This is a genomic window from Bryocella sp., from assembly GCF_058498515.1.
In genome coordinates this window covers 1-57,671 of the sequence record NZ_JBMHYI010000042.1, presented here as the reverse complement: position 1 = coordinate 57,671, position 57,671 = coordinate 1, and the positions used below count along the sequence as shown (strand labels likewise).

The 57,671-nt window shown below is 63.9% G+C and carries 36 protein-coding genes and 1 tRNA gene (1 of these 37 running past the window's edge); 22 read left to right on the top strand and 15 right to left on the bottom strand.

The features are described 5' to 3' along the window. On the bottom strand, window positions 1–693 hold the start of the coding sequence (locus AC5E6W_RS12010) for a glutamine synthetase family protein (RefSeq protein ID WP_491752540.1). 741 nt of this gene lie to the left of the window's left edge; only the first 693 of its 1,434 coding nucleotides appear in the window; the start codon lies at window positions 691–693; its stop codon lies off the left edge, out of view. Between the two features lie 354 nt (window positions 694–1,047). Between AC5E6W_RS12010 and AC5E6W_RS12005 the strand changes: the two genes are divergently transcribed. The 3 genes from AC5E6W_RS12005 to hemG all read left to right on the top strand — a co-directional run bounded on the left by AC5E6W_RS12005 (window position 1,048) and on the right by hemG (window position 5,607). Further along, the gene (locus AC5E6W_RS12005) at window positions 1,048–2,739 is read left to right on the top strand and encodes an FAD-dependent oxidoreductase (protein ID WP_491752539.1); all 1,692 of its coding nucleotides are present in this window, start codon (window positions 1,048–1,050) and stop codon (window positions 2,737–2,739) included. Window positions 2,740–2,880: 141 nt separating this feature from the next. Continuing rightward, complete coding sequence (locus tag AC5E6W_RS12000) at window positions 2,881–4,173, top strand: TIGR04053 family radical SAM/SPASM domain-containing protein (RefSeq protein ID WP_491752538.1); 1,293 nt, start codon at window positions 2,881–2,883, stop codon at window positions 4,171–4,173. 3 nt (window positions 4,174–4,176) lie between these two features. Continuing rightward, on the top strand, window positions 4,177–5,607 hold the full coding sequence (gene hemG, locus AC5E6W_RS11995; RefSeq protein ID WP_491752537.1) for a protoporphyrinogen oxidase: 1,431 nt from the start codon (window positions 4,177–4,179) through the stop codon (window positions 5,605–5,607). A 246-nt stretch (window positions 5,608–5,853) separates the two neighbouring features. Here the strand turns inward: hemG and AC5E6W_RS11990 are convergent, their stop codons facing one another. Next, complete coding sequence (locus AC5E6W_RS11990) at window positions 5,854–6,267, bottom strand: c-type cytochrome (protein WP_491752536.1); 414 nt, start codon at window positions 6,265–6,267, stop codon at window positions 5,854–5,856. A 416-nt stretch (window positions 6,268–6,683) separates the two neighbouring features. Between AC5E6W_RS11990 and AC5E6W_RS11985 the strand changes: the two genes are divergently transcribed. From AC5E6W_RS11985 to AC5E6W_RS11975, 3 genes are all read left to right on the top strand, one after another. Further along, window positions 6,684–8,552: a 2-oxoacid:acceptor oxidoreductase subunit alpha gene (locus tag AC5E6W_RS11985; protein WP_491752535.1), complete on the top strand. Its 1,869-nt coding sequence runs from the start codon at window positions 6,684–6,686 to the stop codon at window positions 8,550–8,552. Continuing rightward, on the top strand, window positions 8,552–9,607 hold the full coding sequence (locus tag AC5E6W_RS11980; protein WP_491752534.1) for a 2-oxoacid:ferredoxin oxidoreductase subunit beta: 1,056 nt from the start codon (window positions 8,552–8,554) through the stop codon (window positions 9,605–9,607). Before AC5E6W_RS11985 ends, AC5E6W_RS11980 begins: the two co-directional genes overlap by 1 nt. A 235-nt stretch (window positions 9,608–9,842) precedes the next feature. Further along, a complete protein-coding gene (locus AC5E6W_RS11975) occupies window positions 9,843–10,544 on the top strand; it encodes a GntR family transcriptional regulator (protein ID WP_491752533.1) in 702 nt (233 codons plus the stop codon). 38 nt (window positions 10,545–10,582) lie between these two features. On the opposite strand, the gene AC5E6W_RS11970 is transcribed toward AC5E6W_RS11975, so the two are convergent. Next, the gene (locus AC5E6W_RS11970) at window positions 10,583–15,331 is read right to left on the bottom strand and encodes a sodium:solute symporter family transporter (protein WP_491752532.1); all 4,749 of its coding nucleotides are present in this window, start codon (window positions 15,329–15,331) and stop codon (window positions 10,583–10,585) included. Window positions 15,332–15,471: 140 nt separating this feature from the next. Between AC5E6W_RS11970 and AC5E6W_RS11965 the strand changes: the two genes are divergently transcribed. Further along, the gene (locus AC5E6W_RS11965) at window positions 15,472–16,395 is read left to right on the top strand and encodes an N-acetylglucosamine kinase (RefSeq protein ID WP_491752531.1); all 924 of its coding nucleotides are present in this window, start codon (window positions 15,472–15,474) and stop codon (window positions 16,393–16,395) included. A 20-nt stretch (window positions 16,396–16,415) separates the two neighbouring features. Here the strand turns inward: AC5E6W_RS11965 and nagA are convergent, their stop codons facing one another. The 4 genes from nagA to AC5E6W_RS11945 form a co-directional block, all read right to left on the bottom strand. Then, a complete protein-coding gene (nagA, locus tag AC5E6W_RS11960) occupies window positions 16,416–17,588 on the bottom strand; it encodes an N-acetylglucosamine-6-phosphate deacetylase (RefSeq protein ID WP_491752530.1) in 1,173 nt (390 codons plus the stop codon). 84 nt (window positions 17,589–17,672) lie between these two features. Next, complete coding sequence (locus AC5E6W_RS11955; RefSeq protein ID WP_491752529.1) at window positions 17,673–19,880, bottom strand: family 20 glycosylhydrolase; 2,208 nt, start codon at window positions 19,878–19,880, stop codon at window positions 17,673–17,675. Between the two features lie 158 nt (window positions 19,881–20,038). Further along, window positions 20,039–20,689 (bottom strand): LolA family protein, encoded by a 651-nt coding sequence (locus AC5E6W_RS11950; protein ID WP_491752528.1) that lies wholly within the window; start codon window positions 20,687–20,689, stop codon window positions 20,039–20,041. A 71-nt stretch (window positions 20,690–20,760) separates the two neighbouring features. Continuing rightward, on the bottom strand, window positions 20,761–21,264 hold the full coding sequence (locus AC5E6W_RS11945; RefSeq protein WP_491752527.1) for a type IV pilin protein: 504 nt from the start codon (window positions 21,262–21,264) through the stop codon (window positions 20,761–20,763). Window positions 21,265–21,416: 152 nt separating this feature from the next. On the opposite strand from AC5E6W_RS11945, the gene rfaD reads away from it, so the two are divergent. Beyond that, window positions 21,417–22,418, top strand: coding sequence for an ADP-glyceromanno-heptose 6-epimerase (gene rfaD, locus AC5E6W_RS11940; protein WP_491752526.1), 1,002 nt, complete (start codon window positions 21,417–21,419; stop codon window positions 22,416–22,418). Window positions 22,419–22,546: 128 nt separating this feature from the next. After that, on the top strand, window positions 22,547–23,059 hold the full coding sequence (gene coaD, locus AC5E6W_RS11935; protein ID WP_491752624.1) for a pantetheine-phosphate adenylyltransferase: 513 nt from the start codon (window positions 22,547–22,549) through the stop codon (window positions 23,057–23,059). Window positions 23,060–23,185: 126 nt separating this feature from the next. Here the strand turns inward: coaD and AC5E6W_RS11930 are convergent, their stop codons facing one another. Together AC5E6W_RS11930 and AC5E6W_RS11925 are read right to left on the bottom strand one after the other, a co-directional pair. Further along, window positions 23,186–23,764: a tetratricopeptide repeat protein gene (locus tag AC5E6W_RS11930; RefSeq protein WP_491752525.1), complete on the bottom strand. Its 579-nt coding sequence runs from the start codon at window positions 23,762–23,764 to the stop codon at window positions 23,186–23,188. Between the two features lie 150 nt (window positions 23,765–23,914). Next, on the bottom strand, window positions 23,915–24,505 hold the full coding sequence (locus AC5E6W_RS11925; protein WP_491752524.1) for a DUF4254 domain-containing protein: 591 nt from the start codon (window positions 24,503–24,505) through the stop codon (window positions 23,915–23,917). Window positions 24,506–24,584: 79 nt separating this feature from the next. Between AC5E6W_RS11925 and AC5E6W_RS11920 the strand changes: the two genes are divergently transcribed. From AC5E6W_RS11920 to AC5E6W_RS11910, 3 genes are all read left to right on the top strand, one after another. Continuing rightward, entirely contained in the window at window positions 24,585–25,778 is a 1,194-nt protein-coding gene (locus AC5E6W_RS11920) for a glycosyltransferase family 9 protein (protein ID WP_491752523.1), read from the top strand. Between the two features lie 131 nt (window positions 25,779–25,909). Then, on the top strand, window positions 25,910–27,379 hold the full coding sequence (rfaE1, locus tag AC5E6W_RS11915) for a D-glycero-beta-D-manno-heptose-7-phosphate kinase (protein WP_491752522.1): 1,470 nt from the start codon (window positions 25,910–25,912) through the stop codon (window positions 27,377–27,379). Between the two features lie 101 nt (window positions 27,380–27,480). Next, window positions 27,481–28,686 carry an ATP-grasp domain-containing protein gene (locus AC5E6W_RS11910; protein WP_491752521.1) on the top strand — a complete coding sequence of 402 codons (1,206 nt, stop codon included), beginning with the start codon at window positions 27,481–27,483 and terminating at the stop codon, window positions 28,684–28,686. A 37-nt stretch (window positions 28,687–28,723) separates the two neighbouring features. Here AC5E6W_RS11910 and AC5E6W_RS11905 read toward each other — a convergent pair whose 3' ends face one another. Together AC5E6W_RS11905 and AC5E6W_RS11900 are read right to left on the bottom strand one after the other, a co-directional pair. Further along, window positions 28,724–29,776, bottom strand: coding sequence for a YncE family protein (locus AC5E6W_RS11905; protein ID WP_491752520.1), 1,053 nt, complete (start codon window positions 29,774–29,776; stop codon window positions 28,724–28,726). A 148-nt stretch (window positions 29,777–29,924) separates the two neighbouring features. After that, a tRNA-Lys gene (locus AC5E6W_RS11900) sits at window positions 29,925–30,000 on the bottom strand. A gap of 464 nt (window positions 30,001–30,464) precedes the next feature. On the opposite strand from AC5E6W_RS11900, the gene AC5E6W_RS11895 reads away from it, so the two are divergent. The 6 genes from AC5E6W_RS11895 (at window position 30,465) to AC5E6W_RS11870 (ending at window position 48,184) form a co-directional block, all read left to right on the top strand. Beyond that, window positions 30,465–32,408, top strand: coding sequence for a cellulose synthase operon protein YhjQ/BcsQ (locus AC5E6W_RS11895; RefSeq protein WP_491752519.1), 1,944 nt, complete (start codon window positions 30,465–30,467; stop codon window positions 32,406–32,408). Then, entirely contained in the window at window positions 32,405–36,994 is a 4,590-nt protein-coding gene (gene bcsA, locus AC5E6W_RS11890; protein WP_491752518.1) for a UDP-forming cellulose synthase catalytic subunit, read from the top strand. The genes AC5E6W_RS11895 and bcsA overlap by 4 nt, the downstream gene beginning before the upstream one ends. Before the next feature lie 60 nt (window positions 36,995–37,054). Next, on the top strand, window positions 37,055–38,302 hold the full coding sequence (gene bcsZ, locus AC5E6W_RS11885; RefSeq protein ID WP_491752517.1) for a cellulose synthase complex periplasmic endoglucanase BcsZ: 1,248 nt from the start codon (window positions 37,055–37,057) through the stop codon (window positions 38,300–38,302). Window positions 38,303–38,486: 184 nt separating this feature from the next. Then, window positions 38,487–43,700, top strand: a complete 5,214-nt coding sequence (locus AC5E6W_RS11880; protein WP_491752516.1) for a cellulose synthase subunit BcsC-related outer membrane protein — start codon at window positions 38,487–38,489, stop codon at window positions 43,698–43,700. A gap of 308 nt (window positions 43,701–44,008) precedes the next feature. Further along, the gene (locus AC5E6W_RS11875; protein WP_491752515.1) at window positions 44,009–46,000 is read left to right on the top strand and encodes a DUF3857 domain-containing transglutaminase family protein; all 1,992 of its coding nucleotides are present in this window, start codon (window positions 44,009–44,011) and stop codon (window positions 45,998–46,000) included. A 171-nt stretch (window positions 46,001–46,171) separates the two neighbouring features. Continuing rightward, a complete protein-coding gene (locus AC5E6W_RS11870; protein ID WP_491752514.1) occupies window positions 46,172–48,184 on the top strand; it encodes a DUF3858 domain-containing protein in 2,013 nt (670 codons plus the stop codon). 34 nt (window positions 48,185–48,218) lie between these two features. Here the strand turns inward: AC5E6W_RS11870 and AC5E6W_RS11865 are convergent, their stop codons facing one another. Then, on the bottom strand, window positions 48,219–49,736 hold the full coding sequence (locus AC5E6W_RS11865; RefSeq protein WP_491752513.1) for a hypothetical protein: 1,518 nt from the start codon (window positions 49,734–49,736) through the stop codon (window positions 48,219–48,221). A gap of 212 nt (window positions 49,737–49,948) precedes the next feature. Here AC5E6W_RS11865 and AC5E6W_RS11860 point away from each other — a divergent pair, with 212 nt between their 5' ends. The 3 genes from AC5E6W_RS11860 (at window position 49,949) to AC5E6W_RS11850 (ending at window position 53,823) form a co-directional block, all read left to right on the top strand. Beyond that, window positions 49,949–51,058 carry a lysylphosphatidylglycerol synthase transmembrane domain-containing protein gene (locus tag AC5E6W_RS11860; protein WP_491752512.1) on the top strand — a complete coding sequence of 370 codons (1,110 nt, stop codon included), beginning with the start codon at window positions 49,949–49,951 and terminating at the stop codon, window positions 51,056–51,058. A 92-nt stretch (window positions 51,059–51,150) separates the two neighbouring features. Then, complete coding sequence (locus tag AC5E6W_RS11855; protein WP_491752511.1) at window positions 51,151–53,193, top strand: arginine--tRNA ligase; 2,043 nt, start codon at window positions 51,151–51,153, stop codon at window positions 53,191–53,193. 87 nt (window positions 53,194–53,280) lie between these two features. After that, window positions 53,281–53,823, top strand: coding sequence for a hypothetical protein (locus AC5E6W_RS11850; RefSeq protein ID WP_491752510.1), 543 nt, complete (start codon window positions 53,281–53,283; stop codon window positions 53,821–53,823). A gap of 12 nt (window positions 53,824–53,835) precedes the next feature. On the opposite strand, the gene AC5E6W_RS11845 is transcribed toward AC5E6W_RS11850, so the two are convergent. From AC5E6W_RS11845 to AC5E6W_RS11835, 3 genes are all read right to left on the bottom strand, one after another. Continuing rightward, on the bottom strand, window positions 53,836–54,531 hold the full coding sequence (locus tag AC5E6W_RS11845; RefSeq protein ID WP_491752509.1) for an SIR2 family NAD-dependent protein deacylase: 696 nt from the start codon (window positions 54,529–54,531) through the stop codon (window positions 53,836–53,838). 179 nt (window positions 54,532–54,710) lie between these two features. Next, the gene (locus tag AC5E6W_RS11840) at window positions 54,711–55,058 is read right to left on the bottom strand and encodes a hypothetical protein (protein ID WP_491752508.1); all 348 of its coding nucleotides are present in this window, start codon (window positions 55,056–55,058) and stop codon (window positions 54,711–54,713) included. Window positions 55,059–55,453: 395 nt separating this feature from the next. After that, window positions 55,454–56,986: a leucyl aminopeptidase gene (locus AC5E6W_RS11835; RefSeq protein ID WP_491752507.1), complete on the bottom strand. Its 1,533-nt coding sequence runs from the start codon at window positions 56,984–56,986 to the stop codon at window positions 55,454–55,456. Between the two features lie 214 nt (window positions 56,987–57,200). Here AC5E6W_RS11835 and tnpA point away from each other — a divergent pair, with 214 nt between their 5' ends. Next, window positions 57,201–57,644, top strand: a complete 444-nt coding sequence (tnpA, locus tag AC5E6W_RS11830) for an IS200/IS605 family transposase (protein WP_491752506.1) — start codon at window positions 57,201–57,203, stop codon at window positions 57,642–57,644. The last annotated feature ends 27 nt before the right edge of the window (window positions 57,645–57,671 follow it).

Below are 57,671 nucleotides of genomic sequence, written 5' to 3'. Positions count from 1 at the left end.
GAACTGGGAGGGGGCGACTTCAGGGTGGTCTTTTTCGTTCTCGAAGCCCATGGCGCGCTGGACCTCGGCGGTGAGGTCGATGAACTCGCGGAGCGGATCGCCAGGCAGCGAGTGGTAGTAGCCACCCTGGTTGGTGTACTCGAACTTGCCGGTGAGCGGGAAGTTGCGCTCGGCGTCGAGGCCTTCGAAGAGGAAGCCTTCGATCTCGTTGGCGGCGTTGAGGGTATAGCCGTTCTTCTCGAACTGCTCCTTGCAGAAGGCTTTGAGCACGCCGCGGAGGTCTCCGGCGTAGTGACCGCCGTTCTTGTCGATGACCTCACCGAACACGAGGACCTTGCCGGCGCCGAAGATGTCGGCGGGGGTGTAGTAGAAGGCGCTCCAGTCCAGAGCCAGGCGGAGGTCCGATTCACGCTGGGCGGTAAAGCCGCGGATCGAGCTGCCGTCGAAGGTCAGGTTGTCGTAGCTCTTGAGCAGGAACTTCTTGTCGTAGTCGAGCATGTGGAGACGGCCTTCGAGGTCCGAGAACAGGACCGTAACGGCCTTGACGCCCTTGGTGTCCGTCAGCCACTTGACGCGCTCTTCCTGGATCGTCTCGGGATCAACGCGCTTCTTGCGCTGTTCCTTGGCCTGCAGGTTGAGCTCCTCGAGCTCCTCGTACGACAACTCCAGAAAGTCGCGGTATTCGCTGGGCATGATGCTCCTTCAAAGAAAAAGGGATGAAAGGTTTGGGAAAAGTGTAGCGTGGCACACGCCCGGCGTGCCAAGGTCTTTTGATTCCGAGACGATGACCGAGCTGCTGCAGACAACGCCTGTTCGGCCGCGGCCATCCGATTCAAAACTATCAGAAACCGCTCTGGGAGCGGCTTTCCGGCGCGCGATTTCCGGGAACCTCAGGTGAGTGGGGGCTGGACATCGTGCTGGTGGGCCAGATGGCGGCGAGGCGGTCCGAAGTACCCTCTCGAGCGGGTCCGCGGTAGTCCCAATGAGTAACGTTCCGGGACTCCCGACGGGATAGAGGTTGGGCGCGGGAAGTGGGAGAATAGAAGCATGATTACCGGGGAAGAGCTACGCATCTGCAAGGTCTTTGAGTGTCTCGATGCTGCTGAGCGGGACCGGCTGGCGACCAAGGCCGCGGACGTCTATCTGCGCGAGGATGAGTACCTGATCCGCGAGGGCGAGACGCCGCACTTCTTTGTGCTCCTCGAGGGCCAGATGAAGCTATCGAAGGAAGTCATGGGGCGCGAACGGTTCTTCGACGAGTTCAAGTACCAGGCGGGAGACTTCTTTGGTGAGGTTCCGATCCTGCTGGGGACGTCGTCGCTGGCCTCGCTGAAGGCGGCTACGTGGTGCCGTGTGGCTCGGTTTGAGCGGCAGACGCTCCAGGAGCTCATCCAGGACTCGGAGAAGTGCTCGGCGGTGATCCTGCAGACGATGAACGAGCGCCTGGGCCGTGTGCAGAAGTATGCGATGGATACTCCCTCGGCACGGGTGCTGGTGGTGGGCTCGCAGTACGATACCGACTGCCGCGATATCCGGACCTTCCTGGGGATGAACCGGATTCCGTACGAGTGGGTGGACCGCGATAGCGAGCCGGATCGCGTGCCGATGTGCATGCCCAAAGACTTCGATGGACCGGCGGTGGTGGTGGACCACGCGTACTGCGTGGAGCATCCGCCCACGGTGCGCAAGGTCGCACAGGCGCTTGGGCTGCGGACCTTTCCGACGAAGTCGATGTACGACGTCATCATCGTGGGCGGGGGGCCTGCAGGGCTGGCCGCTGCGGTGTATGGCGCGAGCGAGGGGCTTTGCGTCCTGCTGGTGGAGCGGGCCGCGGCTGGAGGACAGGCGGGGACTTCGAGCCGCATCGAGAACTACCTGGGCTTCCCGAATGGTGTCTCCGGCGATGAGCTGAGCGAGCGCGCGCTGCGCCAGGCGACGCGCTTTGGCGCGGAGATGGTGTTGACGCGGACGGTCGTGAACGTGGAGGCGATGACGGTGGACAACGGCGGGCATGGTTATTGCGTGGAGCTGGACGGCGGAGACCGGGTGCAGGCGCGCACGGTGATCCTGGCGACGGGCGTGGATTGGCGGCGGCTGCAGGCCAAGGGAGTCGAGGAGCTGATCGGACGCGGCGTGTTGTATGGGGCCGCGAGAACCGAGTCGCAGACGGTGATCGGCAAGGATGTGTTCATCGTGGGCGGGGGGAACTCGGCGGGGCAGGCTGCGATGTTCTTCACCAGCTATGCGCGCAGTGTGACGATTCTGGTGCGTGGACCCAAGGTGGAGTTCACGATGTCGCAGTACCTGGTGGACCAGCTGGCGAAGAAGTGCAACGTCACCATCGAGACGAACACGGTCGTGGTCGAAGCTGGTGGCGAGGGTCATCTCGAGGCACTGACGACGCAGGCCAAGGGTGAGGAGCCCAGGACGCGCAAGGCGGATGCGCTGTTCGTGATGATTGGCGCGGATGCCAACACTAGTTGGCTGCCCAAGGGGTTGGAGCGCGACGAGCGTGGCTACATCTGCACCGGGCGGGATGTCGTGGACCTTCCGGGATGGGACAATCGCCGCCGGACGCCGTTCCTGCTGGAGACGAACCTGCCGGGCTTCTTCTGCGCCGGAGATGTGCGGCACGAGTCGATCAAGCGGGTTTCGAGCGGGGTGGGTGAGGGCAGCATGGCGATTGCGTTCGTGCACCAGTACCTGGCGCTGGACGACCATGCGCGGCTGAACGCTTAGCGGAAAGCAAACGAAAAGGGAGGGCCGGGAGAATCTCCCGGCCCTTTCTGTCTTTCTGCGTGACTCGGGCAGCCCCGGCGGGTGATAGGTGTCACATCGGTTCGGCGCTGGGGGTGGTGTTCTGGTGTTGCTATGAACCCAATGAACGGACTCGACTTCGACAAGCAGCCCTTCCTGGTGATCTGGGAAGCGACGCAGGCGTGCGACCTGGCCTGCAAGCACTGCCGCGCGCAGGCGCAGCCCATCGCTCACCCGCAGCAGCTCACTACTGCCGAGGGCATGAACCTGATCGATCAGATCTCTGATCTGCATGTGCCGATCTTCGTGCTGACCGGCGGCGATCCGTTGAAGCGCGCGGACATCTTCGACCTGGTGCGCTATGCGAATAGCAAGGGCGTGCACACGGCGCTGGCTCCGAGCGCGACCCCGTTGCTGACGCGCGAGGCGATCTTCAAGGCGAAGGAGGCGGGCGTGGTGCGGCTGTCTGTGAGTCTTGACGGCTCGTGTCCGGAGATTCATGACGTCTTCCGTGGCGTCGAAGGAACCTTCGAGCGCACGCGCCTAGCAGTGCAGTACGCGAACGAGGCGGGGCTGCCGATCCAGGTGCATATGACGGTGAGCCGGCACAACATCCACGATCTCGACAACGTCGCGACGCTGCTGACGGACTGGAAGATCGCAATGTGGAACATCTTCATGCTGGTTCCTGTGGGCCGCGGCAAGACCGCCGACCTGCTGGACGGCGAGGACTTCGAGAAGGTCTTCGAGAAGATCTACGAGCTTTCGACGCGGGTTCCGTACCAGATCAAGACGACCGAGGGCATGCACTATCGCCGCTTCCTGCTGCAGAAGCAGACGGAGCGCAAGCGCGCTGCTGAGGGACATGTTCCCGACAGCGAGGACGCGATGGGCGCGGCCCGCGAGGCCGATGCTCATGGCGATGCGCTGCGCGAGCGTGGTGGGCCGATGTATGCCGGCACGCATAGCTGGGCGACGCGGCGGATCAACGACGGCAAGGGCTTCGTCTTCGTCTCACACACCGGCGAGATTTATCCTTCGGGCTTTCTTCCGCTGCAGGCCGGCAATATCCGCGACCGTTCGCTGGCGGAGATCTACCAGGAGGCGCCGATCTTCAAGGTGCTGCGCAATACGTCGCTGCTGGATGGCAAGTGCGGCGTGTGCGAGTTCAAACAAGTGTGCGGCGGTTCGCGCGCCCGGGCCTTCGCTGTCACGGGCGATGTGCTGGCGCAGGAGCCGTGCTGCATCTATCAGCCGCAGAACTGGCACCCGGTAGCGCAGGACGCGCACCCGCTCGCTGCGGAGATGCAGGAACAGGCGATGGAAGCGCGGCGGATTACTACGGAGGCTGCTGCTGCCGCGGTCGAAACGCAGAACGGTCTCAACCTGGAGCTGAAGCAGTTGGTGGAGGCGTAAGCCATGCGCATCGCGATCGTAGGCGGCGGGATTGCGGGCATGAGCGCGGCGTGGGAGCTGGAGAAGGCTCGCGCGGCCGGCCAGCAGGTGGAGTACGTGCTCTTCGAGCGGTCGGATCGCCTGGGCGGCTGCGTTCGCTCGGAGATCGTGGAAGGCTGCATCGTGGAGGGCGGACCGGATTCGTTCCTTAGCGAGAAGCCAGCCGGCCGCACGCTGTGCCGCGAGGTCGGGCTGGGTGAGTCGCTGGTGGGATCGAATGACACCGAGCGCAAGACCTACATCGTGGTGAAGAACCGCATGGTGGAGCTGCCGGACGGGCTGATGTTCATGGTGCCGACCAAGCTGATTCCTACCGCGCTGACGAAGCTGTTTTCGCTCAAGACCAAGCTGCGCATGGCCTTCGAGCTGCTGCATCCACCGCGGCCGAGCGATCGCGACGAAACGGTCGCGGACCTGGTGCGGCGGCATTACGGCAACGAGGTCGTCGACCGGCTCAGCGATCCGTTGCTGAGTGGGATCTATGGTGGAAGCTCCGAGCAGTTGAGCGTGCGCAGCGTGCTGCCGCGCATGGCGGAGATGGAAGCCAAGTACGGCAGCCTGACGCGTGGCATGCTGGCCGGGCGGCGCAAGATGAAGAAAGCCGCCACGGGTGGCGCGGCCGAGCAGCGGCAACTCCCGCTGTTCACCACGCTGCGTGACGGCATGGCTTCGCTGGTGTGGGCGCTGGAGGCGCGTATTTCGCCGGAACGCATCCGCACGGGCGTCGCGATTGAGGGCATCGAGCGGCACGGTGAAAAGTGGGTGCTGCGTACGCCGCAAGGCCCGGAGCACTTCGACGGGCTGATCGTCGCAACGCCGGCGAATGTGGCCTCGATGTTGCTGAGGCCTGCGGACGGCGAGCTGAGCGCTGAGCTGGCGGGTGTGCCGTACGCGTCTTCCGTGACTGCGACGCTTGCGTTCAATATTGAGGATCTGAACAGCCTGCCGGAGGGATTTGGCTTCCTGGTTCCGGCGAGCGAAGGCCGCGCGATGGCGGCTTGCACGTTTGTGCATCGCAAGTTTCCGGGCCGTGCGCCGAAGGGCATCGGACTGCTGCGCTGCTTTCTCGGCGGCACTCGCGCGGCAGAGATGGTGGGCGCTAGCGAAGGCGAGCTGCTGGCTTGCTTCCGCCGGGACCTCGAAGAGATCGCGGGAGTTACCGCCGAGCCGCTGTTCACGCGGGTGTATCGCTGGCGCAGCACGTCGGCGCAGTATGCTGTCGGACACGCGGAGCGCATCGCCCGAGTGCGAGCGAGGATGGCGCGGCTGCCGGGCCTGGCGCTTGCGGGAAATGCCTATGAGGGCGTTGGGGTTCCGGATTGCATCCGGGGCGGCCAGCACGCGGCGAAAGACTTGCTGGAGCGCGTGAGTGTCGGCGAGTTAGTGCGGGAATAGCCGCAGGTGAAGTGGTTCTGGAGTTATCGAATAGGGACGGCCCGGCAGGTTAGTCTGCCGGACCGTCATTTTTGGGACTGAAGGATCCAGGCCCGAATATTCCCTCAGCGGCTAAAGCCGCGTCATTCTCGCGTCGTTTTGTCACGGCTGAAGCCGTGACCTGCCGTTCGGCACCTTCGCACGTTGTGTCACTTGATCCTTCGTGCCACTTCATCAGAGGTCACTTCGACTCGCGCCTTGGGCGAGTTACTTGGAGAAGTTTCTGACGTAGTACACCATGGACCAGATCTGAGCGTCGGTCTGGCGGCCGGCCTCGCCGGGCATCTGGCCGAAGCCGTTCTTGATGACCCAGAAGAGCTCGCCGTCGGTGCGGGCGGAGAGCGTGGCGGGATTGCTCAGATCCTTCATGCTGAGCTTCATGCTCTCGACCATCTCGCCCTTGCCGTCGCCTTTGGCGCCGTGACACATGGCGCAATCGTAGCCGTACATTTTCTTGGAGAAGGCCAGCGATTCGGGCGTGGATTTGACGGGGTTGGGCATGGCAGCAGCGCTGGCGGGAATCACCAGTGGAGCATTGGCTGCGGTGTCGGTGGAGGAAGGCGTCTGCGGAAGCAGAGCCATGAACAGCAGGGCAGGGGTGGCGAATAGGGCTTTGATCATGAAGGCCTCCTCCCGTGGAGGCTGCAAACACCGGTTTCGAACCCGGTTGAGCCCGATCGCCTGCGAGAGAGAATCGCGGGAGGAAGGTGGTCCGCTGCCCGCCTCAACCGGGAAAACGAGCAGCGGAACCAAAGAGATCGTGTCATGAGGTGGCGGCAAGCCGTGTGATAGCGGTCACCGCACGCGGTGCTGAACCTCAGTTCAAACTCCGCCAAGCTAATCCATACTTGCTTCGGGCGCAACTTGATTCGGCTGCGGACTCAGGACAGGTCCGCTACGGGACGGTTGGCAGCGCACAGCTGTGCGATGACCGTCCGAAGGCGGGCCGGTCGTTCAGGGCCTGTGTTAGGTTGTTTTCCGCTGGAAAACTGCTAGAAATGCGGTTCTCAAGAGTTTCGGCAAAGGGAGATTCAGCAATGGCGACACAAGACGTCGCGGTGGCAGCCGGCCACGATCGACCGGCGGAATTAGGGTCCACGGCCAACGCGGCAACACCGGGCAAAAAGATCAACGACCTCAGCATTCAGATCGCAACCGTGAACGGTTCGGGCTCTCAGTCCGCGAACGCGATTCTGCTGCGCACCATCTTCCGGATGGGGATTCCGGTCAGCGGTAAGAACCTCTTCCCCTCGAACATCGCGGGCCTTCCGACCTGGTACACGATCCGTGCCAGCAAGGATGGCTACGTCGCGCGCAAGAAGGAGATCGACGTCCTGATTGCGATGAACGCGGAGACCGGGCAGGAGGACGTGAGGTCGCTGCGGCCGGGGGCTGCGGTTATCTATGAGGAGTCCTTCCAGCTCTCGCAGCAGCGTGACGACGTGGCGTTCTACCCCGTGCCGTTCGACAAGCTGATTGCGGGTGTATGTCCTGAGGCCAAGCTGCGCAAGCTGGTCAAGAACATGATCTATGTGGGCGTCGCGGCGTGGCTGCTGGAGATGCCGCTGGATGCGGTGGAGTCCGCCGTGCGGCAACAGTTTGCGAAGAAGCAGAAGGCTGCGGACCTGAACTGGGGTGCGGTGCAGGCGGGCTTTGAGTATGCGAAGGCCAACTTCACCAAGCAGGATCCGTACTCGCTCGTGCCGATGAATGCGACGCAGGGCAAGATCCTCATCGACGGCAATGCGGCTGCGGGTCTGGGCTGCGTCTTCGCGGGATGCACGGTGGTGATGTGGTATCCGATCACGCCTTCGACTTCGGTGGTCGAGGCGTTCATCGACTACGCGAAGAAGTTCCGCGTCGAGGCTGATGGCAAGGCGACGTTCGCGATCGTGCAGGCTGAGGATGAGCTTGCGGCGATCGGTGGCGTGCTGGGCGCAGGCTGGGCTGGCGCGCGTGCGATGACTGCGACCTCGGGCCCGGGCATCTCGCTGATGGCGGAGTTCTCCGGATTGGGTTATTACGCTGAGCTTCCGGGAGTCATCTTCGACGTGCAGCGCGGCGGGCCGTCGACAGGAATGCCGACGCGTAACCAGCAGGCTGATTTGCTGGCGTGTGCGTTCCTCTCGCACGGGGATACGAAGCATGTGCTGCTGATCCCGGGCAGCGTGAAGGAATGCTACGAGATGGCGATCTCGGCGTTCGATCTTGCCGAGCAGCTGCAGACTCCAATCTTCGTGATGAGCGACCTCGACCTGGGCATGAACAACTGGATGAGCGAGCCGTTCGCGTATCCCGAGAAGCCGATGGATCGCGGACGCGTGCTGACTGCCGACGATCTGACCAAGCTCGGAGGATTTGCGCGCTACAAGGACACAGACGGTTCGGGCATCGGCAGCCGTACGCTGCCGGGCACGGATCATCCGCTGGCGGCGTACTTCACGCGCGGCACCAGCCACAACGAGAAGACGGCGTACTCCGAGCGGCCCGATGACTACGTGAACAATGTGGAGCGGCTGAACCGGAAGTTCGAGACGGCGCGGACACTTGTGCCGCGGCCAGAGGTGGTGCAGACAGGCAAAGCCAAGGTTGGGTTGATCGCGTTTGGGTCGACCGACTTTGCTCTCCGCGAGAGCCGTGACCAGGTGCGTGCCGAGTTTGGGCTCGAGACCGATTACCTGCGGTTGCGGGCGTTCCCGTTCACGCGTGAGGTGGTTGATTTCGTGGCTTCGCATGATCGCGTGTATGTGGTCGAACAGAACCGTGATGGCCAGATGCTCTCACTGCTCAAGCTGGACCTTCCAGCGGAGCATCTTGTGAAGCTGCGCAGCATTCGGCACTTCGGCGGGCTGCCCATCGATGCGCGATCCATCACCGATGACCTGGTGATGCAGGAGGGACTCTAATGGCTACTACTCCCGTTACGACTGAGGCCCCAAAGGCGCCGAAGACGAATCACATCGGCCTGCAGGTGCTGGACTACCGCGGCGGCAAGACGACGCTATGCGCGGGCTGCGGCCACAATGCCATCTCGGAGCGCATCATCGATGCGTTCTACGAGATGGGTGTGCAGCCTGAGCGCGTGATGAAGATGAGCGGCATCGGCTGTTCGTCGAAGAGCCCGGCGTACTTCATGAGCCGCTCGCACTCCTTCAACACCGTGCATGGCCGCATGCCGTCCGTTGCGACGGGCGCGCTGCTGGCGAACAAGACGATGCGCTCGTTGGGTGTCTCCGGCGACGGCGATACCGCTTCCATCGGCATGGGGCAGTTCGTGCACATGATCCGGCGCAACGTACCGATCCTCTACATCATCGAGGACAACGGCGTGTATGGCCTGACCAAGGGCCAGTTCTCGGCGACGGCGGACATCGGATCGAAGCTGAAGACGGGCGTCATTAACGATCTTCCGGCGATCGATACGTGTGCGCTGGCGATCCAGCTGGGCGCGACGTTCGTGGCGCGTTCGTTCTCGGGCGACAAGAAGCAGCTGCTCGCGATCCTGAAGGCGGCCATTGCGCACAACGGGACGGTGATCATCGACGTGATCAGCCCCTGCGTGACGTTCAACGATCACGAGGGCTCGACGCGCAGCTACAAGTACATGCAGGAGCACGATGTGCCGATCGCCGAGACGGGCTTTGTGCCGGCGTTCGAGGACATCGCGGTGGAGTACGACCCGGGCACGACGGTGAACGTTCGCATGCACGACGGCAGTCAGCTGCGGCTGAAGAAGCTGCAGGAGGATTACGACCCGACCGATCGCAGCAAGGCCATTGAGGCGCTGATGCACCATGCCGAGCGGGGCGAGGTGCTCACGGGCATCTTCTACGTCGAGACCGACAAGCCGAGCTTTACCGAATTGCTGAACCTCGTCGATGAGCCCCTGGCGACGTTGGCGGAGGAGCGGGTGCGGCCGGCGAAGAGCGTGCTCGACGACGTGATGAAGCGGCTTATGTAGGTCGCACAGCCTGTTGAACCGCATGGAGAGATCGAGCCGGCGCCCTCGGGCGCCGGTTTCGCCGTTGGTTGCTGGAGGCAAACGGCTAATTTCCGTTCTACACTAGCTGCGTGCGGCGAATGGGTCCTGCCCGCCCGGGGGGACCCATCGTCGTTTGCGGGCGGCGCCAGCCGGAAGCTCGAACAAGAGCGATGGCGGTCGCCGCTACTCTTCGATCTGAAAGGGACTGCCACGAATGCTGAGACTTCCCAGGGTTCCCAACCTGACCGAGATGGCGTACCTGAGCGTACGCAAATACCTGCTGGACGGCTCGCTCGCCGAGGGAGAGCGCCTTACCGAAGAGTCTGTCGCGTCGCGGCTGGGCATCAGCAAGTCGCCGGTGCGCGAGGCGCTGAACCGGCTCGAGACGGAGGGGTTGATCGTGATCTCGCCGCGACGAGGGGCGTTTGTCCGGCGCTTTTCGCTGGTGGAGACGCGCGACCTGTACAACGTGCGCGAGGTGCTGGAGACCTACGCGGTGCGCGTTGCGGAGATCACGCCGCGGCTCATCGACGAGCTCGAGCAGAGCATCGAGCGGACCAAGGAGCACCTGCGCAGCGGCGACAAGCTGCGTCATGTGGACGAAGATATGCGCTTCCACTCGCTGCTGGCGGCGAGTTCCGGGAATAGCGAGCTGGTGGGGATGCTGGAGAACGTGCAGCACAAGAGCCTGCTCTCGCGTGCAAAGACCTTCCACCTGAGTGCGCCTGCAACTCCTGCGGGGCACACGAAGATCCTGGAGGCGCTGCGCCGCGGCGAACGCGATGCGGCGGTGGAGGCCCTGAGCGAGCACATCCTCTTCACGCGCGATGCGTTGCTGGATGTCATGGAGCGGGAGATCGAGGCTCCGCTGGCTGCGCCGGGAGCTGGAGAGTTCGCTTTGGCGGCTGAGGCGTAGGCCTCAATCGAAGAGAAGATCAGCTGTCGGGGGCGCTCTCAGTACAGGAGCGCCTTCGCGCGTTCGGTGTTGAAGGCTGCGAGGCCGCGCTGCCAGCTCTGCGCTATGGTGCGTGGGTCGTCGCCGCGGGTGATGGCGTCCATGGTGACCTGATTGCAGATCAGGGGCATCGCGCGCGCGAGATTGAACTGGGTGGGGTAGAGGTGGTGCAGGGCGGAGAGGATCTCGATGCCCAGCTCGGGGGTGTCTGCCTGCCTGGGGTCGGTCAGGGTGACGCGGACGGCTTCGATCGTCTGGCCGTGGAAGGGATAGTGGTTGGCGTCTTCGGCGATGGTTTCGGTGGTGGGAGTGAAGGTGACGCCGGGGATGTTGCGGGCGGTGAGGTAGTTGGCTACTTCTTGCGCGTGGAACCAGGCGGTGGGTGCGGGTCCAGAAGCAGGTCTCTCCACTCCGCTTCGCTCCGGTCGAGATGACACATTTGTGGTCGTGTCGGTGAGGCCGCCGGTGGCGGTGCTGGCGTCCGGTTTGGTGGGGGGGATGCCGGCGCCGAAGAAGCTGAAGGGGTGATCCGTGCCGCGGCCTACGGAGATGTTGTTGTATTCGATGAGGCCGAGGGCGGGGTAGCGCAGCGCGGCTTCGGGGGAGCGGAGATTGGGGCTGGGGTTGACCCAGGGGAGGCCGGTGTCGGCGTAGAACATGCTGCGCTGCCAGTGCTGCATGGGGACGACGACGAGGGTGGTGGCGAGGTGCTTGGTCGCGACGATGTACTTCGCAAGCTCGCCCATGGTCATGCCGTGGCGAACGGGTAGCGGCATGTAGTTGATGTAGGATTCGCGACCGAGGTCGGAGACGGGCCCCTGGACGGCGAGGCCGCCGACGGGGTTGGGGCGGTCTAAAATCACGACTTCCATGTGGTGATGGAAGTCGGTCTGTTCTGTCGCGGCGGCTTCGAGGAAGTAGCCCATGGCAGATTCGTAGGTCCAGAAGTGGGTGCCGGCAGCGTCCTGGAGATCGATGAGGACGGCGTCGAGGTCCTTGAGCTGGGCGTGGGTGGGGCGACGGTTGGCATCGTGGGCGCCGTAGAGGGAGATGACGGGGAGGTTGGTGGCTTCGTCTTTTTCGGCTCGTTGGTGGGTGGTGTCTTGCTGGGCGGAGAGGCCGTGTTCGGGGGTGAAGAGGGCTGTTAGTTGTTGGTTCTTCGTTGTCAGGAAGTGCGCGTGGAGGATGTCGATGGTGCGTTGGCCTTGGGCATCGAGGCCGGTTTGGTTGGTGAGGACGGCGAGGTGGTGGTAGTTGGCGAGGGCGGTGAAGTGGGTGGATTCCAGGACGTCGATCCCGGTGAGGGTCTGTTTTGTACCGGAGAGCTCAGAGACCATTGGCTCGTCGGGCCACTTCCTGTACTCGGTCTTCAGCTCCGCTTTCACTGCAACGCGACGCGCCGTCATGCTCGGGTTAGACGGCCGACGGTGGAGGGGATCGACAGACTCAGTCAAAACCCGGGTCCCAGAATCGGGACCCGGGGCACCCGAAATCCCACCAGCAGGTCTCTCCACTTCGCTTCGCTCCGGTCGAGATGACACAGTTTGGGCGGAGTCAAGGCCGAGCGCTTGGGCAGCGGCGGTGGCGACCTCGCCGCGCAGGGTCGTGATGGGGTTGTTACCGCGGGGATGGACGGCGTTGGAGAGCAGGATGACGTAGCTGTCGGAGGTGGGGTCGATCCACAAAGTGGTGCCAGTGAAGCCGGTATGGCCGAAGCTGGGCATCGCGGCTGAGGGCGTGGCGGGAGCGGCGGTGGGGAAGATGGCTCCGCGCGGACGGGAAAAGGCCGTGTTGATGTCCCAGCCGAAGCCGCGCAGAGGTGTGCCCTGTGTGGGCATCAGCGTGGGGGTTGCGGCCTTGGGGGCTTTTGAATCGACGGTGAGGATGGTGTTGGGCTGCACCGTTGCGGGCTGCTCGGGCGAGACCATCAGCTTGAGCGTGGCTTGCGAGACAGGGAACGGGCCGGTGTTGCGGAGCAGCTTGTCGAGCAAGGCTTGCGCGTAGAGGCTTATGTCGTGCGCGGTGGAGAAGACCCCGGCGTGGCCGGCGACGCCACCCATGCGGCGGGTGGTGGGATCGTGCACGGTGCCGCGGGTGAGCATGTCAAAGTGGGTGTTGGTGTCGCGGGTGCCTTCGTCGTCGTGCGTGGTGGGGGCGATGCGCGGGAGCAGGCTGGCGCTCCAGGTATCGCCGGGGCAGGCGAGCAGGTAGCGGCCGGGAGGGTTGGGCGCCCACACGATGGCCGCGCCGACGAGCTTATGCGGGCCGCAGATCTTGTGGTACGGCAGGTAGCGCGTGTCCTGCATGCCCAGCGGGAGAAAGACGTGCTGGCGGACGTAGGTGTCTTCGGGCTGGCCGCTGAGGCGCTCGACGATCTCGCCGAGCAGGATGAAGTTGATGTCCGAGTAGACGAACTTCGTACCGGGTTCGGAGGCGAGGACGGCGGTGTGGGCGCGGCGGAAGCCTTCTTCCTTGTCGGGCGATGCGAGGCCCCAGGGCTCCTTGAGCGAGACGTCGGGTGGCTCGCCGGAGGTGTGGGTGAGGAGCACGCGCAGGGTGACCTTGCTGCGGGTGGGGTCGCGCCTTCCATTCACAGCGGGGTTGAATTCGGGGATGTACTTCTCGACCGGGTCGTCGAAGCTGGCGATCTTGTGCGCGTCGTAGAGCTCCATGATGGAGGTCGCCGTGGCGAGGCACTTGGTGAGCGAGGCCATGTCGAAGATGGTGTCCTCGGTCATGGGTTCGGCCGGGGATGGGGTGCCGTCGAGGCCGGGTTCGCCGTCTAGCTTGCGGTTGCCGAAGGCCTGGTGGAAGACGATGTGCTGGTTGTGGCCGATGACGACGACCGCGCCGGCGGGTTTGTGCGCGGCGGTGGCGTCGGTCATGAGCTTGGTGACGGCGGAGAAGTCGTAAGACGAGGGCTCAGGGGCCAAGGGTCCAGGGCCAAGGGCCGAGGGGCCAGAGGGCGCGGTCGCCTGTGGCTGTTGTGCCTGTGCGGACGAAATACAGGGGTTCCTCGCTGCGCTCGGAATGACGAGCAGTAGCGCCACTCCAGCGAGTGTGGTGCGCTTGCGGCTGCGGAAGATGAGGCTCATGAGGGCTCCAACGAGAAAGGTGACAGCGGCGCCGATGAGGACGTACCAGGTGAAGGCGATGTGGGGGATGGTGATCTGCGAGACGGTACAGTTCGCAAGGTTCACGGTGTTGGGCGTGGAGGTCGTTTCTGTACCGCAGTGCATGATGTCGCCGCGCCATATGGTCTTCGGGAAGGTCCCCTGCCAGAGCCACAGGTTTAGCGCGAAGCCGACGACCATGCCGATGGTCGCACCGATCTCGCTGGCGAACTTGGTGAGGGTACCGAGGAGGAAGACGCCGAGCAGGCAGCCGTAGGCGACTGACGCGATGGAGAGGCCGATTTCTACGACGTGGCCTTTGCCTCCGACCTTGATGGAGTAGACGGCGATGGCGAAGAGGACGAGCGCCCAGAGGACGGTGGAGGATTTCGAGATGAGGCCGCGCTCGCGGTCGTCGGCGTTGGGACGGAGGCGCATGTAGAAGTCGACGACGGTGGTGGAGGAAAGTGAGTTGAGCGCGGCGGAGAGGTTGGACATGGCCGCGGCGAGGATGGCGGCCACGAGGAGGCCGGCGATGCCGATGGGCATCTCGCGAACGATGTAGGTGGGGAAGATCTTGTCGGGCGAGAGGCCTTGGATCCAGCTGCCGGCGTTGGCGGCGGTGCTTACCCCACCCTTCGCAAAGTGCGCGAAGGATGGGCCACCCAGTGCTGTGGCTGCGCCCGATTGCGCGAAGACGTAGAGGCCGGCGCCGATCAGAAGGAAGAGCGTGAACTGGAAGAAGATGACGACGCCGGAGCTAAGCAGGGCGAGGCGGGATTCGCGCAGGTTCTTGGCGGCGAGGAGGCGCTGGACCATGAGCTGGTCGGTGCCGTGCGAAGCCATGGTGAGGAAGGTTCCTCCGAGGACTCCGGCCCAGAAGGTGTAGGTCGTCGTGAGGTTGAAGGCGAAGTTCAGCATGTGGAACTTGCCGGCGGCTCCGGCGACCTGGTGGATCGTGGCCCAACCGCCGGGGATGTGGTGGCCGAGGGACCAGACGGCGACCAGGGTTCCGGCGACGTAGATTCCCATTTGGACCACATCGGTCCAGACGACGGCGGCCATGCCACCTTCGAAGGTGTAAAGCAGGGTCAGCGCTGAGATGATCGCGATGGAGAGCACGTCGCCGGTGCCGATGGCGATGGCGACGACGATGGAGACTGCAAAAACGCGCACCCCCTCGGCTGCAGCGCGCGTCAGAAGGAAGAGGCCGGCGGTGACCTTGTGGAGCGTGTGCCCAAAACGCTGGTCGATGAGCTGGTAGGCGGTGAGCATCTCACCGGCGAAGTAGCGTGGCAGGAAGAGCAGGGCCACGACGATGCGGCCGAGCATGTAGCCGATTACCACCTGCAGGAAGCCGAAATCGCCCGCGAAGGCAACACCGGGGATGGAGATGATCGTCAGGGTGGAGGTCTCGGCGGAGACGATGGAGAGGGCGATGGCCCACCAGGGGATGGTGTTATCGGCGAGGAAGTAGCTTTTGAGCGAACGGCCCTGGGTGGAATCGCCCTTGTTGCGGAAGCGGAGGCCGAACATCGTAATGCCGACGAGGTACAGCGCCACCAGCGTGAGATCGAGCGGGCCGAGGCGTCCGGTGCGGACGTTCAGGGCGAGGGCGGCTAGGGCTTCCGGCAATGCGAGTGTCTCCTGTCGGTGGACGAGTGCGATTCCGGACGATCTTCGATAAAAGTCTGGCGACGCCGGCTGCTCCCGGAGGTTATGATAGCGGCCCGTGCAGCCGCACGACCGGGGCGGCAGAGGAAAGGTGGTAATGGATGGGGATGTTTCTGGGGTTGGACGCAGGCGGGACCGGAACGCGCTGCTGGGTGGCGGACGATACCAAGGTTCTGGGATGCGCCAGCACCGGCACCGTGAAGATCATGGGCGTGGGCGAAGAGGTCGCGACGGAGCGGCTGAAGCGGGTGATCGGCGAGGCCGCCAGTAAGGCTGGTATCTCGCTCGACAGCGTGACGCGCACCTGCATCGGGCTGGCGGGGAACTCCAGCCACGAAGTCTGCCATTGGGCGGAGCGGACGATCGGAAGCGTGGCTTCAGGCGACATTATCATCCTCGGGGATGAGGAGATTGCACTGGAGGCGGCCTTCCAGGGCGGTCCGGGGATGCTGGTGATTGCGGGGTCGGGATCGAACGTGATGGGCCGCTGCAGCGACGGTACGCGTGTTACGGCGGGGGGATGGGGTCCGATGGTGGGTGACGAAGGCTCGGGCAGCTGGATTGGCCTTGAAGCCCTTCGGGCGGGCCTTCGCGCGAAGGATCGCGGCGTCAATACCTGCGTGCTGCGCGAGATCGAAGACTTCTGGGACCTGGACGACCTCGGCGATCTGGTAGCGCGCGCCAACCAGAGGATCCGGCCAGACTTCTCCGAGCTCTGCATGGTGGTGGCTTCCTGCGCCGAGAATGGCGACACGCTGGCGATCAGCGTGCTGGAGCGTGCGGGCGAAGAGCTGGCAGCGCAGGTGGGGCTGGTGATCTCGAAGATGAAGGCGCTCACGACCTGCAAGGCGCAGGATTTTTCGCAGCTGGCCTTTACCGGCAATGTGCTGGGAAAGATCCCGCGGGTACGACGGTCAATGGAATCGCACCTGCTAGCGGTGACGCCGGAGCTGAAGTTTGGCGATAAGCCGGTGGAACCACTGGAGGGTGCGGTGTGGCGGGCTAGAAAGCAGCAGAACAGCTGATTAGCAGAACAGCAGAACAGCTAAGACTTGACCTGCGCTCCGTTGAGGTAGGTTGCCGTGAGTCTTCCGTCCGCGTCGAAGCGGTTGAGGTTGGCGGGCATGCCGGGGGCGAGGCGGGTCCACTGGGGTTGGCCTAGCATCGCGGCGGGGTTGTGGCTGGCGAGGCGGACGGCGTCGGGGAGCGACGCGCCGGTGAAGGCTTGAATGTTTTCAACGGCCTTGTCCATGGTGAGGATGGAGCCGGCCAGGGTGCTTTTGCCTTGCGCGAGGTCGTCCTTCAGTTGTGCGCGACCATCCTTCACGACGACGGCGAGGCCGACGAGTGAGTAGTTATCTCCATCGGGCATGCCGGCGGCGGACATGGCGTCGGTGACGAGGATGCCGCGATCGATTCCCTTGGCTTTGAGCCAGAGGTCGACCATCTTCGGGTGCACATGGATGCCGTCGGCGATGATCTCGGCGTAGAGCGAATCCGTAGTGAGCGCGGCGCCGAGCACGCCGGGGTTGCGGTGGTCCATGGGGCGCATGGCGTTGTAAGTGTGCGTTGCGCTGGTGGCTCCGGCGGCGATGCCGGCGATGGCCTGCTCGGTGTTGGCGTCAGTGTGGCCGAGGCTGATGCGGACACCGCGGTCGGTTGCATGACGAATGAACTCGAGTGCTCCGGGGAGTTCGGGCGCGACTGTGATGAGCTGGATGTGTCCGCGGGCGGCCTGCTGGAAGCGGTCGAAGAGTTCGAGCGTCGGTGGGATGAGAAGCGCGGTTGGATGGACACCGCGGCGCAGGTGGGAGAGGAATGGGCCTTCGAGGTGAATGCCCATGGGTGCGGCCTGGCCGGGCTGGGGCGAAGCCGCGAAGACTTCGATGGCATCTGCGAGCGATTCGAGCGCGTGGAGGATTTCGTCGATGGAGGCAGTGACGGTGGTGGGCAGGTAGTGGCCCACGCCGCGTGTTGCGAGGAAGCGCTGCATCTCGGCGAGGTCTGCAGCGGAGGCCGTCATCACGTCATGGCCGACGGCACCGTGCGTGTGTACGTCGAGAAACGTTGCCGTGAGTACGGTGGTGTCGCTGGAGAGCGCGTCAGGATCGGAGCTGATGCCCGCGATGGTGCCGTCTGCTGCGACGTCGATGACGGGGTACTCGATCTCGCCGATGTCGGTGTAGAGGTGGCGGGCGGTGAGGGGGGTGGAGGGCATTGTGGCGCGCTTTCAAAAAGTGGGCATTGAGTTTGGAGTTAGGAGTTTTGAGCTTGGAGTCTCCAGATGCCAGTTGGCCAGATGTCAGTGCCCGGGCAGCGGCGGAGGTACGGGCGATGGCGCGACAGGGGTGATCGGGGCCGGGATGCCGAGTAGCGAGGCGTCGGGCAGGGTGTGCTGGTCGGTCCATTGGCGCTGCACGCTGCGCACCGCGTCCACGCGCGCGAGCCAGCGGTGGATGGTGAAGTCGTAGCGCTCGAGTACGGGCTGCAGGTTGGCGGGGCGATAGGTGCGTAGCCATTGCTCCTGGTACATCTGGCGCAGCTGCGAGTAGCCGTAGGTGAGGTCCTGCAGGCGGCCGTTGACGCTGTTGATGTCCGACAGCAGCGCGGCGACCCCGGGACGCGCCTTGCGCCACTGACCTGCAGCCAGCGTGGCCTGGGCCTGCGCGTAGCCATTGATCATCTCGTCGGAGAGCTGGAACATGAGGCCGAGGAAGTCGATGCGGCGGGCTCCGAAGTCGATGGCGTCGAGGGCTTCGGTCTCGCGCAGGCTGGGGTTCTGCGTGCGGGCTTTGGCGATGAGCTCGATGCTCTTTTCGGCGTGGAGGCGGAGTTCGGTTTCGATGGGGCGCATCTTGGCGGCCATCACCTGGCCATCGCGCGACCAGGGATCGACCCAGAAGAGGCCGTCGCTGCCTTCGGTGGCGGCGATCACCTTGGTGTCCTGCAGCAGCGCCATGGCTGCGGTGATCTCGCTCTCGGCCTGATCGACGAGGCCAGAGCTGTCGCCGTGGAACTGCAGACCGTAGGAGGCCTGGAAGGCTTCGATGGAGCTTTCGCCAGGCTGCCATGCGGCTGCGGCTCCGAAGAGGATGCCGTACCAGTTCATGTTGGAGAGCGACTCGCCATCGTCGTTCCAGAGCGTGTTCAGCTGGCCCTGGGAGCCGAACTTCTGGCCGTCGCGGGTGAACTCCTGGATGTCGAGCAGTGCCTCGCGCTGGTTGGGGAAGACCTGGCGGTAGTTGTTGATTGCGGGAGCGACCCAGAACTGGAAGCCGGCGTCGGCGTAGGGCTTGAGCATCTTCGCGAAGCCCCTGGGGTCGGGCGAGTAGCCCCACTGGACGACGATGGTCTGGTCCTTGAAGCTCTGGGGCATGGCCTTGAGCTTGTCCGGTGCGGACTGTGCGATGTCTCCCCAGAAGAGGATCTTGCGGTGCAGTGGCTGCAGGTCCGTGACGATGCGGTTCATGTAGTCGAGGTACACGGGGGCGAGGCCACGCGCGTCGACATCCGCGCGGGTCTTGCCGGCGCCGAGCTCGAAGGTCTCATCCGCGCCGACGTGCAGGAACGGGCCGGGGTACATCTGCGCGAGGTCCTTGAACATGCCGTCGATGATCTGCATGGACTGCGGCTCGGAGGGTGCGAGCACAGCGCCGTGCGGTGTCTCGGCAGCGGAAGAGTATTTCTCCCACGTGAGCAGGTGACGCAGGTGGCCGAAGGCCTCCTGCTCCGGCACGACGGTGATGTGGAACTGCGCGGCGTAGGCGACGAGCTGCATCGCATCCTGCGGCGTAAGCGCGGCTCCTGGGACAGCGCCCAGCGGATTCGACGGGAAGGCCTGCGTGGTCTCGAAGTAGGGCGAGTAGAGGTTGACCTTGTACGAGGCCAGCGTGCGGATGAGTTTCTTCTGGAATTCGAGGGTGTCGATGGGGCCGCGGGAGAGGTCGTCGTGCAGGCCGCGCCACTTCATCGCGGGCCAGTCGCGGACGATGGCGGTGTGCAGCTGCGCGTTGGGGCCGTCGCCGACGATGAGCTGCTTTACGGTCTGTAGAGCGTAGAAGACGCCGGCGGAGGTGCTGGCCGTGAGCGCGAGGCCGCTGACGCGATCTCCGTTGCGATCGGGCAGAAGGACGTAGCCTTCGGGCTGCATCTCGACAGGCATGGCTGCGTTTGCGGAAGAGCCGGCGGGGAGAGATTCGCTGTACGTCTGCTGGCCCAGCGGCGTGCTCATCCGGGCGACGAAGATATGCGGCGCGGAGGGTGTGGTGACGACGGGGATGTGGCGTGTGGCGAGTGTCGCAGTCAGGTCGGCGATGGCGAAAGAGTCTTCCGCATCGCAGGGCTGCTGGCAGTCGATGCGGACTCCCTGCGAGAGCGGGAGAGTCGCGCTGGGGCGCACGTCGCGCGGGATAGGGATGAGGTGCAGCGAGTCGGGCGTCTGCGCGGTGAGGGCCGAGGAAAAGACAATAGCGGTGGTCAGAACAACAGAGGCGAGAAGACTCGATCGCATGGTGTCCAGATTACTAGGAAGCGGCTACGCCGTTAGCGCTCGCGTTGGCGACTGTCTCGTCAGCGGCTTCGCCGTTAGCGAAATTCACGTCGCACTTCCTAACGCGAAGCGCTGACAGCATCGCTGCTATCCGCGTAGCGGCTAACGGCAAGCCGCTACTACATAGGAGGTTGGCCGTTGATGACCGTCACGCCGGGCGGGGGGATGAAGCTGAAGTCGGCGGGTGTAGTTGGCAGGTCTTCGCGCATGTCGGTGAAGGCGAAATCGGTGCGAGTGCCGTCGGTCTGCTCAAGGCGCATGGTGTGGATCTGACCGGTTGCGTCCACCGTTAGCGCGATGGAACTGACGGGCGAGGCGGGATCGCCGAGCTTGACCTTCGGTGCGCCGCTGAGGGTGTAGAGCGGGTGGTCGGGCGTCCCAACGAGGGTCAGCGTGATGTTGGTGAGCTCCTTCGCGAGCTCGGTGTGGCCGAGGAGGAAGCGCAGGGGCGTGCGCATGTCGTTCAGCTGGGACTGGGGCAGGCGGGTGGCTTGTGCGTCGCCGGGCGTGTAGGACGTGGCGAACTTGCCGTCGAGCACGAAGACCTTGCCGACGGGCGCGTCATACGCCCAGCGCATGCGGCCGGGCTTGGCGAGGGTCAGCGTGCCAGTCTCACTGCGGTCCATGCCGAGGCCGCGATAGCGCTCGGTGTAGCGGCAGGTGAGCGAATGCAGGTGGTTGTAGTGGTCGTCGACCTTGTGGGCGAGCGACGCGGCGGTGGGCGTCTGCGCGAGAGCGACGGGCGTTAGAGCGAGCGCTACCGCTGCCAAACGGAGAACCCCACCCAGGGCGCGATGAGGCTGCGGCATGGATGGGGCATCTGAGGTGATTGTGTTCAGGCTTACTGCAGTGTCTCGGTGCAGTTGCTGCCTCCCGCCGGATCGAAGTGGATCTGGCCGTTTTCGTCGCTGCAGAAACCGCGGTTGCCGGTTTTGCCGACGGTGGTGGGTGCGGCGAGGATCTGGTAGCTGTTGTACTGGTCGACCCCGGCGGTGGTGTTCTTGTCGCCGCACTTAATGGTGAAGGTGTAGCCGGCCTTGGAGCCGGTGGCGAGATCGTCGGGGATGAGCTGTGCGGCGTCGGGCGATGGCGCTCCGGAGCCCTGCTTGCCGCCCAGCTGAGCCAGCGTGCATGCGTAGCCGCGCGAAGGATACTGCGAGTTGTACTCGCTCTCCATGGAGTTCAGGGTACGGACGGAGTTCATGGCGGAGGTTTCGTTGGTCTTCTTCTTCACGCTCTCGTAACCGGGCACGGCGAGCGTGATGAGGATCAGAATGACCGACATCACGATCAGCAGCTCGATCAGGGTGAAGCCGGCTTCCAGAGTGCGGCGGCGGTTCGGCATGATGGTCCTCTGAGTATGAATCGCGAACGTGTTTTCGGTGTCCCGCTCGCGCGTTCGGTATCCCGCTACAGAGTATAGACGGAGCCGATGGCGCGAGGGTGAGGCGGGCGAGTTCAGCGAACGCGGAAGCTGTTCCGGTAGCATGGAAGTCTATGGCGAATCGACCCATTATCGTGACCGGCGCGGCCGGATTCATCGGGCGCAACACGGTGGCGGAGCTGAACCGGCGCGGCGAGCAGGAGCTGGTCCTGGTGGACGAGCTGGGCAAGAATCAGCCGGGCGAGTGGGAGAAGTGGTCGAACCTGGTGGGCCTGCACTACGAGGATCTGGTGAGCCCGGAGGAGTTCCTCGGGTTGCTGGAGGATGGAGCGTTTGCCGATGCGCAGGCGCTGATCCACCTGGGCGCGTGCAGCGCGACGACCGAGCGCGATGCGGACTACCTGGTCCGGAACAACTACCAGTACACGCGGGTGCTGGCGAACTGGGCGGTCTCGAACGAGGTGCGCTTCGTGTATGCGTCGAGCGCCGCGACCTATGGCGATGGCGAGCGTGGCTACGACGACGACGATGCTGTGACGCCGCTGCTGAAACCGATGAATATGTACGGCTACTCCAAGCAGATGTTCGACCTGTGGGCGCTGAAGAACGAACTGCTGGGCGAGGACGCGGAGCGAGTCGGCATCGTGGGACTGAAGTACTTCAACGTCTTCGGACCCTACGAAGAGCATAAGGGCGACATGCGCTCGGTGGTGTCGAAGAGCGTGAAGCAGATCCGCGAAGAGGGCGTGGTTCGGCTGTTCAAGAGCTATCGCCCGGAGTATGCGGACGGTGAGCAGAAGCGTGACTTCATCTACGTGAAGGACGCTGTGGATGTGACGCTGCACTTTGCGCTGGAAGACACCGAGACCGGCGGGCTGTTCAACTGCGGCACGGGCGAGGCTCGCACATGGCTGGACCTGGCGCGCGCGACGTTTGCCGCGCTGGACCTGGAGCCTAAGATCGAGTTCATTCCGATGCCGGAGCAGCTGCAGGGCAAGTACCAGTACTTCACCGAGGCGAAGACGCAGAAGCTGCGTGCGGCTGGGTATGAAAAGCCGTTCACGCCGCTCGAAGAGGCGATTGACGACTACGTACGGGGATTTTTCCGTAAGTAGATGCGAGATACGAGAGTCGAGATGCGGGAGATGAGCTGCGGAGCGAAGCGAGGCAAGATTCCCGGCGCGATCTTCGCACAGCGCGGGGAGGCCGCGTCTGTGGAGCTTCGCGTATGCTGAAACCCGCCATGCAAACCGTTCGCGCGATCTATCCTGGCACTTTCGATCCGCCCACTAATGGGCACCTCGACCTCATCACGCGCGGCGCGAAGATCGTCGACGAGCTGGTGGTGGCGATCCTTCGCAACTCGGACAAAGGCGAGCCGCTGTTCTCGGTTGCGGAACGGGCTGAGATGTTGCGTGAGGCTACGGCGCATCTCGGCAACGTGCGGGTGGCGACGTTCGACGGCCTGCTAGTGGAGTTTGCGCGCAAGGAAGGCGCTCGCGCGGTGCTGCGCGGCATACGCGCCATCTCCGACTACGAGTATGAGTTCCAGATGGCGATGATGAATCGCAAGCTCGATCCAGACATCGAGACGCTGTTCATGATGCCCGCGGAGAAGTACACCTATGTGAGCTCGCGGCTGATCAAGGGAGTGTTCAGGCTGGGTGGGGATATCTCGCAGCTTGTGCCGCCGCTGGTGGTGGAGCGGCTGAAGGCGCTCAAGGAAAAGATCGAGCCTGAGATCAAGATGATTTAGAGGATCGCAGGCGATGAGGGACCGAGCTGTAGAGGTGCGGGGTCTTCAGGTCGCGAGGAGTGAGGACGAACGAAAACGCGCGTGAGAGGCTCTCACGCGCGTTTCCGTTTCGACAGATTGCCGGGCTTATGCCTCGGGATAGAGGAGTTCGGTGAAGCGGGGATCATCGGCGACGGACTCGAAGTCCGAATCCAGGCGGGCCTGGAAACGATTCTGAGCGTTGAGCCGGATGGCCTCGGTGAGGTGATCGATGCAGGAATGCGAGTCGCCGGTCATGGAGGACAGCAGGGCCAGGCCGTAGAAGGCGTAGTCGGCCGAGTTGTCCTTGAGAATGATCTCCTGCAGGTGCTGGCGCGCGTCCTCGTAGTTGCCCTGGTTCAGCAGAGAGATCGCGTAGTCGTAGCGCTCCTCGTGGGTCTCGAAGTTCGCTGTGCCCTTGTCGATCTGGCCCACGCAGGCGGCGACGTACATGCGGATACGGTCGGCGAAGTCTGGAGGCGCGGATTCAAGCATCTGGGAGAACGCGATGTGCGCCTTCTCGAACTTTCCGGTTTGCATCAGCTTCAGAGCGCTCTCGTAGAGAGCGAGGGTGGTCTTGCGCTGCGCGGCGTCGACTGCGGGGGCCGAAGAAGCAGGCTTGGGCGTGCGGCGGGCGGTGGCCTTGTTCGTGGGAGCGGAGGTGGTAGTAACGGACTTCGTCGACATGATGTTCTCTGGTTGCGCGGCCCGGGCTGGAGCGGATACGGAGCCTGTAGGTGGAAAAATTTTGTGGTGGCTTGCTTCGGTGTTATACGGGCAGTGCCTAGGGTGGGTCAACTCGGAACACGACAGATACCTTCCGGGCCGTGCGGATCGCTACCCTTGCGCCTTCCGATAGAGCACCGGGTTGAGGGACGGATCGTTGTACATCTTGAGCTGCCGGTAGAGCTTGAAGCGGCGGCGGCCGGCGAGGACATCCTGCCAGAGACTGTCGAGACACCCAGCGAGGTCGGACCGTTGTTCGTCGAGCAGGGCCAGACGGGTGCAATTGCGCTCGTGGTGTTCGTCGCTGGCGCCGGGCCGGGTTGCCTCCTCCGCGGTGTGGAAGTGCTTGAGCGCGAGGATGGAGAGGCGGTCGATCATCAGTCCCGGCGTCTCCGAGTGTAGCGGCAGCGTGGGGTCGAGTGGTGAAAGCCCGGCGAGCAGGGCAAGATCGAGCTTCTCGGCGAGATCGTTGCGGCGTTGGTTGAGGCGGTCGATCTCATGCTTCACCAGGGTGATGGTGTGGTCCGATGCGTCCGGATCGCGTGCCATGTCCTCCTGGTGCCAAAGATCGAAGTTGGCCATGTGCTGATCGAGTACGAGCTGTTCGAACGCGGAGGCCGGACTCGGCGCGGGTGCGGTCGCATCGTGGCCGAAGGCAGTCGCGAGGTCGTGGAGAGCAAGGATGCGTTGGGCTTCCAGCATGGACGGGATCCTCCAAGCATAACCGTTCGTTGGAGAAACGCCGGAGCCGGCTGTTTCTGTTCGCATGCTGGAGCGTTGTTTGGCGAGACAAACGGCACAGCGGATGGGGCTTGCCAGGGATGCGACACTGGAAACGATGCGCAGGGATAAAGTACGCAGGGTGCTGCTCTACCGCCTGGGCAGCCTGGGGGACATGCTGGTGGCGCTGCCCGCGCTGCACCTGGTGGCTCGTGCGTTTCCGAACGCGGAGCGACGGATGCTGACCAACTTTCCCGTGAACGCGAAGGCTCCGGCGGCTGCTGCGGTGCTTGAGAACACGGGCCTGGTGGATGGTTATATTCGCTATGAGGTTGGCACGCGCAGCGTGAAGGATCTGGCGCGCCTGGCTTGGACGGTCCTCCGCTGGCGACCGCAGGTGCTGGTGTACCTGGGGCCGGCTCGTGGTGTGGCTGCTGCCCGGCGCGATGAAAACTTCTTCCGTCTGTGTGGCATTCGCCGGATCATCGGCGTCCCGCTGACGGAAGGGATGCAGCACAACTTTTATGGCCGCCCCACCGGAGGCCGCGATGGCGCGATGGGCGATGGCAACCTCGAGCCGGAGGCGGCGCGACTGGCGCGGAACATCGGAGAGTTGGGAGGGCTGGGCGAGTTCGACGACGCGGCTCGGCTCGAGGATCCGGCGAGCTGGGACCTGCACCTGACGGCTGGAGAACGAGCGGCGGCGGATGAGGCGATCGGTGAATCCGAAGGAGTCGAGCTAGGCGAGACTGCTATCACGGCCTGCGTCGGGACCAAGGTGCAGTCGAAGGACTGGGGCCGCGAGAACTGGCGTGCTCTGCTGGCTGCGATGGCGGTCGCGTATCCGGGGCGAGCGTTGCTGCTGGTGGGGGCTCCTGAAGAGAGCGAGGCCAGCGAATTTGCGGCCGAAGGCTGGCGCGCGAATGGTGGGGGCGCGGTGGTGAATCTCTGTGGCAAGCTGAAGCCGCGCGAAAGCGCCGCAGCGATTGCGCGGACGTGCCTCTTCGTCGGGCATGACAGCGGGCCGATGCATCTGGCTGCCGCGGTCGGCACGCCGTGCGTGGCGATCTTCGCGGCGAGAAATATTCCGCGGCAGTGGTTTCCCTTCGGCAAGCAGCATCGCGTGGTGTATCACCGGGTGGAGTGCTGGGGCTGCGGTCTGGAAACCTGCATCGAACAGCAGAAGAAATGCCTGGTGAGCATCACGGTGGATGAGGTGATGGAGAAGGTGCGGGAAGTGTTGGGCTCGCATTGATGCGCGCTCACGTTATCTGTTCTACGGTCTATGTTGTACGTGACGGGGCGTTGCGAATTGCGGGTCTGGCTCGTACAACGTGAGACGTAGAACGCACGCGGCATCGGACCGCGCAGGGGAGAGCTTCACGAATGTTGCCTGAGCTGCACGCTGTACTGGGATTGCTGGAGGGCGGCTTTGGCCGTCTCAAAGTGTTGGTGGTTGGCGATGTGATGCTGGACCGCTACATCCTGGGCGAGGTGGACCGCATCTCGCCGGAGGCTCCGGTGCCTGTGTTGCGGCATGTGCAGCGCTACGACCGTCCTGGCGGCGCGGCGAACGTCGCGATGAACCTCGCGGGGCTGGGTTGCGAGACGGTGCTGGCGGGCTTCTGGGGCGACGATGCGGAGCGGCGCGACCTGGCAGCGTTTCTCGAAGCCAAGAAGGTTGACACGGTCGGCATGGTGACGAGCTCGCTCGCGACGGTGTCCAAGACGCGCATCGTGGGAAGGCGGCAGCAGCTGCTACGGCTCGATATCGAGAGCAAAGAGAGCCCCAGCGCGCAGGACATGCAGCGGCTGATCGAGAGCAGCGTGGCGCTGACGGAGAAGGTGCATGCGGTGGTGCTCTCCGACTACGCGAAGGGAGCGCTGAGCCGCGAACTGTGCGAGGCGGTGATCCGCAAGGCGCGCGAGCGGGGCATTCCGGTGTTGGCGGATCCGAAGACGCCGGACCTGAGCAAGTACTCGGGCGCGACGATGGTGTGCCCCAATCTCAATGAGCTTGCGGCTGCTACGGGCTTCGGCTCCCATGAGATGGAAGCGATGCTGATTGCCGGGGAGCAGCAGCGCAAAGAGCATGAGCTCGACTACCTGTGCGTGACGATGAGCGAGCTCGGCATCCGGGTGCTCAGCGAGGGCGGCGTGTACCACTCGCCAGCGCGGGCGCGCGAGGTCTTCGATGTCTCCGGCGCGGGAGATACGGTGATTGCGATGCTGGCGGCTTCGATGGCGGGCGGGTTGAAGGTGGAGACGGCGATCGAGCTGGCGAATCTTGCGGCTGGTGTCGTGGTGGGCAAGATGGGCACGGTGCCGATCGAGGCCCACGATCTCGTTGCGCTGCTTACGCCATCCTCGAAGCTGCGGTTCGATGAGAAGATCCTCGATCGCGAGCGGCTGACGAAGCGTGTGGAGGATTGGCGGGCAGCGGGCGAGACCATTGTCTTCACGAATGGCTGCTTCGACCTGCTGCACGTGGGCCATGTCACGCTACTGGAGGACTGCCGGGGCTTTGGGTCGAAGGTGGTGCTGGGGCTGAACAGCGATGCCAGCGTGCAGCGGCTGAAGGGACCGACGCGGCCGGTGGTCGGCGAGCGCGAGCGAGCGCGGGTGATGGCGGCGCTGGCTGCGGTGGATGCGGTGGTGCTCTTCGACGAAGACACTCCCGTTGAGGTGATTCGAGCGGTGAAGCCGGACGTGCTGGTGAAGGGTGGGGACTACACGATCGAGACGGTGGTAGGCCACGAGATTGTGATGGCGGCCGGTGGACGCGTGGAGATCGTGCCGACGGTCGAAGGATTTTCGACGACGAATCTTGTGAAGAAGCTGAAGGGAAGTGAATAGTGAGCAGTGAGTAGTGAATAGTGAGGAAATGCAGCGGCGGGCGAATTCGAGGCCTTTCTTCACTATTCACTGCTCACTATTCACTCTCGAATGAGGTGTCGATGTCCGAAGGCAATGCTGGCATTCTTTGCATCAGCACCTACGAGAAGGGACAGCCGTTCCTGCGCGAGATCGCGCGGCATGGCATCCCGGTGGATCTCGTGACGGTGGACAATCTCTCCGGCGCGGACTGGCCGCGGGACATCCTCGCGGGCTTCCACACCATGCCGGAAGGTCTGGGTGCGGAGCCGGCGATGCGCTTCCTTGCGAGGCTGATGAAACACAAGGCCTATGCCCGCATCGTGGCGCTGGATGAGTTCGATCTCGAGACGGCGGCGCTGGCGCGCGAGCACCTGCGGTATCCGGGCATGGGACAGACGCGCACGCGGAATTTCCGCGACAAGCTGGCCATGCGCGAGGCCGCGCGAGCATCGGGTGTGCGGGTGCCGGAGTTCAGCTCCGTCGTCAACCACAACGACCTGTGGCACTGGATGCAGCGTGTGCCTGCACCGTGGCTGCTGAAGCCGCGCTGGAGTGCGTCTGCGATCGGCATCCGGAAGTTCGAGCGGGCGGAGGATGTGTGGCCGGTACTGGATGGACTGGGCGATGACTCGACCAACAACCTGATGGAGCAGTTCGTTCCCGGCGAGATCTACCATGTCGAGGGAATTACCTGGAACGGCGAGCTGAAGTTTGCGCTGGCGCACAAGTATGGGCGGCCGCCGTTCGAGACGATGCATGAGGGCGGTGTCTTCTCCACGCGTACGTTACAGCGCGATAGCGACGAAGCTCAGGGGCTGCTCGCGATTCACGCGGCCACGCTCAAGGCGCTGGGCATGACGGACGGCGTCACGCATTCGGAGTTTATTCGCGCCCATGCCGATGGGCAGTTTTACTTTCTGGAGAGCGCGGCACGCGTAGGCGGGGCGTTCATCGCGGACGTGGCGGAGGCAGCGAGCGGCGTGAACCCATGGGTGGAGTGGGCACGGATCGAGATCGCGCTGCTGCGGGGCGAAGAGTACACGCTGCCGCCGTTGCGTGAGGACTATGCGGGCAGCGTGATCTGCCTGGCGCGCCAGCAGTGGCCCGATCTGAGCGCGTACGACGCTCCCGAGATCGTGCAGCGGATGCAGAAGTTCCATCATGCGGGGTTGATCGTGCAGTCACCGAGCGCGGGGCGGGTGCAGGAGCTGCTAGTTGAGTACAGCGGGCGCTTCGTGCATGACTTCTATGCGCGGATGGATGCTCCGGACAAGCCGCCGGCGTAAGGCTGCGATCAAGGTGGCGAAGGGCTGAGGTGATGAACTACTTGCCTGCGATCCACACCATGCCGTCGGGGTCGCCGCCTACGTCGATCTTCTTCACGAGGGTCATCGTCTTCAGGTCGAGCACGCCGACGTAGTTGCCGCCGCCGCAGGCGATGAAGGCTCGGTTGCCGGCTGCATCGATGACGATGCCGGCGGAGCCTCCACCCATCTCGATGGTCTTCACGCGCTGATGGGTCTTCGTGTCGACGACGACGAGGGTGGTGCCGCGCAGCAAGCTGATGATCGCGAAGCGGCCGTCGGGAGTGAACTTCAGGCGATTGGCTCCGGCGACGTCGAGCGGCAGCGTCGCGATGTTCTTCTTCGTGGCGAGGTCGAGGACGGAGACGGTGCCATCCTGGGCGTCGGCGGTCCAGAGCTGCTTGCCATCGGGCGAGACGTCGAAGCCTTCGTCTCCCTTGCCGACGGGGACGACGGTTTGCTCCCAGTCGCTGCGATCGACCATGGTGGGGCCGGCACCTGCGGCGCCGGGAGCGGCGGGCGCGGGCACTCGCATGTGCTTCAGGTCGATCAGGCTGACGGTGGCGGCGTTCACGTTGGTGGTCGCGATCTGCTCGCCGTCGGGCCAGACGTAGATCATGTGGGTGCGGTCCTGGCCGGTGCCGAGGATGAAGTCGATCTTTCCGCTGGCGGGGTCGTATCGGCCGAAGGCCTTGGCGGCCTCGGCGGTGAACCACACCTTGCCGCCCTGGAAGAAGAGGCCGTGCGGGCCGGTCAGCGCTCCGGTGTCGATGACCTTGTCCACGCTGGCTGAGGGGATGTCGATCTGGCGTAGGGAATGCAGGCTGCCGAAGCCATAGTTGGAGACCCAGGCCTTGCGGCCGTCGGGTGAGGCAGTGATCTCGTGAGGGTCGTCGCCGGTGGGGACCTTGCCGTGGATCGCGAAGCTGCTGCCGTCTACGATCGAGACCATATGGTCTCTCTTGGAGATGGCGAGGAGCGTGCCGGAGGTGTTCTGCGCAGTGGCTGAGGCGCAGATTGTCATCAGGGAGGCGAAGGACGTGGCGGCGAGAAGGGCAAATCCGAGGCGCATGAGGGCTCCGCGAGGGCTGGAGGAGGGGAATGAGGCCGTCGTGCGAAGAAATTTCAAGCCAGGGGAGCCGGCGGCTGAACCGGGAAGACTGGTCCTCAGGTAACTGCCGGAGACCGCGGCGGGGTTACCACCTGGGGATGTGCGAAGTTGGTGAGCGGGCTGGGGCTCGAACCCAGGACCAGCGCCTTAAAAGGGCGATGCTCTACCAACTGAGCTACCCGCTCGCTCCTTGGCTAAGGTAGCACATTGCGGGGTGTCGGAAACCGCGCCGCCACTGGGCGGATGCACACAAAGCGCGGCGACGGCGTGGCTTGCGAGGAGAGTACCTTCAGGGCGGGGGATCGACCAATGGAACCGCGCTGAGGGTGCGCCAAACAAAGGCCATGGCCCAACGGTGGGACCCGCCGGGCACCCGCGGCCTGGTTACCAAGCGGGGACAGGAGCGCATCGCGAAACCCCGCGCCGAATCAGGGTTTTCGCGCACTCGTGGAAGACCAAGGTTTCGCGTTTGTATTACTTACGTTGCATTGACTTGGCTGATCCCCGCCACGTAGCCTCCGGATAACATGAAACGGCGGTAGGGACTGGTTCGGGCCGATCTGATCGGCAATTGACCATGTTTGCTGCGGTTTTCGAAGGGGCTGCCATGGAGAGGTCGAAACCGGATTCGAACGACCAGAACAAAGTGGTGGAAACACCAGATGACGTAGCAGTTCTGTACTCCTGGGCGAACCTCCAGGGAGCAAAGTACCGGGACTTCTCTGCGTCGCGGCGAGAGTATCGCGCACAGCTTCGTCACCGCCAGGCCCAGACCCAGCGAGACGCGGAGCTACAGGCCAAGGAGGCTGCCGAACGGGCTGCCGCCGAGACCGAGCGCGCTGCACGGGAGGCTGAAGAGGCTGCCCGGTTCCACCAGACTGAAGCGCAACGCGCGGCGTCTCTGCAGAGCGTCCGCCAGGCGGAGCTCGAGGAGGCTGCGCGCCAGCGCGCGCTGCGCCACGCCGATGAACTCAATCGCCAGGCTGCCGCGGAGCGTCTCGAGGCCGCACGCCGGGCAGAAGCCGTGGCTGCTGCCGAGGCCGCCGCACGCCGCGAGGCTCGCGAGATGGCCGAGGCTCGCGCCTCCGCAGCTCGCCAGTCGGCACACTATTACGAGAACGAAGCGCGTCAGCGCACGCTGGCCGGCCCACAGCCGACCTCCGGCGTCGGTGGCGACATTACCGATCCGTACACGGATCCGGCGCTGCAGCAGCTCGCCAGCCGGATCTATCCGGTGTCTCCGGCGATTGACGATATGCTGCCGAGCCGGTACCCGCAGACCCGCGATGCGCGCCTGATTGTGCCGCAGCCTGACCCGAAGCACCCTGTGCCGGAGCGAGGTCGCGAGCTCCTCGCGACTGGCTCCCGCGAGCGGGATGCGGAGCTGGCTGCGCTCGGCGCCGCTGCCGTGGAGAAGGTTGCCGACCAGGCAAAGGGGCCGGTTCGCTACTACTACGAGGGGGACGTTCCTGCCAGGACTGCTGCCGTCGATCCTTACCTTCAGCTTCGGGAGCGTGCCCGTGCGGAGGACGCTGATCGCGGACGCCGCACCCGCGGCTTCGCTCCGGATGTTGCCAGTGGCATCATGCCGGCCTATACCCCGGAGCCTGCGATTCCGGAATGGATTTCGCAGTCGGACGCACAGCGCGATGCTGCATTGAGGCGTTCTGCCGCTCCCGCCGCCATGCCTCCTGCGATGCCTGCGCCGGCTTCGCCAGTCGAAGACACGCTGCAGCACTCGCGGGAGCGGGTGGCCGCACGCTGGTACGCGCTTAAGGGCGTGTTCGACCAGAGCGCGGCCGAGCCTCCGGTCGAGGCGGTGAATACGGTTCGCCAGGTTCCGATGCTGACGGTCTTTTCGATGGCTGGTGGCGTGGGCAAGACCAGCCTGGTTGCCACGCTGGGCCGCACGTTGTCCTCCATGGGCGAGCGGGTGCTGCTCACCGACACGACCTCGCATGGGCTGCTTCCGTTCTACTTTGGCGCCAGTGAACTGCGCCCCGGAGTCGTGCGGACCTTCTCTCCGCCTGCGGGCTCGAACGATGCGGCGATCGCTCTGGTTGGCTACGACGTCTCGCAGCGAGATGCGAGCCCGGAGTCGCAGGAGTGGCTGGTGAACGAACTCATGCGCACCAGCCGCGGCATGCAGCGCATCCTGCTGGATGTGCCGCTGAGCGCTGCCTGGGTGGCGCGCCGCATGGCGAGACTGGGCGGGATCACGCTGGTGCCGGTGGCGCCGGACATGAACTCGGTGATCAGCCTGGGACCGCTGGAGAAGTTCTTCGCCGGAGTTACGGACGAAGAGGGCGGGCCTGCACAGCCTTTCTATGTGCTGAACGAGTTCGATGCCAGTGTGCCGCTGCACCTCGATGTTCGCGAGGTGATGCGGCGACAGCTTGGCGATCGGCTTCTGCCGTTTGTGATCCGCCGCGCCCCCGCCGTTTCGGAGGCCCTCGCCGAGGGCATGACCGTGATGGACTACGCCCCCGACCAGCCTGTGGCCGGCGACTACATGAATCTCGCATCGTGGCTGCGTACGCAGTCGATGCCAGCGATCGCAGGGCAGAAGAATGCCCGTTGGAGTGAGCAATGACGAGAAGCCCGCTGTGGAGGGAATTCGAGTCCAGCGATAATTTCCTGGTCCGGCTGATGCGTGTCCTGATCCTGGTAGGCGGCATCACGTTCATGCTGCTGGCCGGCACGCTGGATCTTACGTGGCCGCAACAGCTGTGGCTGGGCCTGCTGATTGTGTTGATCGCGATCTGGATCGACCGCGCGTCGACCTCGTACCTGGTCACGCTCACCCTGATCCTGCTGAGCTGCTTTTCGACCTTCCGCTATGGCTTCTGGCGTATCGAGCAGGTCTTCAAGTTCTTTCAGGATCCGGGCAATCACTGGACCGTGCTGGATGTCTTCTTCATCCTGCTGCTGGTCGCGGCCGAGGCGTACGCCTTCACCATCCTGTTCCTGGGCTACCTGCAGACGCTGTGGCCGCTGCGCCGCACGCCGGTGCCGCTGCCCGAGGACACGGATCTGTGGCCTGAAGTCGATCTGTTGATCCCGACCTACAACGAGCCGCTGAGCGTGGTGAAGTTCACCGCTCTGGCAGCGATGAACATCGACTGGCCCGCGGACAAGCTGAATGTCTACATCCTCGACGACGGCAAGCGCGAGGAGTTCCGCGCCTTCGCGGAAGAGGCCGGCATCGGCTACATGACGCGCGACGACAACCAGTACGCCAAGGCGGGCAACATCAACCGCGCGCTGACGCGGCTGGAAGCTCCCTTCGTCGCGATCTTCGACTCCGACCACGTGCCCACGCGCAGCTTCCTGCAACTGACGATGGGCTGGTTCCTGCGCGATGCGAAGCTGGGCGTCCTGCAGACGCCGCATCACTTTTACTCGCCCGATCCGTTTGAGAGAAACCTTGGCCAGTTCCGCACCATTCCGAATGAGGGCGAGCTCTTCTACGGTGTGGTGCAGGACGGCAACGACTTCTGGAATGCTTCGTTCTTCTGCGGCTCCTGCGCTGTGCTTCGCCGTGAGGCGCTGGATGAGATTGGCGGCATCGCCGTCGAGACCGTGACGGAAGATGCGCACACGTCGCTGCGCATGCAGATCCGCGGCTGGAATACGGCGTACATCAACATTCCGCAGGCTGCAGGTCTCGCGACCGAACGTCTCAGCGGCCACGTGAAGCAGCGTATCCGCTGGGCTCGCGGCATGGTGCAGATCCTGCGCATCGAGAATCCGCTGTTGGCTCCGGGGCTCTCGCCTGCACAGCGCCTGTGCTACTTCAACGCGATGACGCATTTCCTGTATGCCTTGCCGCGGCTGATCTTCCTCACCGCTCCGCTGATCTACCTGATCCTGGGGCACACCAACGTACCGGGCTTCTGGGCGGCGATTCTCGCGTATGCCTTCCCGCACCTGATCCTGAGCTTCCTTACCAACTCGCGCATCCAGGGTCAGCATCGCCACTCGTTCTGGAACGAGATCTACGAGACCGTGCTGGCCCCGTACATCTTCATCCCGACGATGCTGGCGCTGTTCAACCCTCGCGCCGGGGCGTTCAACGTGACGGCCAAGGGCGGCGTGGTGAGCAAGAGCTACTTCGATGCGCGCATTGCGCAGCCGTATCTCGTGCTGCTGTTCCTCAACATCATCGGCCTGCTGTGCGCGATTCCGCGCTACCTCCCGTTCCCGCATATTGGGGATGGGCTGCCCTGGCCGATCAGCGCGATTCTGAACATTCCGGCTTCGATGTATGACGGCAACCACGCCGGCACCATCCTGATGAACGTGCTGTGGACGTTCTTCAACCTGATGATCCTGAGCGTGGGCACGGCCGTGGCCTGGGAGCAGCAGCAGCGCCGCCAGACGGTGCGCGTGATGGCTTCCGTACCTGCAGGCGTGATCCTGCCCGATGGTTCACTCATCAACGGCATGACGGCGGACATCTCTTCGGGCGGCGTGATGCTGAACTTCGATGAGCGGCTGCGTCTGCGCAACGGCGAGAAGGTTCAGATCGTCTTCCCGGTGCTGGATGGCGACGCCTCGCTTCCCGCAACCGTGGTGGGTGTGGACAACAAGACTCTTCGGGCGCACTTCGACCCGCTGACGACGCAGGAAGAAGAAGCTCTCACGATGGTGCTGTACTCGAGGGCGGATACGTGGCTCGGCTGGGGTGAAGCCCGCGAAGCCGACAAGCCCCTGCTCAGTATGTGGAGGATCATGCAGCTCTCGATTCATGGTTTGGCAGGAACGATTCGTGGCGTCCTGGGTGGCCGTAATGGCCAGCCCCGGGGCAAGGTGGCAACCAGCATCGCTCCGGTGATCGCTGTGCTGCTGGCGCTGCTGGGCATGCTTCTCACCACGCACAACGCAGGAGCGCAGACAATGCGCCGCGCGACGCCGCAGGTGGGGGCCAATGGCCAGCCGTTGACGATCACCGTACCAACGTCGGTAGGCGTAGCCGCGAATCAGGCTCGCCCCGTGGCGCCGGGTACGTTCGACAACCAGTTCTCGCTCAGCGATACCGGCGTACCCACGTCGATCGTGATGCGCGGCGTGGACAGCTATCACTCGGTGTACTTCTCTGTGCCTCATACCGAGCTGGTGAAGTCAGCGACGATGAAGCTGGTCTACCAGTTTTCGCCCGGTCTGCTGCCCAGCATCTCGCACCTGAAGGTAAGCCTCAACGGCACGCCGTTCGCAACGGTCCCGGTGACGACGCAGCCGGTGGTCATGGGAACTGACGGCAATGATCTGCCGCCCGACCAGAAGCTGAAGAACAACCAGGCAGGAGTGGTCGTCAACGCGGGCTACAGCCCGGTGATGACGGCGACGATCACGGTGCCGGCCGAGCTGATGGTGCACGACAACGAGCTCACCTTCGAGTTCATCGGGCACTACACGCTGCAGTGCGAGGATCCTTCGCACTCCACGTTGTGGGCGGAGATCGCTCCCACCACGACGCTGGAGCTGGCCGGCAGCATGCTGCCGCTGCAGAACGATCTGAAGTCGCTGCCTCTGCCCTTCTACGACAAGAGCGTGAATCTGCACCCGACGGTGCCGGTGGTCTTCCTCACGCAGCCTTCGGCCAAGGCCATGCAGGCTGCCGGTGTGGTCGCCTCGTGGTTCGGCATGATGACGAACTACCAGACGGTTCGCTTCCCGGTGACCTTCGGGACGATCCCGCAGGGCAATGCGATCGTGATCAGCGAAGATGCTTCGTCGCTGCCACCTGAGCTTTCGGTGTCCGGTTCCTCCGGTCCTACGATCGCGATGAAGACCAACCCCAACGATCCGTACTCGAAGGTGCTGGTGCTGACGGGCGGCAACGCGGACGATCTTCTCACCGCGGCGCAGGCTCTGGTGCTGCAATCCAAGGGACTCGCGGGAGCCTCGCAGGGCGTGGTTCTCTCGGAGAAGCCCAAGCAGCGCGAGCCTGATGACGCCCCGCGCTGGCTGAGCACCGCGCACATTACGAACCTCGGCCAAATCGCGCAGCAGGGTGACCTGCAGGGCGATGGGACGGTGCCCGTGGCGGTCTACTCGCGCACGCCGCCCGACTTGTACTACGGCGACACCACGAACCTTGCGTACCACATGGACTACCGCTACAACGGGATTCCGCTGGCCAGCGAGAGCTCGCTGCAGGTCTTCCAGAACGGAGCCTTTGTCAGCTCGACGCCGCTGCCGCATACGGACACGGCGTCCAAGGAGCTGTCGACGGTCATCCCGGTTCCGGTGGTCGACATGCGCCCCTTCTCGAACACGATGATGATGAAGTTCATCTTCCAGATCGCGAAGAAGGGCAAATGCGAAGATACCGCCCCGATGAACCTGCAGGGTTCGGTGTTGCGCAGCTCGTACCTGGACATCACAGACATTCCGCACTGGATCCAGCTGCCGAACCTCGAGGTCTTCTCGAACGCCGGCTATCCGTTCACGCGACGCGCGGATCTCTCGGACACTGCGGTGGTGCTGCCGGATGCGCCTTCGGCGGAAGAGCTCGAGCTCTACCTCATGTTCATGGGCCACTTCGGCGCGCAGACCGGCTACCCGGTGCTGAACGTCACGGTGACCAATGCGGACGGCATGAAGGGCGACAAGGACTTCCTGGTGCTTGGCACGGTGGACGATCAGCCGGCGATCGGCAAGCTGAACAACAAGCTGCCGGTGGCCATCAACTCAGGCGGCCTGAAGATCCAGGACACGGGCGGCTTCTTCGACTCGGGCAACTTTGCCTGGTGGAAGGTGCGCAGCTCGGACCGTGTGGACTCGGGCAAGCTGGAGACCTCGGGCGGTCTGCCGGACGCGATGATCGAAGGCATCGAGAGCCCTTACTCGGGCGGACGCTCGGTGGTGGTGGTCGCGCTCAAGGACAAGTCGGTGGTGCCGAACTTCGTGGACACCTTCCTGAAGACCTCGCAGTCGTCGGACATCCAGAAGTCGGTGAGCGTGCTCGATGGGCAGAGCTTCACGAGCTACCAGCTCGGCAGCTCCAGCTATCACGTGGGTTCGCTCTCCTGGTGGACGCAGCTCCGCATGATCGTCGCGCAGTATCCGTGGCTGATCGTGCTGGTACTGATCGTGGTGGTCTTCCTGATGGCTGCCCTGCTCCGCGCCCTCCTGCGCCGACATGCGCGCCGTCGGCTTCAGGTGATGGACTAACACGGGCAATATGACACGCACCTCAAACCCAGAACTGGGGCGGAGACGGTGAGATACGCAATGAGGCGGCTGCTGGCAAAAGGCCTTGGGGACATGTACCGGGCCGTGCCCGCAGCCGCTTCGTTCTTTCGAGCGAAGCGAACGCGCTGCGGTGTGCGCGCCGCGCAGGCGTTTGGCTTCGTGATGCTGCTGAGCCTGAACGGCTGCCGTGCGCAACCGCCCGTATGGCCTCTGTGGGACGCCTACACGGCGCGGTTCCTCGATCAGCAGGGTCGCGTGATCGACCACAACGCGCAGGACCGCACGACCACCGAAGGCGAGGCCTACGCGATGTTCTTCGCGCTGGTGGCCAACGATCAGCCGCGCTTCGATAGGCTCGTCGACTGGACCGAGAACAACATGGCCCAGGGCGACCTCACGCTGCATCTTCCTGCATGGAGCTGGGGCAAGGCGGAGGACGGGAGCTGGCGGGTGTTGGACGCGAATCCCGCCGCCGATGCCGACCTGTGGATGGCCTACTCGCTGTGCGAGGCGGGCCGGCTATGGAACGTCGATCGCTACATGAAGCTCGGCAAGTTGATGGCGGATCGCATCGCGCAGGAAGAAGTCGTCGTGGTCCCGGGCGTGGGCACGTCGATGATTCCGGGAGCGCACGGCTTTCATCCCGACCCCAACACCTGGTTCCTCAACCCCAGCTATCTTCCGCCGGAGCTGATTGCTTACTTCGCGCGCCAGGATCCGCACTCCCCGTGGAGGCAGGTGCTCGACAGCCTGCCCAGGGTGGTCGCGTCTCCTGGAGGTTTTGCGATGGACTGGATGAAGGTTGCGCAGGATGGCGCCCATCCCAGCACGACTCCTGCAGCCGACGAAGACGATTTGCAGCAAAACCATCCTGGAGCTCCGGCGCGGGGAAGCTACGACGCGATCCGGGTGTATCTCTGGCTGGGCATGGCCGATGCGAAGACCCCGGGAGTGCATGATTCCCTGGCCGCTCTGCCCGGCATGGCGTTGTGGCTGCGCTCGCACGCGGTTCCGCCGCTGGCGGTTGACGAGGTGGGTCAATCGACCCAACCCGATTCTCCTCCGGGATTTAGCGCGGCGGTCGTCCCATATCTTCACGCGATGGGATTGAAGCCGTTGGAGGAGCAGCAGCTGGATCGTCTGGCCGCGACCAAGGATTTGAAGTCAGGACTTTATGGACACGAGGGCTGGTACTACGACCAGAACCTGGCGCTTTTCTCCACGGGTTGGAGCGAGCATCGGTTTCACTTCGGCGAGGATGGCCGGCTGTCCGTGAAGTGGAAATAGAGCGAGCTATGTGGAAAAGATGGGCGGCAATCCCTGGAATTGCAGGGTAAGCTGGGGTTGTTCTCGGTAAAACCCGAAAAAACCCGGAAGAATCGCGGGGAAAGAGCGTAATCTGCGAGAATCCTGTGGTTTGGGTAAAGCATATTGAGTCGCGTGTTTCGATCTGCGGCGGGCGAATGAGGCGATGAAAACTATCTGGCCGATTCGAGTTCCGGCGTTGGGGCTCCTGTGGTGTGCTCTGGCGCTACCCTACTCCGCGCATCCAGCGTTGGCGCAGGCTGACCAGAATGCGACCGTGCAGTTGCTGGGCCGAGCGCACACCCTGGAGGTGCGCGGCCGCATGGATATGGCCAAGCAGCTGTGGCAGCAGGTGCTGTACGTCGATCCCAACAACACTGAAGCGCTGGCCGGCATGGCTCGCGCCGCGAAGCTGGAAGGCAAGAGCGACGACGCTGCCAAGTATGAAGCGCAGATCCGCGCGATCAATCCGAATGATCCGAACCTGCAGCGGCTCTCCAATGTGAACTCGGCCGGTGGCACCACCACGGAGTTGCAGGAGGCTGGCCGGCTGGCGCAGGCTGGGCAATACGCGCAGGCGATGAGCATCATGCGGCAGGTCTATGGCAACACGCCACCGCCGGGAGATCCCGCGCTGGCGTACTACCAGACCGAGGCTGCGACCGAGGAAGGCCGTCCGCATGCGATTGCAGGTCTTCGCGCGCTGGTGGACAAGTATCCCCAGGACTCGCGGTATCAGATCGCGCTGGGCAAGATCCTGACCTACAACCCGCGCACGCGTCCGGAAGGCCGCAAGCTGCTGGCCAGGCATCCGAACGACGCTGATGCGCAGGAAGCTCTGCGGCAGTCGCTGATCTGGGATGCGCAGAATCCCAACACCGCTCCCGACATCCGCGCGTACCTTACGCACCATCCCGACCAGCAGCTGCAGAGCGCGCTGGAGCAGCAGAAGGCGCAGCAGGCCGCGGCTCGCAAGGCATCACCCAGTGGACCTCCGGCGCGTGTGCAGACCCCCGAGGAGAAGGCCGCCCAGCAGGCTGTCGTCGCACGCAATGCGGAAGAGAAGGCGGCGTTCGCCTCGCTGAATGGCCATCGCACCTCCGAGGCTGAGGAGCGCTTCAAGGCGCTGCTGGCGAAGAACCCGCAGAACCGCCAGGCGCTCGCCGGCATGGGCTATGTGCGCATGCAGCAGTCGAACTTCGGTGGAGCGATCAGCTACCTGGAGCAGGCGCAGCAGGGCGGACTCAAGGATCCCGCAGTAGAGAAGGCGCTGACCGACTCACGCTTCTACTACACGATGCAGACTGCCACCGCGGCACTGAACCAGAACGACCTCAAGACCGCGCAGGCCCAGTTCCAGTCCGCGCTGAGCATGCGTCCGAACGATCCGACGGCGCTTGAAGGCCTGGGCGGCACACTGCTGAAGGCGCAGCAGCCGCAGGCGGCGCTTCCGGTCTATACGCAATTCCTCAAGGCAGCTCCGGGAGATCGTGCCGCGTGGCGCGGGCTGCTGATGGCGCAGTATGGCGCAGGCAGGTACAGCGACGCGCTCGCGACCGATCAGCGCGTTCCTGCGAAGCTGCGCACCGAGCTGATGCATGATCCGGACTACCTCCGCACGCTGGCCTCGGTGTACATGGCGATGGGCCGCGATGCCGATGCACAGCGCGTGCTGAAGGCTGCGCTGGACCTGCCGTTTCCGGCGGGGGCGCGCGGGTTGAAGTCCGATGTCGAGATGCAGTACGCGTCTCTTCTCGCTGCGGCAGGACATAACGATCAGGCTGCAGGGCTCTATCGCCAGGTGCTCGCCGGCGATTCGACCAACACGACTGCGTGGGAGGGCCTGGTCGAGACGCTGCATGCGCAGGGCAGCGATGCTGACGCGTTCCAGGCTATCCAGACGATGCCGGCCTCGAACTACTCGGCTGCGCTGCAGGAGCCGGGCTTCGTCACGACGACGGCGGCGGTCTTTCAGGCGCAGGGGCATGATGACCTCGCGCAGGCGCTGCTGGAGAAGTTCCTGGCCAAGCAGCAGCTGGAGACCAAGAAGCCATTCGTTCCGGCGGAAGTTCAGCTCGCGGGTCTCTATCTGAAGCATGGCGACGCTGCTCGTGCCTTCCCGCTGTACGAGGCGATGATCCAGGCGAACCCCGACAGCAGCGATGCGTGGAAGGGTCTGCTGAGCGCGCTGCACGAGACCAAGCGCGATACAGATGCCATCGCTGAGCTGCAGCAGATTCCGGCTGCCACGCGTGCGCAGCTGGAGCAGGATCCCAGCTACCTCGAGATCGTTGCGGGCGTCTATGCCGGGGCCGGCCAGGCGCAGACCGCGCAGGCTTTTCTGGATCGCGCGGAAGAGCACTATGCGAGCTCACACCTCGCCCCGCCGCCCAGCATTGCGATCCAGACCGCGTGGATCCAGTACAACGCCGGTGATGACCGTGGACTTTACCTGCAGCTGATGGCGCTGGGTAGCCGCAAGGATCTTAGCGACGACCAGCGCATGACGGTGCAGACGATCTGGACGCAGTGGGCGGTGCGCCGCGCCAACTCTGCCTCCGAGCGTGGAGACTATCGCCGGGCCATTGCGATCCTGAATGCCGCCGCCCGGGCATTCCCAGGGAATCCGGCCGTGACCAAGGCGCTGGCGACGGGCTATGCAGCCGCTGGCATGCCGAAGGAAGCGGTCACCATCTTCCGGGCGCAGGACCTTACCACCGCGAGCGCAGATGACTACAAGGCAGCCGCAGGAGCCGCGCTTTCGGCGAACGATCTGAAGGATGCCGAAGTCTGGCTGCGCTTCGGACTCGAGCAGTATCCGCGCGACCCGCAGATGCTGAACCTCGCAGGCAAGTTCGAATCGCAGCGTGGCGACGCGAACCGCGCGGCCGAGTACTATCGCGCTGCGCTGAAGCTGATGCCCCAGGGCGATCCTGGGATGGAGCTGGCTGGCGAGCTGCATCAACCGATGCCGGTGATGACTCATCCGGCAAAGGAAGGTCAGCCTGCCGATCTCGCGACGCTGCTCGGCCAGCCCGATACGCTTCCTGGCGGAAGCCGTCCGCAGCCATATCTGCCCAGCTACAACGGCTCGAACAATGCGCCGGTGCAGTTGAAGAACAGCGTTCCTGGCGACTATGCTCCGGGTCCGTATGGTGGTGGTCCGCTGCCGGGCTCAACGATGCCTGCGAATCCGCCGACTTATGCTCCGAACCAGAGTTCCGCTCAGCCGCGCCTGAAGGATTACCTTCCGCCACAGTCGCGGGTGATGGACCCGGCTGTTCTCGGAGGCGTGCGCTTCGTGGTCGGCGACGCAGATGCGGTACAGCTTGCTTCCAATCGTGGCGACGATACTCCGCGACTCACATACCTCGGCAACAGCCATGCCGGTAACGCGCAGATGGTCTCGGCGCGCTTTGTCGCACCGCAGCAGGGCACGACGGCGGATGGCACGCCGATCGTGAACTACGCTCCGGTGGCTCGCCGCAAGGCGGCTCCGCAGGCGACTTCTGGATCAACCAATTCCGGAACAGCAAACGCGCAGGTCCCGCAGCCCGCGCAGCAGCCTGCGGATCAGGACATGGATGCGGCAGCTCTGCGCGCGGCGGCGATCAAGGCGAACCAGTCCTCCGGCAATGCCGCGATGACTGGTGTCAGCCGTCCTCCCAGCGACACGTATGACGTTCCGGCCGAGCAGGCTCCGGCAGCGAAGATCACGGGTGCGCAGTACGCTCCAGGTCAGGGCTCGCAGGGTATGCCTTCGCAGAGCGCGAATCCTTACGGTAATGGCTCGGGACTGCAGCAGCAGTATCCTCAACCGCACACGCGCGGAACGCTTCCCGCGACTTCGAGCACAGGTAGCGCCACGGGCTCTACCGCTTCGCATCGTCGCGTCCACCAGAGCAGCGCGGAGTCGGCACCGCGGGAGTCCGCTCCGGTGCCGCAGACCGCGCCGCAGCCTCCGCTTGTCTACCCGGGATCGTCCGAGCCGCTGACGAATCCGGGTCTGCCGACTGCGGGCACAGCGGTGAACCTCGGCCAGCCTCCCAGCGACTACCAGCTGCAGATGCAGCAGGTCCCGCCGCTGCGTGGTTACTACGATCCGCGCATCGATCCGACGGCGCCGCTGTCGGCGCGTCAGCAGACCGAGCTTGATCTCGCCAGCATTGAAGGCAGCTACAGCGCCTGGGTGGGTGGCAGCGTGATTGGACGCTACCGCAGTGGCACGCCGGGCATCGATCGCCTCGCAGCGCTGACTGCGCCGTTTGAGTACTCGGTCGTGCTGGACAACGCGGTGCGCTTCACCTTCGTGGGCACGCCGGTGTTTCTGAACTCCGGTCAGCTGGATACGCAGGGCGGAACGCTGACGCCCTATGTGCCGCTGCTGGGTTCGCTCTTCGGCAGCGCGACCAACAATCCGCAGCAGCAATTCGCAGCGGGTGTGGGCGGTGAGGTCCAGGTCGCGACGAATACCTTTGCCGGGGCTGTGGGCGTGACTCCTTTCCAGTTCCTGGTGACGAATGTGATCGGGCGTGGACGCTGGCGTCCCGCGAATGGTCACTTCACGTTCTTCGGTGGCCGCGATGCCATTGATGAGACGCAGCTCTCCTATGCTGGCCTGCGCGACCCCGCTTCGGTCTCTACCATCTATCCCGGCAATGTGTGGGGTGGCGTGGTGCAGTCGAGCGGCGGTGTCCGCATCGACGCCGGCAATGAGAAGTCGGGCATCTATGGCGTCATTGAAGGCGGCAAGCTGACCGGCTATCACGTGCTGGACAACACCAAGGTCGATGGCACGTTCGGAGCGTACTTCCGGGTGAAGGATTGGCCGGAGTACGGTTCGCTGAACATTGGCGGCCTGTTCTACGGCATGCACTTCCAGCACAACGAGCGGGCGGAGACTTACGGCCTGGGCGGATACTTCTCACCCAACGCGTATTTCCTCGCCGGCGTGCCGGTAAGCTTCCGCGGCCACTACCAGCAGAACCTGCACTACGTGGTCAATGCCAGCGTGGGTGTGCAGAGCTTCCAGGAGAACAGCGCGACGTACTTCCCGCTGGATCCGGCGCTGCAGGCTTCGGCCATCACGGCGTGCGTGAACTTCACGGGCAGCACGGTAGCGGTAATCAACCGCAACTGCGGCTTCCAGCCGAACAATGCGAATACCGGGCTGAATTTCTCGGTGGATACGGAGCTCTCGTATCACGTGACGGACCACTGGTTCGTGGGCGGCTTCCTGAGCGCGAACAACACGAACAACTACAACACGGTGCAGGGCGGCTTCTTCGTGCGGTACTTGTTCCGTCCGCAGTACGAGACGCCGCAGGGCCCGACCGGCCTCTTCCCGGTGGAAGGCCTGCGACCGCTGCGTGTGCCGTAGGGAGTTCGCTAACCTCCGACGATCATCCATAGCCCGCACGTCTTCCGGCGCGCGGGCTATTTCGCGTTTCCCGTAAGCGGCTGATATCCCGCCAGTAAAGTCTGAGGGAATTTCCTCAGCTGCATCTTGTCAAGATGCAGGCTCAACGGTATAACCCTTGCAACACCCCAGTTCCAGTGACGCTGTCCTGAGCTCCGTGTGGAGCTCTTTCATGGCATTTGGCTTGTCTGCGGTGGGAGGAGATGCCGGAGATGGAGCGGGCCCGTGCAGAGCAGTGTTGCCGTCGTATGACGGTCGGGGACAGAGCAATGAGGCAGGCGGCAACAGTCCTTGTCTGGGCGGTGGCGGTCATGGCGGCGGGTGCGCCGGCGGCCTGGGCGCGTGGCATCTTCGGCTCACCGGCGCCGGTACCGGACTGGGTGCGCGAGGCGGCGAAGCAGACGCTGCCTTCCTACCCGAAGACTACCAAGGCGGTGGTGCTTTTCGAAGACACGACGTACACCGTCGGGGCCAACGGCCAGGCCGTCGAGCACGTGCGTCGCGTGGTGAAGATCCTGCGTCCTCAGGGACGCGACTATGGCTATCCGATCGTGTACTTCGACAAGGATTCCAAGGTGCTCTCGATGCATGTGTGGAGCATCGATGCGGCCGGCCACGAGTACTCGCTCAAGGACAACGAGATTTCCGAGATTGGCCACCCAGGCGAGGGCGGCCAGCTTTACGACGACGAGCGCGCGAAGGTTGCCGACCCTCCGGGCCGCGATCCCGGCGGCATTGTGGCCTACGAGTACGAGGAGCGCGAGCATCCCTACGTCGCCGAGACCAACTGGGTCTTCCAGGATGAGCTGCCGCGTGTGCGGCAGCAGTTCACGCTGGTGCTTCCGGCGGGGTATAGCTACAACACCACGTGGGCGAACCATACGAAGGTGGATGCAGCGGACCTTGAAGGCAAGGGCTACCGCTGGGAGATGAAGGATGTCGCGGGGATCGACCTGGACGATGTTCCGATGTCGCCTTCGACCTCCGCACTGGCAGCGCGCATGACGGTGCACTACTCGGGCCCGGGGCTGGCGGAGCCGCAGGATGGCACCTGGCAGGGTGTGGGCCTATGGTACGAGGGGCTTTCTCGCGACCGCATGCAGCCGAATGCGGACATCACCGCGAAGGCGCAGTCGTTGATCGCGGGCAAGACGGACTTCTACGACAAGGCGGAAGCCATCGGGGAGTTCGTGCAGAAGCAGATTCGCTACTTCGTCATCGAGATGGGCATCGGCGGGGACCAGCCACACTTCGCCTCGGATATCTACAAGGGCCGCTACGGCGACTGCAAGGATAAGGCCACGCTGCTGGGCTCAATGCTCACGAGCGTGGGGATGAAGAGCGACATCGTGCTGGTGGATACGCACCGTGGCGCGGTGAACCCGCAGAACCCTTCGCGATGGGGAAACCATGCAATTGCGGCCATCGAAGTTCCGGCGGGCTATGAGTCGCCCAAGCTGCACAGTGTCGTGACGGCGAAGTCCGGCAAGCGATACCTCATCTTCGATCCCACCTGGTCGGATACGCCCTTCGGGCAGGTGGAGGACGACCTGCAGGGGAGCTACGGTCTCATCGTCGAAGGCAAGAACAGCGAGCTGGTGCAGATCCCAGTGGTCGACCCGGAGTTCAACACGATCCGCCGGACGGCCAGCTTCACGCTGGCGCCGGACGGCACGCTGAAGGGGCAGGTGACGGACCGGCGCTTCGGCGACATCGCCTCCAACCGCCGACAAGCGGTGACCCACAACGAGGGCGCCAAGCAGCAGCAGTACATGGACCGCACTGTCGCTCACGACTTTGCGGCGGCATCGCTCACGGAGCTCAAGTTTGAGAACGTCGACGCACTGGACAAGGACCTCACGACGAGCTTCCAGCTGACGGCGACGCACTTTGCTACCACCACAGGACCGCTGCTGATGGTGCGGCCGCGGGTCTTTGGCGAGTATGCGCCGGGTGTCGATCGCAAGGCCCGCACGGTGCCCATCGACCTGGGAACGGCGATGCAGGCGAGCGATAGCTTCGACATTGAGCTGCCGGAAGGGTATGCGGTCGATGAGCTGCCGGACCCGGTCAAGGCCGACTTTGGCTTTGCCAGCTACGAGAGCAAGACCGTGCTCAACGGACGTGTGCTGCACTATGCGCGCACGTACACGGTGCGCCAGGTGCAGGTGCCGGCGGAGAAGTACGACGACCTTCGCAAGCTCTCCGGGATCATCGCAGCGGATGAAGATAGTCGAGCGGTGTTGAAGCGGTCGCATTAGTCGCAGATGGCCGCTGGCCAGAGCATCGTGCCAACGCAGTTCAGTAGAGAAGGAGTGGGAACAATGTACGCAGCGTCCACGCATGCAGCCAGGGATCAACGCAACAACAAGGCAGGGCGTCGGGGCGGAAGGACCGGAGTGAGCCGGGCCGGCCTCGTATTCTGCGCGGGGATGATGCTTGCCGTTCTTGCGCCCGCTGCCTTCGCCGACAACTTTACGGCCCCGACGAAGGAAGAGCTAGAGATGAAGTCGCTGCCGGACTATCCGAACGCACCTGCGGTCGTGCTCTTCCGGGAAGAGGTGACCAAGGACGACCTGCATGTCGTGCAGCACTACGAACGCATCAAGGTCCTGACGGAAGAAGGCAAGAAGTACGCCAACGTCGAACTGGCGTATGTCAGCTCGCGCGAGTCGGGGTTCTACTACGAGGGTGATGACAAGACGGCCGACAGCATCATGGGCCGGACCATCCATCCTGATGGCACGATCATCCCTTTCACCGGCAAGCCCTACCTGAAGGTGATGGAGAGCACGAAGAATTACAAGCTGCAGGAGAAGGTCTTTACGCTGCCAGATGTCGAGGTAGGAAGCATCATCGAATACCGCTATGCGACGCGCATCAACGATAGCTCCTACGAATCGCCGCACTGGATGCTGCAGGGCGATCTGTTCGTGAAGAAGGCGCACTATGCCTGGTATCCGACGTCGAAGGATCTGGTGGACGGAGAGAATGGCGCCCACATCAACTCCATCGCGTGGTTTCCCATCCTGCGAAATCAAGACAACTTCCAGCACCGTGATCTGCCTGGAGGAGGCCACCAATATGAACTTACGGTGGCCGACGTGCCGCCTATCCCGAAGGAGGAGTTCATGCCTCCGACGCGCTATTACACGCTTCGCATGCTGTTCAGTTTCACGGAGTATCGTTCGGGCGATGACTTCTGGAAGGACCAGGCCAAGCGCTGGTCCAAGAAAGTGAACAGCTTCACCGGGCCGAACAGCGACCTGCGTAGCGCGACGGAGAAAGTGGTTGCCGGAGCCAAGACGGATGACGAGAAGCTTCGCCGCATCTATGCCGAGGTAATGTCGCTCGAGAATACGAGCTTCACTCGCGAGCGCGAGGAGCGCGAGGAAAAGGCCAACGGAGTTGGAAAGACCAACAATGCGTCCGACGTGCTGGCGCACAAGCGCGGATCGCCGTGGCAGCTTACTGAGCTCTTTATCGGCATGACGCGTGCAGCGGGACTGCAAGCTTACGCCGTGTGGGTACCGGACAGGTCCATCGAGCTGGTGACCAAGGGCTGGCTCAGCACGTCGCAGTTCGATGACCTGGTCGCGGTGGTCAAGGTCGACGGGAAGGATGTTTTCTTCGACCCGGGCTCGCGTTATGAGCCTTATGGCCGGCTCGCCTGGCAGCATACCTTTCTGCCTCTGGCGCTGCGTCAGACCGAGGGAGGCACTGACTGGACCACGACCCCGGGCGACGCCTATCCGGCGAACTCGGTCCAGCGTGTCGCGAACCTGACTATGGATGAGAGCGGCGCCGTGACTGGTTCGATCAACCTGACCTTCAGCGGAGAACCGGGGGTGCATTGGCGTCAGGCAGCGCTTCGCGGCGATGACGAGAGCGTCCGCAAGCAGCTGGAGGATTCACTGCAGGAGATGCTGCCGAAGACCCTGGAGGTGAAGGTCGCCACCATCTCGCCGATGGACGACTATGAGAAGCCGCTGGCGGTCAAGTTCACCACCACGGGCTCGCTTGGAACGATGACCGGGAAGCGCGTGGTGCTTCCGGTCGACCTGTTCACGGTGGGCAGCTCGGCGACGTTCCCGCACGAGAAGCGTGAGGCCGCGGTGTACTTCCATTACGCTTCGGTCACCCGCGATGCTCTGCGCATCAATCTTCCGCCGACGCTCACTCCGGAGGCGCTGCCGGAGGGCACCAAGTTCACCATGGCCGATGAGGGCGGCTATGTTTTGAACATTACCTCCGGCCCCAACCAGTTCACGACGCGCCGGGATATGGCCCTGAACAGCATCCTGGTGCTTCCTGCGGATTATCCCAAGCTGCGCACGTTCTACTCGCAGTTCGAGGCCAAAGACCAGGAGAGCGTCGTATTGAAGCCAGCGCCGCAGAATGCCTCCTCCACGACACCGGCAGCGCCCGCGGGCAAATCGCAGTAAGGCTGAGATGGTCTGTTGCGCGTCAGCATGGACGTCATGGACGAAAGCGGCAAACCTTCACCGTGCCGTTGTCGTAGGGGCAGGGAGCGGCAGTTTGCGCGCTGGAGCTTAGCACCAGCCAGTCGGGAGCGAAGGGCCGCAGCCTTTCCTCACGCTGCACTGGTGTCAGGCGGCTCAGGTCGCGCTGGGCTTCCGCTGCGGGAAGCCATAGCGGCGCAAGCGAAGGCTGGTTTGCAGCCTCGCCGCCGTCCTTCGAGAAGTCGGGCAGCGAGCTGTGCAGGCTGATGGCGCGGAAGTTCTGCGCGTCTTCGCCATTGGCATTCACGTAGCGTGCGTCGAGCGCGAAGAGCGCGTCCGGGGGCGTATGGTTTCGCGACCAGAGGAAGGCTTGCACCCAGGGGTTAGGGTTGTCGCGCCCGGGAAACTCAACATGGGGCGAGCCGGGGAAGGTCGCCCGCTGCGCGACGAAGAAGATGGCCGCCGACAGCAGGACGAGGCCGAACGGAAGGGTCCGCAGTGTCTTGCGGGCGATGGCAGACTCCTGCCGTGAGGCTTTGGCCTCTGCCGCCAGAACAGCTCCAGCTCCAAGCAGCAGGGGCAGCAGGGCATACACGATCCAGAGCACTCGCAGCGGCTGCAGGCGCGCCACGGGATGGGACGCGAAGTGTTCCTGCGCGCAGCAGAGTTCGACGGCAAGCGCACAAGCCAACAGAGCCAGCGTGGCGCGGGCGAGGAGAGCGGTTGCGGGTTTGAATCCGCTCGGGCGAAGCGTTGCGAACGCTGCCAGGATGAGCGCGGGGGCGGCAATCCCGACAAGCTCGTACCCGTGCCATTGCGAGAGGAACCAGTAGTAGCGGCTGGCATCCACCGCACGCGCCGCCGCAGAAGCGTGGCCCGCGGTGAGCTGCAGGGCAATGGCCGCGAGCAGGGCAATGCCGGCTGTGACCGTCATGCTCAAGGCGGCACGAGGCCGACGCACGAGCCGCAACATGATTACGAGTCCTAGGGCATACGCGGCCATCAGCGGATGAAAGCCGAACGCCACCGCGAGCGATAACGCGCAGAGCCAGGCAGAGCGCTTTGTGCTTTGCAGACGCCACGGGGCTAGTTGATCCATCGGATGCGCTGGATCCAGGGCAAGCGCTACTGCGAAGAGCGCGAAGGGCGCACAGAAGCTGCGCGCGGTGAGATAGGGATCGATGAGCAGCAGCGACGTGCCGGCGACGGGCAGCGTGGCCCAAGTCGCAAGCAGGGCAACGCCGGTGAGTTGCGCTCGCTGATCTGCGGTGATGCGTCGCAGCAGCGCCAGGCCTGCGGTGAGCGTGAGTGCGAGCGTGGCGATGTCCAGCGCCAGCAGGCTCCAGGGGAGCGGCACGTGCAGGCGAACGAGGTCTGCGAGCAGCGGCTCGAACAGCGAGGTGCGCAGGGGCTCAACGATGAAGTCGCGATAGTGAGGATAGAGTGTAGAGTCGACCCGCAGCAGCACGCGTGTCAGGTACATGCCACCATCTTCGGCGTAGGGATGCCAGCCGGCGACGGCGAAGGAAAGCATTGTCAATGCGGCGATGACCGCGGTCCATCGAGTCCGGGACCAAGGCGCCTGCGACGACGGATGTGAGGCCGCGCTGTGCGAACGGTTGGTAGGCTTTGCAGCGAGGAGAACCGCCATCTCCACCACTCTACGCGTTGCACGGACACCAGGCGCAGTCCCCGCCGTTGGCTCGACGAGACGATACAATAGGCGAGGTTGAGACCTATGCCGATTTGCTCAAACAGCGCGTCGTTCCTTCGGATACCCACCAGCAGCGCCATGCGGTTCAGCAGCGCTTCGGAGTGCGGGCGTTGACGCGAGAGAGCCGGCTGAACCTATTCAAGATGCTCCCCGGGCTTGCGATCAGCGCCGGATTCATCTGGTGGACCTATATCCGCATCGGCCCGAACGGAAAGCGTGGGTTCGATGCCGAGACCTTTCACCAGCTGCGGCTGGTGGCTCCTGTGTGGCTTCTGGGCGTGCTGGTGTTCAGCGTGCTGGGCTATGGCACGCGTTGTTATCGTAGCTACGCGATGCTGAAGAGCACGGGAGCCAAGTTTAGCGTGTGCGCTCGCGTCTTCATGACGTCGCTGGCCGCCAACAATGTGCTTCCCTTGCGCATCGGCGACGTGATGCGCATCTTCAGCTATGCGGAGGATGTGAACGCGACGCCGTCGATGGTACTGAGCACGGTCATCCTGGAGAAGCTGCTGGATGTGTTCTCGCTGGCGGTGCTATTCGTGGGCACGCTGCAGTTTGGCGGCGGCGTCTCCGGCCACATGCGGACGCTGGCCGAAGGCGGCATGATCCTTTCGACCGTGGGCCTGCTGGTGATGGTCTTTGGCGCGCGTGTGATTGAGCCGCTGCTGGAGAAGATCTTTGCGAACACGCAGAACAAGCTGCTGAAGAAGCTGGAGCACTGGCTGCTGCTGGCCATCGATTGCATGCGGCAGATTGGCGTCGTCGGCTCGCTGATGCTGGTGGTCTACAGCTTTATCGCGTGGGCCTTCGAGTGCTTCATGTATGTCGCGTTGGCGAAAGCTATCGGCCTGCACACGGATGTGGTGGGGCCATGGCAGGCGACGGCGGAGGCGAACTTATCGTTCCTGATTCCAAGCTCGCCTGGCGGGATTGGGCCATTCGAGCTGGCGTGCAAGGATGCGATGACGCGGCATGGAGCAACGCCGGAGGCCGCAGCGCTGTATGCTCCGCTGGTGCATCTATGGCTCATCGTGGTAATTACGGCTGTGGGTGGAGGCATGTTCTTCGCAAACCGCGTGCATCAGGCTCGACGCAAGCCGCTGCTCGAAGAGATTGAGACGCTGCCGGGAACGCTGCCTTAAGGCAGTGAATAGTGATCATTGAATAGTTAGTAATGAAGAACGGCGCGGCTTACGGAGATCTCCGTACATGATGCCCGCTGTCGAGAGAATGTATGTATCGCAAGCTGCAACAAAGTATTCAGACGAAGATTCAGTCGCTTCTCGTAGAGCGCTATGGCGTGGAGCTGGCGGCGCTGGCCGTCGAGCTGCCACCCAAGATCGAGTTCGGCGAGATGGCGCTGCCTATTGCCTTCGAACTCGCCAAGCGGTTGAAGAAAGCTCCGCGTGTGATCGCGCTGGAGATCGCTCCGCTGCTCTCCGAGATTGAGGGCGTGGCGAGCGTTGACGTTGCGGGCGCGGGGTATCTCAACCTGAAGCTCGATCGCGGGGATGTTGTACGGCGCATGGCTGCCGATGAACATGCGGCCGTTGGCGGTGGCGGGTTCCGGCTCGTCGAGCACACCAGTATCAATCCCAACAAGGCCGCGCACGTGGGCCACCTGCGCAACGCGATCCTCGGCGACAGCTTCGCACGCATGCTGAGGCGCGACGAGTACAAGCGGGGTTGGGAGATCGGCGTTCAGAACTACATCGACAACACGGGCGTGCAGGTCGCGGACATTGTTGTGGCCGTCACTGTGCTTGAGGGCATGGACCTCGATCGCGTGAACGAGTGGATGGAGGAGCTGTTCGAGAGCAACCAGCGACTGGACTATGCGTGCTGGGACCTCTATGCGCACGTGTCGCAGTGGTACGACTCCGATTCGGCGCTTGCCCCTGAGCGCAAGAAGCTGCGGCTGGAGACGCTGCACAAGATCGAAGAAGGCAACAACGACACGGCTACGATTGCCGATCTGATTGCGACGGGCGTGTTGCGCAGGCATCTCGAGACGATGGAGCGGCTGGGCATCGAGTACGACTTCCTTCCGCGGGAGAGTGAGATCCTGCACCTCGACTTCTGGAACACGGCGCGCGAGCTGATGATCGCGAAGGGCGTGCTGTACTTCGAGAGCGAAGGCAAGAACAAGGGCTGCTGGGTGATGCGCCGCGCGGGCGTTGTGCCGGCGGGGATTGCCGAAGGCCCGGGGCCGGAGGTCAATGCGGAGCTTGAAGCGGCGCAGGGACCGGATGAGGATGCGAAGATCCTGGTGCGGTCGAGCGGAACGGTGACGTATGTGGGCAAGGACATTGCGTATCACCTATGGAAGTTCGGGCTGTTGGGGAAGGACTTCTTCTACGCTCCGTTCCATGAGTACGCGACGCATATGTGCTGGACCTCGACGGATAAGCCTACGGGGCAGCTGCCGGATGGTAAGGGCTTCGGGCACGCGGATGCGATCTACAACGTCATCGACTCGCGCCAGGACGATCCGCAGGCGCAGGTGAAGGAAGCGCTGCGCGGGCTTGGCTATGAGGCGGCAAGTGAGCGCTACACGCACCTGAACTACGCCTTCGTGGGCCTCACCGCACGCACGGCGGAAGAGCTTGGCTACACGCTGACCGAGGAAGAGCAGGCGAAGAACTTTATCGAGGTGAGCGGGCGCAAGGGCTTCGGCGTGAAGGCTGATGATCTCATCGACCGCATGATTGCAGCGGCTCGCACCGAAGTGGACAATCGGCATCCTGAGCTCGAGGAGACGGAGCGCGCGGAGATTGCGAAGACGATTGGTGTCGGCGCGCTGCGGTTCTTCCTGCTTCGCTTCACGCGCACCACGCTCATTGCCTTCGACTTCAAGGATGCGTTGAGCTTCGATGGCGAGACCGGCCCTTATGCGCAGTATGCGGCGGTGCGTGCAGCGAACATCTTCCGCAAGGCTGGCGTCGAGGCCGAGACCGCGCTTGCGGCCGTGCAGACCGGCGACTTCGCCTCACTGCTCACGACCGAAGAAGGGACGAGTGTGTGGGAGGTGTGGCTGTCGGCGTCGCGGCTCTCCACGGTGCTGGAGCAGGCCATCGCGGCGGCGGAGCCTGCGATCCTGGCGCGGTATGCGTTCCAATTGGCGCAGCAGTTCAATAACTTCTACCATCGGCACCACATCCTGACGGAGACGGATGAGGCGCGCAAGACGCTGCTGCTGGCGACGGCGGCGGTGGCCCGGCGCGAGCTGGTGCGGGTGCTTGGCTGGCTGGGGATCGGCGTTCCGAGCGCGATGTAGGGGTGGTTTTCTCCACCCTTTCCACAGTGGTGCACAGGGCGTGCGGTAGGCTGTTGTCCTTCCTGATTCTCCCGGAACGAGGGTGCGATGCGGCAAGCAGTGATGACGGCAGGTGTGGCGTTGGTGCTTGGGGTTGGCGGCGTGGCCCAGACTCCGGATGCGGGACCGGCGCCAGCGCCGAGTGGCGTCGAGGTTCGCGGCGATGGTCATTGCCCGGCGGTGAAGGCGGGCGATGTCGTGCACTACTCGCTGACGCTCGACGGCGCGGATGAGGCGCAGTCGGTCTATGCCGACCTGCAGTTGCGCTCGCGCGGTGCGATGAAAGAGAGCGATCTTCCTCTGCCGGGCTCGGGTGCGATTGGCGGCGGCGGCGCGGGCTCGCGCGATGCACAGTGGGGCAAGGTGTATCACTTTGCCTTCACGGTTCCGTCGGGCGCGGACTCGGGGATCTATCACGCGCAGGGCGTGATGGTGACGGTGCGCGATGCTGCCGGTCCACTGGACGCCGGGCTGGATAAGAAGGCGCGCGAGCGTGTGCATCGCTTCTGCCTGGCGGTGCTGGGTAAGGGGATCGGTGATGGGTTCCCGGTGGTGACTGACTTCAAGGGTGGGCCGATCGATCGGAAGTAGCTCGCAGGCCAGCTATAGCAGCTTAGGAACGATCTCGGTTGCGGTGCCGAGGAGGATTTCGTCGAAGCTGGCGGCGTTCAGGGGTTCTTCGGGGCCGATGTAGATGGTTTGGGCCTTCTTCCGTCTGGCTACCGAGACGAAGCCGGCGGCGGGGTAGACGTTGCCGGAGGTTCCGATGACCAGCAGGTGGGTGGCGCGGTCGAGCTCGGCGTAGATGGCGTCGAGGTCGAGGGGGATCTCGCCGAACCAGACGATGTGGGGGCGGATGGCGCTGCCGCAATGGTCGCAGGTGGGTAGAGCGGTCGCGTCTTCGTAGAGGTTGGTGTCGGGGAAGGGCTGGTTGCAGTCGACGCAACGGGACTCGAAGAGCTGGCCGTGCATGTGGTGGAGGTGCTTCGAGCCGGCGCGTTCGTGGAGGTCGTCGACGTTCTGGGTGCAGAGGTAGAAGCGGTTGGTCATGCGCCGCTCGAGTTCGGCGAGGGCGCGGTGGGCGGCGTTGGGTTGGGCGGCGACGGCGTCGCGGCGGCGCTGGGAGTAAAAGCGCCAGACGAGGGCGGGGTCGCGGTCCCAGGCTTCGGGGGTGGCTACGTCTTCGACGCGGTGGTTCATCCACAAGCCGTCGGACGCGCGGAAGGTGGCGAGGCCGGACTCGGCGGAGATTCCTGCGCCGGTGAGGACGAAGAGACGGTCGGTTTCGTTGAAGCGCATGGTGGTACCCCCCTCCCCCCTTTTTGCTCAAGTGTTCATTCGAGATACTTTAGGGGTGGACCTCAGTAGGGAGGTTCTCCGTGGTCCGTTCTCCGTTGTCCGGGAAATGCGAACGCCCGGCTGGGCCGGGCGGTGGTTGTTTGCTCTGTCTTCATTGTATTGGGGGTGTCAAGAGGGGATCAGTGACATCCGCGGAGGAGCAGGAACCACACGAGGGACAGGAGGATCGATCCAATGAGGCCTATGACGAGGATGGGGCTTCGCGGCGATGCGGCGGCGGCGGTATGGGTGTTCTGGCGCGGCGCTTCGGGGTTGTAGCGGATGGGAAAGAGGGTGTTTTGCGGGATGGCTTTGTCGGAGGCGAACTCGGCGGTGTGAAGCTCTCCGGCGGCCCAGTAGTTATAGGTGATCTGGAAGTGGCGGGAGGGCAGACCGAAGGCCATGGCGCGGCCGGCTCCGGCGTCGTACCGGCAGGCGGTGACGGTGGCGATGGCTTCGGGCCATTGAGGATTGGGTGGTTCGGGCATGGCTAGGACTGGAGTATGGCTTGGACGGTTTCGACGGGGATGGGCATGCGGCGAGTGTACGCGAGCGATGTCAGGGCGCAGGTGGGCTAACTGCAAGGGCAAAGGCAGAAGCAGATCCCCTTCGGGGATGACAACCAAGAAGGGCAAGATCCAGAAATGGCCGGAGGGTTGAGGCCGAATAAGCCCCTTCGGGGTTCTTCGGCTGCTCAGGATGACGAGCCCTACGCGTCGGCGTTCTGCGGGCCCACATCTCTTCGAGATATGGGGCACCCGGCAGGATCGTAGCGAAGAAGATCGTGATCGAGTTTTGAGGTTGGAGCTTGGAGCTGCGAGTTTTGACAACCTCCGTGGGGACCCACGTCTCAGAGGCGAGACGTGGGGCACCCGGAGAGTTGTTATTTCGCGTAGTTGCGGACCCATTCGGCGATGGAGCGGACGGCGATGCCGGTGGGGCCTTTGGATTGCCAGGGTTTCTGGTCGTCCATCCAGGCGGTTCCGGCGATGTCGAGGTGGATCCATTTCGCGCCTTCGACGAATTCCTTGAGGAACATGGCGGCTGTGATGGCTCCGCCGTAGCGGCTGCCGCCGGTGTTCATGATGTCGGCGATCTGGCTCTTGATCTGGTCGCGGTAGTCGTCGGTGCAGGGCATGCGCCAGTACTTTTCGCCGGTGGTAGGGGTGATGTCGAGGAAGCGCTGGGCGGTTTCGTCGTCGTTGGAGAAGAGGCCGGCGTTGAGCAGGCCGAGCGCGACGCCGATGGCTCCGGTGAGGGTGGCGGCGTTGACGAGGTGGGTGGCCCCGAGGGTTTGCGCGTAGTGGAGGCCGTCGGCGAGCACGAGGCGGCCTTCGGCGTCGGTGTTCATGATCTCGATGGTCTTACCGGACATGGCGGTGATAACGTCGCCGGGTTTGAAGGCTTTGCCGTCGGGCATGTTCTCGCAGGAGCAGATGACGCTGATGACGCGGACGGCGGGTTTGAGCAGAGCGATGGAGCGCATCGCTCCCAGCATGGCCGCGGCGCCGCCCATGTCGTACTTCATCTTGTCCATGTTTTCGGCGGGCTTGATGGAGATGCCGCCGGTGTCGAACGTGATGCCCTTGCCGACGAGGCCGAAGACGGGTGCGCCTTCCGCGGGGGCTGTGGGCGGCTCGTACTTGAGGACGATGAGGGCAGGCGGCTGCTCGGAGCCTTGGGTGACGGCGGCGAAGGCTCCCATCTTGAGCTCGAGGATCTTGTCGATGCCGAAGACCTCGCAGGAAAGGCCGACTTCGTCGGACATGGCCTTGGCGCGGCGGCCTAGCTCGGTGGGGGTGAGGATGTTGCCGGGCTCGTTGACGAGGGTGCGGGCGAAGTTCTGGCTGACGCCATAGATGTTGCCCTGGTCGAAGCCCGTTTTGATCCAGCGGCGCTGCTCCTCGTCGGTCTCGGTGGAGAGGAGGGTGACGAGATCGACGCTGAGATCCTTGCGATCGGAGCGATAGAAGTCGATGTCGAAGTCGGCGAGGAGAGCGCCTTCGGCGAGGGCTCGGGTGGCGAGACCGGCGGGGACGGTGGCCGACGAGGAGAACTCGGGGGCTGCGATGGCGATGTCGCGGAGGGAGCGGGGCTTGGCGAAGCGGATGGCGACGCCGGCACCCTTGCGGAGGGAGTCGGCGGTGAGCGCGGAGGCTTTGCCGAGGCCGATGACGAGGAGGCGCTCGGCGGCGAGGCCTGCGGGCTTGTGCAGGAGCAGGGTTTCGCCGAGGGTGGCCTTGAACTCAGCGAGCGCTCCCTGAACCCAAGGAGCGGCGGCGGCGAGGATGGGCTGGGAGGTGGTCAGCAGCTGGGGGGCCGGGTCTTCCTTGCCGGAGGCGGAGTCGACGGCGAAGACGGCGAGGAGCGGGGCGGCGAAGTCGGCGGGGTTTTGGAAACGGAGGCTGGCGTTCACCTCTTCATGGTAACGCCGGGGTGTGCGTGCGGGTTTGATGGGGTGAAGGGTGGCGGGTCTGGCGGGGTCGAAATGAGATTTGGTGGAGGAGCGGAGGAGTAAGGCTGATTGAGTCTGGAGTCTGGAGCTGGGAGTGGTTTAGTCTCCATCACCCGGTCTAAACCCACCGCCTTTAGGCGGTGTGCTTTCAGCGTCTTGCTGGATACTGGAAGAGATGGTGGAGTATCGCAAGAACGCGCATTCCGTGTGGGACATCAAGTACCACGTGATCTGGGTGACGAAGTACCGTTATAAGGTGCTGCGTGGCGAGGTCGCGGTTCGCACCCGTGATCTGCTGCGGCAGATATGCCAGGGACGGGACGTTGTAATCGTGCAGGGTTCGGTGTCTCCGGACCACATTCACATGCTGGTGAGCGTTCCGCCGCAGCTGGCTCCTGCGAAGCTGGTGCAGTATCTGAAGGGCCGATCGAGCCGCATGCTGCAGGACGAGTTTCCGCAGTTGAAGAAGCGCTATTGGGGCCAGCACCTGTGGGCCCGCGGGTACTTCTGCGCGAGCGTGGGCGCGGTGGACGAGGACACCATCCGGCGGTACATCGAAAATCAGCAGTGGGACGATCCGGGAGAGAACTTCAAGATCACCGCGCCCACCGAGCCTTAAGCCGGCTCTCAGCCGGAAGCCTTGCAG

Bases quoted from the DNA above. Each gene is read 5' to 3' on its own strand.
- AC5E6W_RS12005 (WP_491752539.1), top strand. From the start codon at position 1,048: ATGATTACCGGGGAAGAGCTACGCATCTGCAAGGTCTTTGAGTGTCTC.
- AC5E6W_RS12000 (WP_491752538.1), top strand. From the start codon at position 2,881: ATGAACGGACTCGACTTCGACAAGCAGCCCTTCCTGGTGATCTGGGAA.
- hemG (WP_491752537.1), top strand. From the start codon at position 4,177: ATGCGCATCGCGATCGTAGGCGGCGGGATTGCGGGCATGAGCGCGGCG.
- AC5E6W_RS11990 (WP_491752536.1), bottom strand. From the start codon at position 6,267: ATGATCAAAGCCCTATTCGCCACCCCTGCCCTGCTGTTCATGGCTCTG.
- AC5E6W_RS11985 (WP_491752535.1), top strand. From the start codon at position 6,684: ATGGCGACACAAGACGTCGCGGTGGCAGCCGGCCACGATCGACCGGCG.
- AC5E6W_RS11980 (WP_491752534.1), top strand. From the start codon at position 8,552: ATGGCTACTACTCCCGTTACGACTGAGGCCCCAAAGGCGCCGAAGACG.
- AC5E6W_RS11975 (WP_491752533.1), top strand. From the start codon at position 9,843: ATGCTGAGACTTCCCAGGGTTCCCAACCTGACCGAGATGGCGTACCTG.
- AC5E6W_RS11965 (WP_491752531.1), top strand. From the start codon at position 15,472: ATGGGGATGTTTCTGGGGTTGGACGCAGGCGGGACCGGAACGCGCTGC.
- nagA (WP_491752530.1), bottom strand. From the start codon at position 17,588: ATGCCCTCCACCCCCCTCACCGCCCGCCACCTCTACACCGACATCGGC.
- AC5E6W_RS11955 (WP_491752529.1), bottom strand. From the start codon at position 19,880: ATGCGATCGAGTCTTCTCGCCTCTGTTGTTCTGACCACCGCTATTGTC.
- AC5E6W_RS11945 (WP_491752527.1), bottom strand. From the start codon at position 21,264: ATGCCGAACCGCCGCCGCACTCTGGAAGCCGGCTTCACCCTGATCGAG.
- rfaD (WP_491752526.1), top strand. From the start codon at position 21,417: ATGGCGAATCGACCCATTATCGTGACCGGCGCGGCCGGATTCATCGGG.
- coaD (WP_491752624.1), top strand. From the start codon at position 22,547: ATGCAAACCGTTCGCGCGATCTATCCTGGCACTTTCGATCCGCCCACT.
- AC5E6W_RS11930 (WP_491752525.1), bottom strand. From the start codon at position 23,764: ATGTCGACGAAGTCCGTTACTACCACCTCCGCTCCCACGAACAAGGCC.
- AC5E6W_RS11925 (WP_491752524.1), bottom strand. From the start codon at position 24,505: ATGCTGGAAGCCCAACGCATCCTTGCTCTCCACGACCTCGCGACTGCC.
- rfaE1 (WP_491752522.1), top strand. From the start codon at position 25,910: ATGTTGCCTGAGCTGCACGCTGTACTGGGATTGCTGGAGGGCGGCTTT.
- AC5E6W_RS11910 (WP_491752521.1), top strand. From the start codon at position 27,481: ATGTCCGAAGGCAATGCTGGCATTCTTTGCATCAGCACCTACGAGAAG.
- AC5E6W_RS11905 (WP_491752520.1), bottom strand. From the start codon at position 29,776: ATGCGCCTCGGATTTGCCCTTCTCGCCGCCACGTCCTTCGCCTCCCTG.
- bcsA (WP_491752518.1), top strand. From the start codon at position 32,405: ATGACGAGAAGCCCGCTGTGGAGGGAATTCGAGTCCAGCGATAATTTC.
- bcsZ (WP_491752517.1), top strand. From the start codon at position 37,055: ATGAGGCGGCTGCTGGCAAAAGGCCTTGGGGACATGTACCGGGCCGTG.
- AC5E6W_RS11880 (WP_491752516.1), top strand. From the start codon at position 38,487: ATGAAAACTATCTGGCCGATTCGAGTTCCGGCGTTGGGGCTCCTGTGG.
- AC5E6W_RS11875 (WP_491752515.1), top strand. From the start codon at position 44,009: ATGAGGCAGGCGGCAACAGTCCTTGTCTGGGCGGTGGCGGTCATGGCG.
- AC5E6W_RS11870 (WP_491752514.1), top strand. From the start codon at position 46,172: ATGATGCTTGCCGTTCTTGCGCCCGCTGCCTTCGCCGACAACTTTACG.
- AC5E6W_RS11865 (WP_491752513.1), bottom strand. From the start codon at position 49,736: ATGCTTTCCTTCGCCGTCGCCGGCTGGCATCCCTACGCCGAAGATGGT.
- AC5E6W_RS11855 (WP_491752511.1), top strand. From the start codon at position 51,151: ATGTATCGCAAGCTGCAACAAAGTATTCAGACGAAGATTCAGTCGCTT.
- AC5E6W_RS11850 (WP_491752510.1), top strand. From the start codon at position 53,281: ATGCGGCAAGCAGTGATGACGGCAGGTGTGGCGTTGGTGCTTGGGGTT.
- AC5E6W_RS11845 (WP_491752509.1), bottom strand. From the start codon at position 54,531: ATGCGCTTCAACGAAACCGACCGTCTCTTCGTCCTCACCGGCGCAGGA.
- AC5E6W_RS11840 (WP_491752508.1), bottom strand. From the start codon at position 55,058: ATGCCCGAACCACCCAATCCTCAATGGCCCGAAGCCATCGCCACCGTC.
- tnpA (WP_491752506.1), top strand. From the start codon at position 57,201: ATGGTGGAGTATCGCAAGAACGCGCATTCCGTGTGGGACATCAAGTAC.